Below are 55,939 nucleotides of genomic sequence, written 5' to 3' on the forward strand. Positions count from 1 at the left end.
CCAGCATGGGCTCGTCCTGCAGCCGCGCAGCCGGGATGGAAGACGCGCCCGCCAGCGGGTGCTGCTCCTGCATGCATAGCACCATTTCATCGCTGCCCAGCAGCACCGACTCCCAGTCCGGGTCCACACGCCGTGACTCCAGCAACGCGACGTCGATGTCCCGTGTCGCCAGGCGCTCACTGATGTCATCGGCACTGCCTTCCACTACATGCATGGCGATACCGGGGTAGCGCGCGCGAAATTGCATCAACAGTTCCGGAATATGGCGGATGCCATACATGGGCGGTACGCCGACGCGTATCTCGCCGCTATGCAGTTGGGTCAGGTCTTGCAACTCACGGCGAGCGCCGGCCAAGCCTTGCAGGCAGGCTTCGGCACGTGCCAGGAACAACTGGCCTTCGGCTGTCACGCTGATCTGCCGCGTGGCACGGTTGAACAAGGCGACGCCCAACTCATCCTCCAACCGGCTCACCGCCATGCTCAGCGCCGGTTGTGCCACGTGTAGCGCTTGGGCCGCCTTGGTGAAGCTGCCTTGGCGGGCAATCTCGACGCAGTACTCCAACGCTTTGAGGTTCATAAGGCTCGCATAACAAAGTGTGATGGATGGCTTAACAAATAGATATTTTCTGTGATGAAGGCAAGTCTATAACCTGTCGGCATTCTTCTCCATGCCGAGTGCCAGACAATGCTCAACCTTCGCCCATACTGGCTCCTCACCCTGATTGTCGGCGCGTTGGGCGGCAGCCTCGCCAGTTGGGCGGGGTGGCCGTTGCCCTGGGTGATCGGCTCGCTGGTGGCCGTGATGCTCACGCGCTGCGCCGGCGGCCTGGTGCCGGAAATTCCCCATGGCCGTCAAGCCGGGCAACTCATCGTGGCGGTCGCCATCGGCTGTCATTTCACGTTGCCGGTGATGCAGCAGGTGGTGGCTCATTTGGGGTTGATCGTCACGGCCGTGATGCTGACGCTGGTGCTGGCGTTGTGCTCGGTGTTGATCCTGCATCGCTGGGGCGTGACCTTCGGCACGGCGTTCTTTGCCTTGATGCCCGCCAACTCCAGCGAGATGGTCCACCTAGGGCGCCAACGCCAGGCGGATACCAGCTTTATCGCCGCCGCCCATAGTCTGCGCCTGCTGCTGATCTTGTTGACGGTGCCCGCAGTTGCCACGTTCGGCCTGCCGGCTGTGACCGCGCATGCGCCGATGCCGGTGATCTGGCCGTGGCTGATCTTCATTCTGGCAATGAGCTGGCTGGCGGCCCTCGGTTTCAAGCAGTGCAAGCTGCCCAACCCGTGGACGTTCGGGCCGTTCCTGATCTGCGCGGTGGGGGTGGGCTGCAATCAGTTGTCGATGAGCATGCCGGGGTGGCTCAGTGGTAGCGGGCAGTTGCTGATCGGCTGTGCCTTGGGCGTTGCCTTTGACCGCAGTTTCATGCGCCGCGCACCGGGGTTGCTGGCCAAGGTGATGCTGTTATTGACTGCTTCGGTGGTCACCACCGCGCTGGCTGCCTGGGCACTCGGTACGGGGTTAGGCATGCCATGGCTGTCGCTGGCCCTGGGCATGATGCCCGGCAGTGCGCCGGAAATGAGCCTGACCGCCGAGGCCCTGGGCCTGGCCGTCACCCTGGTGACGGCGATGCAGGTGATCCGCATGCTGCTGATCCAGGCGGCTTGCCTGCCGCTGTTTCGCCTGCTGGATCGGGCCCCGCAGGTGCAAGCACCGGCCAGTGCAAATTCTGCGTAAGCCTGTCCAACTTAGCGGCGACAGCCCTGGCCATACTGGCGCCAGGTAAATGAAGAGGCACAGGCCATGACTGAATACGTATTCACCCCCGCGCCAACCCCATCCCTCGCTGTGCAGGACAGCGCTGCACGCTTCCCGCTGCGCCGTGTGTTCTGCGTGGGCCGTAACTACAGCGAACATGCGCGTGAGATGGGACATGACCCGGACCGTGAACCGCCATTCTTCTTTATGAAGCCCGCGGACGCAGTGGTTCCGGCCGAAGGCGTGATCGCCTATCCACCGTTGACCGCCGACCTGCACCATGAAGTGGAACTGGTGGTGGCCATCGGCAAGGATGGCGTGGATATCCGTCCGGAACAGGCGTTTTCGCACATCTGGGGGTATGGCGTTGGCATCGACCTGACACGCCGCGACCTGCAAGCCCAGGCGAAAAAGCTTTCGCGTCCGTGGGAATGGGCCAAGGCCTTTGATGAATCCGCGCCAAGCACCGCATTGCATCCGGTGAGCGCGGTGGGGCATCCGTCCAGCGGTCGAATCTGGCTCAAGGTCAATGGCGAACAGCGCCAGGTGGGCGACTTGGCCGACCAGATCTGGTCTGTCAGCGAGGTGATCAGCCATGCCTCCCGATCCGTCGCACTGAAGGCCGGCGACCTGATCTTCACCGGCACGCCCGCAGGCGTCGGGGCTCTGCAGCCGGGCGATGTGGTCACTGCCGGTATCGACGGGCTGGGTGAGTTGCGTTTCACCCTCGGCCAGGGTTGAGGCTAAAGTGGTGCCCAGGCCACCCGAGAGACCGTTATGCCAGGCACCCGCGTCACCACCTACGGCATGGAACAGCGCAGCGACCGCCCCGACTTCTACATCCGCGACAAGCGCGGGCGGGCGGCGCTGACCAGCCCGCATCGCCATGAGTATTTCCAGATCCAGATCAACCTTGGCGGCGACACCGTGCAGCATATCGGCGGGGCAGTGCGTCCATTCCCGCACAAGGCCCTGGCGTTCATCCTGCCCCATCGGCTGCACGTGATTCCTCATCCCGAGGGTGGCGAGTTCATGTTGATCAATTTCAGCCAGGCGTTTTTCCTGCCGCAGCTGACCTGCGATCCATTGGACCTCGAAGATGTTCCCATCGGGCAGGCCCCCGAGCTGTCGCCGTTTCGCTTCCAGGAACAGTTGGATTTCATCCTCGACGACGCGGCGTTTGACCAGGTGAAAACCTGGCTCACGCATATGCGCGAGCTGGATGCCCACCGTACCTTCGGCGCCCGTGAACGCCTCAAGGGCTACCTGTTTCAACTGATCGGCCTGGTCTGCGAACAGTACGCCGAGCCCCTGCAAGCCTATGCCGCCAACAATGCCACCCGGCGTGGGCGCAAGGATGCGTTGGCGCGTGTGCAGGGGTACATCCGCGAGCATCTGCACGAGCCGAGCCTCAGCCTTACCGACACGGCGGCCGCCGCGTTCCTTTCACCCAACTACCTTACCCACCTGTTGCGCAAGGAAACCGGCAAACCCTTTTCCCACTTGGTGCTCGACCGTCGCATGCAGCTGGCGCGCACCTTGTTGCTCAACAGTGCGCAGATGGTTGGGGCCATCGCACACCGCTGTGGGTTTACCGATGAGGCGTACTTTTCCCGCTGTTTTCGCAAGGCCCATGGCTTGGCGCCGGGGCAATTTCGTCGCCAGCAGCATGGCGAGGCTGTGTAGGGCGCTTTACAAATCCACGACATTTACAGTGTTTCTATTTGCATACAATTGCGTCCTTCATGAGGGAGGCCAATATGCAAACGCTCATCAGCGCGGCGACGCAGGACGATGTCGATACGCTGTTCAATATCCGCACTCGCGTGGTGCAAAACCACTTGAGTGTCGAGCAGATGGCCCAGCTGGACATCACGCCGCAGGTGCTGGCCGACAGCATCCGCGAAGCGCCCTGTGCATGGGTCGCCGAAGTGGATGGCCAGCCGGTCGCCTTCAGCATGGTCGACCTGGCCACGGGCGAGGTGTTTGCGATGTTTGTGTTACCGACCCACGAGAATCTGGGGCTGGGCCGCCAACTCATGGCGGTGGCCGAAACTGCGCTGTTTGAACGCCATGCCACACTCTTCCTGGTGACGGATGGGCGTGACGAAATCCGTGCCAACGGATTCTACCAACGCCTTGGCTGGACGGTGACGGGGTCGGTCGAGGGCGACGACGTACGTTACGAGAAGAGCAGGGCGCAGTAAGGTCATGCGCCCCTCCGAGCCGTCATCGTCCAACAGTTTGCGCTACTTCGTGCTTGGAGTGCTCTGCGTCGCGGTCGTGCTCGGGGTCTATTTTGTGCGGCTGAACGCTCAGGTGGACCGCGCGCGGGAAGCCGCCAACGAGCGTTTGACGCTGTGCCGACACGTGGAAAGTGTGGCGCGTTCGGTGCAGCCCGATAACCCTGAAACCCGAGATACTTGCGTGCGGTTGAACAGGCGTCTACCGAATAGTGTGACGCCGCCTTAATCCAATAACCCTTTCTTATACGTGGAAATAGGGGCGGTAGTTGCACCAAAAAGTGGCACTTATATACTTCGCTACCTTAAAAAATGTGTGGTTATTTAATGACTTACGACACTTTTAATCCGACGAAAGGATAAAAATAATCTTGTGACAGCTTTTTCCAATCGGTAATATAGCCGGGCGTTCACCTCCCACGGTTTATGCATTTTTAAATCCCAAGTTTCCATCAGCTACTTGGGATTTTTTTTGCCTGTCATTTGACCTTGGCGTCAAACTTCGGCTTCGGTGAACTCCGCACGCATCCGGCCATTGCGTTTGGCCTGGTACAGCAACTTGTCGACGTCTTCGACAAACGCCAGCATCGGGCAATCCTGGGTGACGATCCGGGTGCCGACACCCAGGCTCAGGGTCAGCAGGTTCGATACTGGCGAAAATCCATGCGTGATCTGTTGCTGGCGGATCAAATGCAGGCAGCGTTGTGCCACTTGCCTGGCCGACGCCGCATCGGTTTCCGGTAGCAACCACACGAACTCTTCGCCGCCGATGCGCGCAATGAAATCCCGTGGGCGGTTGGCGGCCTGCGACAAGGTATGCGCGACCTGGCGCAAGCATTCATCGCCCTTGATATGGCCATAGTGGTCGTTGTACTGCTTGAAGAAATCGATATCCAGAATGATCAGCGACAGGGGCAACTGGCTGCGCTGGGCGCTCGCCCATTCGCGTTCGAGCACGGTGTCGAACATGCGCCGGTTGGCGATGCCGGTCAGGCCGTCCTGGTAGGAATACTCCTCGAGTTGCTTTTGCAGGCGCACCAAGTGTTCCTCGGTCTTCTTGCGCTCGCTGATATCGAACATGAAACCGATCAGCGCCTCGACCTCGCCGTCCTTGCGCACCACATGCACCACGTCGCGGATCCACACGTAGTCGCCATCCACGGTCAGCGCCCGGTAGTCGGCCTCGTGATCCACCCCCGCGCGGGACTGCGATACGCAGAAATTCACCACGTATTCGCGATCGTCCGGGTGCATGCGCTCGACCCAATCGTCGACGCTGACCCAGCTTTGCGGGGTCCAGCCGAGCAGCGCTTCGATCTGCGGGCCGATATAGCTGAAGGTCATGGTCTGCCAGTCGATGCGCCATGGGATCGCCTTGGTCGACTCCAGCAAGGTTTTGTACACGTCGCTGTCGGGCTGGCTCGGTGGGTCGATGCTCATGGTGGGTTGCTCAAGATGATGGCCAAATGCCAATAGCGTCTTTTGATCGATGCGCGGAGTCAAGTGCGTACCGCAACAGCAGACGAGAGGTTGTGCGCAGGGTTTTCTGGCGCCAGCGGATCGGCGTTTACGGCGCGAAATGAGGCTTGGCTAACACTTTTTCACGAATGCTCCCATGCCCAGCAAAACCTCATCTACTCTGGTTCCATCTCAACCACCGGGTGGGGCCCAGGGAAGGGGACTGATCATGATTTCAATCGTTGAATTCAATCGCATCATGGCCTCCGGCTTTCTGCCGCTGGCGTGCGATTGCACGCTCAATAGCGATGGCTCGTTGCGCATCAACATTTTCGAGCCGGTCTCCGGTCGGGTCGACCTGCTGCTGACCGGCGTGTCCCCTGAAGGTTTGGACAGCATCCGTTCCATCTCAAACCTGATTGGCGAGTTGCGCACCGAGATCAAGGCCGGGCGCCGTGGGTTTGCAGCGGTGAGCTAGCCGTTGACCGCGTGGGTCGGCGTATCGAGCGCGCCGTAATAGCGCCAGCAGCAATGGCGGTGTTCCGGCAGGATCACGCAGCCGCTGAGGCTGACGATCAGCAGTGCGGCAACCAGCATGTAAAGTCGGCGGTACATGGTGTTTCCTCTTCGGTTGATCAGCGTTAATCCTTCAACGCTGCCACGTGCATAAATCCGTCGCGAAGCTTTCAAACATTTCATCAAGCCTCGCCATCCCTTGGGCAATACTGCCTGCGTTCACTGCCCAGAAATAATTCGCGCTCTCCGCGACGGATTTTGCGCTCCCCAGCGTTCAACCCATCAGCCACCCACACTTTCGCGGATGGCATGAAGGAGTTGCCATGAGACCCCTGGCCAAATTGCGTTTTGCCTTGCTTGCTCCGCTGGCCCTTGCTGCGTTTGCCAGCACCCCGGTGTTTGCCCAGCCCGAAATCATCATCCGCCAGGCGCCACCACCGGAGCGCGTGGAAGTGATCCCCGTTGAGCGTCCGGGCTACGCCTGGGACCGTGGGCACTGGCGCTGGGAAGGGCGCGGCTACGGTTGGGTGCCCGGTCACTGGCAACCGGTGATGCGCAACGCACGCTGGGAGCCCGGCCATTGGGAGGCACACGGCCCCAACTGGTACTGGCGTGAAGGGCATTGGATCCGCTGAACCCTTAGCCGAGAATTGCCCGATTGAAAGACACTGATCCGGACGTTGAACTGCTGGCGCGTATCGGTAACAACGAACCTGCGGCCGTCAACGAAATGGTGACGCGCAAGCTGCCGCGCCTGCTGGCGCTTGCCAGTCGGATCCTGGGGGATGCCGACGAGGCCAGGGACGTGGCCCAGGAAAGCTTCCTGCGTATCTGGCGCCAGGCTGCCAGCTGGCGCAGTGGCGAAGCGCGCTTCGACACCTGGCTGCACCGCGTGGCACTCAACCTGTGCCATGACCGTTTGCGGCGGCGCAAGGAACGTCCGTTGACCGAGGAGGAGGCGCTTGAGCTGGCGGACAGCGCGCCCTCCCCGGATGAGCAGGTGGAAACCGCCGACCGTAGCGCACGCATGGCCGCCGCCCTGGCAGCGCTGCCTGAGCGTCAGCGTGAAGCGATTGTGTTGCAGTACTACCAGGAGCTGTCGAACATCGACGCCGCGGCCCTGATGAATATCAGCGTCGAGGCACTGGAGAGCCTGCTGTCGCGGGCCCGACGCCAGTTGCGCAGCCAACTTGCCGACACACCCGGGCTCGCCCGCCCAGGAAGGGGAAAGTCATGACACCCGAACGATTTGCTTATCTGGCCGAGGCCTATGGCGCCGATGTACAGCGGTGGCCCCCGGCTGAACAAGGCGCGGCCAAGGCGCTGCTGGACAGCGGTAATGCGGTTGCCGGCGAGGCGTTGCAAGCTGCTGCCTGGCTGGATGCACACCTGGACAGCCATCAACCGGTTTTGGCCGACTCGGCATTGGCCAGACAGATCCGTCAGTCTGCACCGCGCCGTGCATCGTTCTGGTCGCGCTACGCCGGTTGGCTTTCACCGGCAGGGCTGGTGGGGGTGGGCATTGCCGGCGTCGTCACCGGTATGCTCGTGGCGTCCATGAGTGTGCCGCTGCCGATGTTGTCGTCCGAGGTGCTGCCCAGCGTCTTCGATCAGGGGGATGCGGAAGTCGTCTTCACCGTCAACGCCGAGGAAACCGAGCAATGACCGCCCAATCCCTGAAACCGTGGTTGCTTGTCTCGGTATTGCTCAATGTGTTTTTGATTGGCGGGGTGGGCGGGGGCCTGTACCACTGGATGGCCAGCGCCCAGCCTGCCGAAACGGTGGTCAACCAGCACGGTTTGCGCCAGGCCATGGTCAAGTTGCCGCCGGCGCGGCGCAGGGAATTGCGTCAACTGTTGCGCCATAACAGCGCTGACAGCCAGCCATTGATCATGGCCGGACGTTCAGCGCGCCTGGGGGTGATCCACCAGTTGGAGGCGCCGACTCTGGATCGAGATGTGCTGGTCGCCGAATTGGCCAAGGCGCGCGAGGCGGATATGGCGCTTCGCGCGTTGGTGGACACCACACTGGCGCAGTTCGCCAGCACCTTGCCTCAGGTCGAGCGGCAGAAACTGGTGGAGGCGTTGTACCTGCGTGGGCAAGGAAAACCTGGCGGAAAACTCAAGGAGCCGGCAGCGGACTCAAGATAACGGGCAAAAAAATCCCGCCGGGGCAGGCGGGATCGGGATTCAGGGTTGCCCGTGAATCAAGCCGGGAACAGTTCGCTCAGCTTCATGGCCAGCATCATGTCGCCTTCGGTGCGCAGCTTGCCGCTCATGAAGGCCTGCATGCCGTCGGTGTCGCCGCTGACGATGCCTTCCATGGTCTCACCGTCGGTCACCAGGGTCACCTGGGCGTCAGGGTTTTCGCCTTCCAGCAGTTCGCAGGTGTTGTTTTTAACCACCAGCGAGAAGTTCTGGGTGTCGTCGATACGGAAACCGAACACCAGGTCCAGGCCGTCAGCGGCGGCTGGGTTGAATTTGGCTTTCATTGCTTCTACAGCTTTGGCTACGTCAGTCATGGTTTCGATCCTTTAAGGTAGAGTCCAGTGACCTTGGGGTCACGGTTGGCCGCAGTTCATCGGAAGGTGATGAGCTGCGGCGCCTTCAACAGTTGCAAGTGGGTATGGCTGTTGAAGGAAGCCAGTGCCACCTCGCGCCCGCGGAATTTCAGCTGGTTGAGCGAGGTGTTAACAATTTGCCAGTTCAGTTCGAAGGCCTGGGCGGCGGGCATTCGGGTAATCAGGTGGAGCAGGGCAGTGATGGTGCCGCCGGAGGTGAACACCGCGATCTTCTGCGTGTTGTCCGCTGCTTCAAGAATACGTTGCAGGCCGCCCTGGACCCGTTCCACGAAGCCCAGCCAGCTTTCCAACCCGGGCGGATCGTAAGTGCCGGCCAGCCAGCGCTCGATGATCAGGGCGAAGATGCGCTGGAATTCACTGCGGTTCTGCGCGGCATTGCGCAGGATTTCCAGGGCTTCGGGTTCAGTCGTGAGCAGGTCGGGGAGCAGGGCGCGGATAATCGCTTCGGCGTCGAATTCGTTGAAGGCGCTGTCGATTTCCACTGCCGGTACCGGCAGGCCGAGGGCACTGTATTGATCGAAGGCGGCGCTGGCGGTGTGCTGCTGGCGGCGCAGGTCGCCGGCCACGCAGCGGTCGAACACCAGGCCCATGTCTGCCAGGTGGCGACCGAGCACTTGCGCCTGCTCCACGCCGACGGGCGACAGGACGTCGTAGTCGTCTGCACCGAAAGAGGCTTGGCCATGTCGAATCAGATAAATGCTGCCCACGTCCGTTTTCCCGGTACGTTGAAAGTCTGGCGAGGTTATGAGGATGCCTTCGAGCTGTCAATGAAAAAACATACGCTTGTTTTAAAAGCTCGTTGGAGCCCGTCGTTGCTGGCCGTTTGATCACTGGCTCGAACGCGATACCGCCGGTATGCTGGGGCAATCCGCGCCTGGCGCACCGCACCTGTAAGGAGAAATATGGATTTTTTGGCCGAATACGCGAGCTTTCTGGCGAAGACCGTCACCCTGGTGGTCGCTATTCTGGTGGTATTGATCAGCTTTGCCGCACTGCGCAGCAAGGGCCGTCGCAAGTCCGCCGGCCAGTTACAGGTCAGCAAACTCAATGATTTCTACAAGGGCCTGCGTGAGCGCCTGGAGTCGAGCCTCCTCGACAAGGACCAGCTCAAGGCCTTGCGCAAGTCCGAAGGCAAGGCCGAAAAGAAGAAGGGCAAGCAGAAGGCCGAGGCCAAGCCACGGGTGTTTGTCCTGGATTTCGACGGCGATATCAAGGCCTCGGCCACCGAGAGCCTGCGTCATGAAATCACTGCAGTGCTGAGCCTGGCCACGCCCAAGGACGAAGTGGTGCTGCGCCTGGAAAGCGGCGGCGGCATGGTTCACAGCTATGGGCTGGCATCATCGCAGCTGGCGCGTATCCGCCAGGCGGGCGTGCCATTGACCGTGTGCATCGACAAGGTTGCGGCCAGCGGCGGCTACATGATGGCGTGCATTGGCGAGAAGATCATCAGCGCCCCGTTTGCCATCCTCGGTTCCATTGGCGTGGTGGCACAGTTGCCCAACGTCAACCGCCTGCTGAAGAAGCACGATATCGACTTCGAAGTGCTGACGGCCGGCGAGTACAAACGCACCCTCACGGTGTTTGGCGAAAACACCGAGAAAGGCCGCGAGAAATTCCAGGAAGACCTGGACATCACTCATCAACTGTTCAAGAACTTCGTGTCGCGCTACCGTCCACAGCTGGCGATTGACGATGTGGCGACCGGAGAAGTGTGGCTGGGTGTTGCAGCCCTCGACAAGCAACTGGTCGATGAGCTGCAAACCAGCGACGAATACCTGGCCACCAAGGCCAAGACTGCCGAGGTGTTCCACTTGCACTATGCCGAGCGCAAGAGCTTGCAGGAGCGCGTAGGCCTGGCGGCCAGCGGCTCGGTAGACCGCGTGCTGCTGACCTGGTGGAGTCGGTTGACCCAGCAACGCTTCTGGTAACCCGACCTCCAGAATGTGGACGGTCCCCTGTGGGGCGGGCGTGCCCGCGAATGCGATGTCTCAGTCAGTGCATCTGTTTCTGACACAGCGCATTCGCGAGCAGGCCCGCTCCCACATTCAGTTCGGTGCCCGCAGGGGGAGTTGTTGCGGGACTGAGGGTATCGGGCTACGCATCAATATCCCCACCACCAACGCCCCCAGCAGCCCCAACAACCCCGCCAACCACAACACACCGCTGAATCCGCCCACAAACGCCTGCCGCGCCAGCGGCTGCACCTGTGCGCGTGCCGCCTCCGGCAATAAACCCATCGCTGCCGGCATATCACCCGCCACCACCCGCGACGCAATGCCTGCCACCTGCGCCTGCCACTGTGTGTCGACACTCGCGCTCAGCAATTGCTCGCTATGGCTGCTCAACAATGCCCCATACACACCAATCGCCAGCATGATCGCGCTGAAACGCATCGTCGTGCTCATGCCCGAGGCCATGCCCGCACGGTCCCGTGGTACGCAGGCCATGATGTTTTTCTGCGTGTCGCCATTGAGCAGGCCGGCCCCCGCACCGGTGACCGCAATCGCCAGGGCAAAGGGCAGGTAGCCGCCGACATTGACCGCCCAGGCGCTCAACAGGTTGCCGCTGCCCACCAAGGTCAAGCCGGTCGTCATCATCGTTGCTGGCGCGAAACGCGCAGCCAACCGTGCGCCGATCCTTGGGCAGATCAACATAGTCAGGGCAAACGGCAACATACCCAGGCCTGAGGCAATCGCGGAGAACCCCAGGCCGTTCTGCAGGTAGAACGGCAACAACGTCATCATCACCTGGGCACAGCCGGCGTAGGCAAACATCCCCAGCAGGGCCCCGATAAAGCGCGGGTGACGGAACAGTTGCAGGTCGACCATGGGCCGCTGTTGCATACGCTCGACGATGGCAAATACGCCGAGTAAAGCCGCGCCGCCGATCAGCCGGGCGTAGGTCAGCGGGTTGTCCCAGCCGATGCGATTGGCCTCGATCAGCCCCCAGATCAGGCACAGCAAGCTGGCGCTGAAGGCCAGGCTGCCCCACGGGTCGAGACGCGCGGACTGGGTATCGCGCGATTCCGGAATCGCGCGCAGCACCAGCGCCATCAGCCCCAGGCCCACCGGCAGGTTGAGATAGAAAATCCAGCGCCAGCCCAGGTACTCGGTGATCAAGCCGCCGAGGGTCGGCGCGGCGGTCATCGCCACGCCCATGCACGCGCCCCAGAAGGCCCACGCTTTTGCGCGTTCGACTTCATCGTGGAAGGTGTGGCCGATGGAGGCGAGCGCCGAGGTCAGTAGCAACGCCGCGCCGACGCCTTTGATGGCGCGCGCGATGTCCAGGAACAGGGCGCTGGGCGCGGCGCCGCAGCCAAGGGATGCGAGGATAAAGATGCCCAGGCCCCAGACCAGGGTCTTCTTGCGTCCGAAACGGTCGGCGATGCTGCCGGCGGGTAATAACAGTGCGGCGAAGGCCAGCATGTAGGCGCTGACGACCCACTCGATATCGGCAAAGTTCGCCCCCAGGTCCCGGGCGATGCTGGGCAATGTCACGGCGACGATGTTGGTGTCGAGCACGATCAGCGAACAAACGCCGGACGCCGTCAACAAGGTATAGCGTGGGCTGACCCGGCTCATCGTTGAATTACCTCACAAGCAATGGTGAAAACACGGTTGACGGACATCGCAAAGGCTCTCTAGTGTTCAAGTACTGTGAGCTTATTCCCGTCCGGCAATGTCTTTGTTAGCCGCCATGAAGTACTTCATTACCTTTGAGCTAATCCTGTCATGGACATCCGCCATTTCCGCTACTTCCTGGCCGTTGCCCGGCAACGCAATTTCACGCGGGCCGCTGAGCAATTGGGCATTGCGCCACCGACCTTGAGCCGCCAGATCCAGGAGATGGAAGCGACGCTGGGCACGCGCCTGTTTGTCCGCCAGCACCGTGAAGTCAGCCTCACCGAAGCCGGTGCCGCCTTGCTGATGGAGGCCGAAGCCACCGTACGCCAGTTCGAGTTCGCCCAGCGCAGTGCCCAGCGCGCCGGGCGCGGCGAGATCGGGCATATCGAGCTGGGCTACGTGGCTTCTGCGGTGTATTCCGGGCTGTTGCAGCGACAAATGCAGGCGTTCAGCCAGGCGTTTCCCGATGTGAGCGTCAATGTGCGCGAATGTGCGATGGCGATGTTGCCTGGCGCGGTGGCGGACGGGCGTGTCGACATCGGCTATATCCGCTCGCCCATGACCCTGCCGGAGGGTGTGGAGGCAGTCCCGCTGGACAGCGAGGGGTTCGTACTGGCGTTGCCCCAGCATTCCTGGCTGCTGGGGCTCAGGGCGATTGGCTGCGAGCACCTGCAGAACGAGACGTTTATCTTGCCGGAACAAATCAGCGGCACCTTGCATGTGGCAGCGCAAGGCGGCTTTGCACCGCGCCTGGGGCCGCAACCGGGTGGGCTGGTGGCGGTGATGGCGTTGGTGTCGCTCGGGCAGGGCGTGGCGGTGGTGCCCGCATCGCTGGTCGGGCACGTGAGTTTACCGGGCGTGGTTTACCGCAGTATCCACGGCAGTGATGCGTCATCGTGGTTGTCGTTGATTCACCGGCGCTTCGAGAAGGCCCCCGTGGTGGCGCGGTACATCCAGCAGGTCAAGGGCTCAGCCGGGGCTGCACGGAATCCGCCAGGCGCGTGAGGATCAGGCGGCACGATACCGTCCCACATGCAGCCCGCAGGGCGCGCTGTACAGGTTTTGTAATAGTTTTGCGTTGTGGGAAGTTTGTGTTTCGGTTGTAGGATTCAAGTCCTTTTGCTGATTCAGGACCTGCATGAACACCCTCTCGGAGCCTCCCAGTCGTCTTTCCCCAAGACAACCGCTGTCGCTGTTCCCACTCAAGCACCCCGTATTCCGATTGCTAACCTTGTCCCGGTCCCTGACCGTGCATTGCCGTGTCCGGTATTCTGAAATCTGTAAAGAGACTCTATAAATGGAATGGTTAGCGGATCCAACGGCCTGGCTCGGCCTGTTGACCTTGATTGTGCTGGAACTGGTGCTTGGCATCGACAACCTGGTGTTTATTGCGATCCTGGCGGACAAACTGCCGCCGGAGCAGCGCGACCGTGCGCGCCTGATCGGTTTGTCTCTGGCATTGCTGATGCGCCTGGGCCTGCTGGCGAGTATTTCCTGGTTGGTGACCCTCACCCAGCCGCTGTTCGAGGTGTTCGACAAGAGCTTCTCGGGCCGTGACCTGATCATGTTGTTCGGTGGTGTGTTCCTGCTGTTCAAGGCCACCATGGAATTGCACGAGCGCCTGGAAGGGCATGTGGCCCAGCGTACGGGCAACGCGGCCTATGCGATGTTCTGGCCGATCGTGGCGCAGATCGTGGTGCTCGACGCGGTGTTCTCCCTCGACGCGGTGATCACCGCCGTGGGCATGGTCGACGAGCTGGCAGTGATGATGATCGCGGTGATCGTGTCCATCGGCCTGATGATCGTGGCGAGCAAGCCGCTGACCCGCTTCGTCAATGCGCACCCGACCGTGATCATGTTGTGCCTGGGTTTCCTGATGATGATCGGTTTTGCCCTGACCGCCGAGGGCCTGGGCTTCCATATTCCGAAGGGCTACCTGTACGCGGCCATTGGTTTCTCGATCCTGATCGAAGTGTTCAACCAGATCGCCCGTTCGCGCCGCAAGAAGTCCGCGCAAGGCGTGTTGCCGGTACGTGAGCGCACCGCCCATGCGGTGATGCGCTTACTGGGTGGCCGCAGCCTGGCGGTGGAAGAGGTGGATGAGGAGGTCGCCGATCTGCTGGGTGAACCGGATGCTGCGCAGGGTCCGCTGTTCGATCGACGTGAGCGCGTGATGATCAGTGGTGTGCTGCAACTGGCCGAGCGGCCGATCCGTACGCTGATGACGCCGCGGGCCAAGGTCGACTACATCGATCTGGCGGACGATCCTGACAGTATTCGCCTCAAACTGATGCATTCGTCCTACTCGCGGCTGCCGTTGATCCGCAACGGTGCTATCGATGAGCCATTGGGCTTTGTGCACAAGAAGGAATTGCTCAAGGAATACCTGGCCGGCAACGTGCCTAACCTGGAGCACCTGGCGCGCCGGGCGATCAATTTGCTGGAGAGCTTTTCGATTCTCAATGCCCTGGAGCAGATGCGCCAGGAGTCGACCCATATCGCGTTCGTGATCAACGAGTTCGGTGATTTCATGGGGGTGTTGAGCATGACCGATATCCTTGAGTCCATCGCGGGTGAGTTGCCGGATGCCAGCGAAATCGAGGGCCCGGATATCGTCGAGGAGGGCGATGGCTTCCGCGCCAATGGCGCCTTGAACCTTAACCTGGTTCGCCAGCGCACCGGCTTCAAGGCGACTGCGACCGAGGACTACCAGACGCTGGCGGGCCTGGTCATGAGCCTGCTCGACCGCCTTCCGGTAGTGGGCGATAGCCTGGAGCATGAGGGCTGGCGCCTGACGGTGGCGGCGGTGGAGGAGCGGCGGGTGACGCAGGTTTGCCTGGCGCCTTTACCCCAGGCGTAACCGCGGCTCGTCCGGCGTACTGCTCGAAGGCGCGTACCAGCGCTTGCTCGCCAAGGCCGGGAAGGGCTTCGAGCAACGCCTGGTGGTGGTAGATCAGCAGCATCGGGATACGGTCGACACGGGGATGCCGTGGCGTGTCGACGCAATCAAGGATCAGGATTTTGACGTGGTCCTTGTAGCCTTGGCTGATTCGCATGAATCGCGGCATCCCATCACTGCATGCGGTGCAGTCATGTGACATGAACACCACAAAGACGGGCTGTACCGTATCCAGTTCGTGCTCAAAAGCGGCTTTGTCAGCAATCACGGCATTGACATAGTTCATCGACATTTCCCTCCAGGACCCTGGCTTACGCTAGGGCGGGAAATCGTCCCGGTCTACTGTCAATCTTCACAGGTCGCCGTCACGCTCCACACGCTCGCGCGCCTTGCGTGCCTGGCTCGCGCATTTCTTGTATTCCAGATTGTCCCTGGAGGCTTTCGCCTGGCGGTAGCCATGATGATTCTGGCTGGTGTAGTTGGTGCTCAAGGCTTCATTGAGCTTGCGCAATTCTTCCTTGCATTCACGGCGATCATTACTGGCCGAGGCATTGCCGGCCACGAGAAGGGAGAGCACTAACAGGGTAACGCCGAATTTCATCAAAGCAGGTTCCTCATCGAATAGTCCTACAGGTGCCACGTAAAAGTTAGATTGAGGCTAGCCCAGCATCCTGATTTTTCCACGGTGCTCTCGCACTGCAACAGTGCGCAGTAACACCCTTGCAGGGCATGCGATTGGGCCTGTCACCGCGGTGTGGGGCCTTGGGTAGCAAAGCGATTGCAGGTAATGGCGCAACGCCTTAAGCCACGTCCACATTTATCCAGCTGATTTCTAAAGACTTTATTCCCATCATATTTTTCTGTTACTGCGTGTGGCACACTTTCTGCTGTCTATTCCGTTGTTACATACTAAGTTCCGGTATAGCGGAATACACAACCCCTGGAGTGCTTGTCATGCATCACCGACCTTCCGTGTTCAAAGCGTGTGTTTTTCTCTTCGCCGCATCGGCTTCCCTCGCCAGCATCGTGCAGGCGGCGGACAGCAAGCTCGATAATGTGCTCAAGCGTGGGCACCTGATCGTGGGTACAGGCAGTACCAATGCGCCGTGGCACTTCCAGGGAGCGGATGGCAAGTTGCAAGGTTTTGATATCGACATCGGCCGCATTGTGGCCAAGGGGTTGTTCAACGACCCAAGCAAGGTCGAGTTCGTGGTGCAGTCGTCCGACGCACGCATTCCCAACCTGTTGACCGACAAGGTCGACATGAGTTGCCAGTTCATCACCGTCACCGCCAGCCGTGCACAACAAGTGGCCTTCACCCTGCCGTACTACCGCGAAGGCGTGGGCCTGCTGTTGCCGAACAACAGCAAGTACAAAGAGATCGAAGACCTGCAGGCTGCCGGCGACGGCGTCACCGTGGCCGTGCTGCAAAACGTCTACGCCGAAGAGTTGGTGCACCAGGCATTGCCCAAGGCCAAGGTCGACCAGTACGACAGCGTGGACCTGATGTACCAGGCGGTGAACTCCGGTCGCGCCGATGCTGCCGCCACCGACCAGTCCTCGGTCAAGTACCTGATGGTGCAGAACCCAGGTCGCTACCGCAGCCCGGCTTACGCCTGGAGCCCGCAAACCTACGCGTGCGCCGTCAAGCGTGGCGACCAGGACTGGCTGAACTTCGTCAATACCGCGCTGCATGAAGCCATGACCGGCGTCGAGTTCCCCACCTACAAAGCCTCGTTCAAGCAATGGTTCGGTGTGGACCTGCCAGAACCCGCGATCGGCTTCCCGGTTGAGTTCAAGTAAATCGAAAACCTGGGGCGTCGCTGATGGCGCCCCAATCAGGTACTGCCGACCATGAACTATCAGTTGAACTTTGCCGCCGTGTGGCGCGACTTCCCCAGCTTGCTGGCGGGGCTCGGCCTGGGCCTTGAGCTGGCGCTGCTGTCGATCGCGATTGGCTGCGTGATCGGCCTGATGATGGCATTTGCCATGCTGTCGAAACACAGGGCATTGCGCGTGCTGGCTTCGGTGTATGTAACGGTGATCCGCAATACACCGATCCTCGTGTTGATCCTGTTGATCTACTTCGCCTTGCCCAGCCTGGGTATTCGCCTGGACAAGATCCCGTCGTTCATCATCACCTTGTCGTTGTACGCCGGTGCCTACCTGACCGAAGTGTTCCGCGCCGGGCTGCTGAATATTCCCAAGGGCTTGCGTGAGGCCGGGTTGGCGATCGGTTTGGGTGAGTGGCGGATCCGGGCCTATATCACGGTGCCAGTGATGCTGCGCAACGTGCTGCCCGCGCTGTCGAACAACTTCATTTCGCTGTTCAAGGACACTTCGCTCGCCGCCGCCATCGCGGTGCCGGAGCTGACTTATTACGCCCGCAAGATCAACGTCGAAAGCTACCGGGTGATTGAAACCTGGCTGGTCACGACGGTGCTCTACGTGGCTGCCTGTTACCTCATTGCCATGCTGCTCCGTTACCTGGAACAGCGTCTGGCGATCCGTCGTTAAGGAAGGTTTCCATGTACGAATCCCCCAGCTGGTTGCATGAGTTGTGGATCGCCCGGGATACCCTCTGGGCGGGCTTCCAGGCCAGTGTGTATGTGTCGGCGCTGGCCATTATCTTTGGCACCTTGATCGGTATCGTGGCGGGGTTGATCCTCACCTACGGCAAGTTCTGGATGCGTGCGCCGTTTCGCCTGTACGTCGACCTGATCCGTGGTACGCCGGTGTTTGTGCTGGTCTTGGCGTGTTTCTACATGCTGCCGGCACTCGGTTGGCAGATCACCGCGTTCCAGGCTGGTGCGGTGGGGTTGACCCTGTTCTGCGGCTCCCACGTCTCGGAGATCGTGCGCGGTGCGTTGCAAGCCATTCCCCGTGGGCAACTGGAAGCGGGCAAGGCGATCGGCCTGACGTTCTATCAGTCCCTGGGCTATGTGCTGTTGCCTCAGGCGCTGCGCCAGATCCTGCCGACCTGGGTCAATTCCTCCACGGAAATCGTCAAGGCCTCGACCTTGCTGTCGGTGATCGGCGTGGCCGAGTTGCTGCTAAGCACCCAGCAAGTGATCGCGCGTACCTTCATGACCCTGGAGTTCTACCTGTTCGCCGGGTTTCTGTTCTTTGTCATCAACTACGCCATCGAGTTATTCGGACGCTACATTGAAAAGCGGGTGGCCTTGCCATGAACCAACCTCAAACCAACCAACCGCTGCTGAACATCCGTGGCCTGCGCAAGCAATACGGCCAGGTGGAAGTGCTCAAGGGCGTCGACTTGTCCATGCAGCGTGGCAACGTGGTGACCCTGATCGGCTCCAGCGGCTCGGGCAAGACCACGCTGTTGCGCTGCGTCAACCTGCTGGAAGAATTCCAGGGGGGGCAGATCACCCTGGATGGCGAGTCCATCGGCTACAGCGAAATCGCCGGCAAGCGCGTGCGTCATCCCGAACGTGTGATTGCCCAGCATCGGGCGATGACTGGCATGGCGTTCCAGCAGTTCAACCTGTTCCCGCATTTGACCGCGTTGCAGAACGTCACCCTCGGCCTGCTCAAGGTCAAGAAGATGGGCAAGGACGAAGCTGTCGCGCTGGCCGAGAAATGGCTGGACCGCGTGGGCCTGCTGGAAAGGCGCAATCATTTTCCCGGCCAGCTTTCCGGCGGCCAGCAGCAACGCGTGGCGATCGCCCGCGCGATTGCCATGAACCCCAGCCTGATGCTGTTCGACGAAGTCACCTCGGCCCTCGACCCGGAGCTGGTGGGCGAAGTACTCAGCGTGATCAAGGGCCTGGCGGAGGAGGGCATGACCATGCTGCTGGTCACCCACGAAATGCGCTTTGCCTATGAAGTCTCGGACAAGATCGTTTTCATGAACCAGGGCCGCATCGAAGAGCAGGGTTCGTCGAAGGACATTTTCGAACGCCCGCAATCGCCGCGCCTGGCGGAATTTCTCAAGAACATTCGTTTTTAATCAGGAGCATCTTTTTATGAGCATCACTCGTTACGGTGCCGGCAGTACTGCTGGCGGTGGCCAGCCTCGTCCTTTCGCCCGCGCCGTGGAAGCGGACGGTTGGTTGTACGTCTCCGGCCAAGTGCCTGCGGTGGACGGCGAAATCATCACCGGTGGGATCATCGAGCAGACCCGCCAGACCATGCGCAATGTGGTGGCGATCCTCGAAGAAGCCGGCTATGAGCTCAAGGATGTGGTGCGTGTCGGCGTATGGCTGGAAGACCCGCGTGACTTCTGGAGTTTCAACAAGGTCTTCGGCGAATACTTCACCCCGGAACACGCCCCGGCACGCGCCTGTGTACAGGCCAACATGATGGTGGACTGCAAGGTCGAGATTGATTGCGTGGCCTACAAGAAAAAGGGCTAAATTGCCCCACTCTTAAGCCCACCAGAGATCAAATGTGGGAGGGGGCCTGCCCCCTCCCGCAGTGGACCTGCGCCAGCCCTACCATTTCGACCGGACCGAAATTGCCATGACCGAAGACACCATCAAACGCCGCGCCAAAGGCCTGGACCGTGCATTCGATATCCTCGACTTCCTCAAGGAAATTGGCCAGCCCCTGCGCCCGAATGATATCGCCAGCGGCATCGGCAGCCCCAAATCCACCGTGTACGAACTGGTTGCGTCCCTGCTTGAGCGGCGCATCCTGGAGACGGTGGGCAAGGACGGTCACGTCTACCTCGGCCGGCAGTTGTATTTTCTGGGCCAGGCACACTTGCGCCATTTCGACCTGACCCGCGAGGCCGACCATGCCTTGCAGGAGATTGTCAGCCAGACCCACGAAACCGCGCAGATGTGCCTGCTCAACGGGCGCAAATACACCGTGGCGTTGATGCGCGAGGGCGAACGGCATTTCCGTATTTCCTCGGACATCGGTGAGAACGCGCCAATCCCGTGGACGGCCTCCGGGCGCCTTCTGCTGGGACACTTGAGTGACCAGCAGATCGTCGACCTGATCGACCACGATGACTTCATCCTGCCGGACGGCCAGCGCTTGCCCCTGGAGACCTTCCTGGCACAGATCCGCCAGGCCACCCTCGACGGTTTCTTCTCCTTCGACAGTGTGGCCGACACCTTTACCCATTGCTTTGCCGCCCCGGTGCGTGACGCCCAAGGTATCAGCATTGCGACCCTGTGCATCGTGGCGCCACGCGCCGATGCCAGCAAGAACTACAACGACTATCGCCGGGTGTTGATCGACAGCGCCAACAACCTGGCCCGGCGCATCAACGAATAGGAGTTTTCCATGTCTGCCATCAACGCCGTTGAAAAAGGCGCCGCCGCCGTCGGTGCCCACCTGGTCCGTGACGTCAGCCTGCCCGCCCTGGTGCTGCACCGCGACGCCTTGGAACACAACATCCGCTGGATGCAGGACTTTGTGAACAAGAGTGGGGCGCAACTGGCGCCCCACGGCAAGACCAGCATGATGCCGGCGCTGTTCCAGCGTCAGGTCGCCGAAGGCGCCTGGGGCATTACCCTGGCCAACGCCGTGCAGACCCGCGCCGCCTACGCCGGTGGCGTACGCCGTGTGTTGATGGCCAATCAGCTGGTGGGCGCGCCGAACATGGCGCTGATCGCCGACCTGTTGGCCGACAAGGAATTCGAGTTCCACTGCATGGTGGATCATCCCGACAACGTCGCCGACCTGGGCCTGTTCTTCGCCGCCCGTGGCCTGCGTCTGAACGTGATGATCGAATACGGCGTGGTCGGCGGCCGTTGCGGTTGCCGCAGCGAGCAGGAAGTGCGCGACCTGGCCAAGGCGATCAAGGCTCAGCCCGCCCTGGCCCTCACCGGTATCGAAGGCTATGAAGGCGTGATCCACGGCGAGCACGCCATCAGCGGCATCCGCGATTTTGCCGCCAGCCTGGTGCGCCTGGCGGTGGACCTGCAGAACAACGGCTCTTTCGACTTGCCCAAGCCTATCGTCACGGCCTCGGGGTCGGCCTGGTATGACCTGATTGCCGAGTCGTTCGAAGAGCAAAATGCCGCCGGCCGTTTCCTGAGTGTGCTGCGCCCGGGCAGCTACGTGGCCCATGATCACGGTATCTACAAAGACGCGCAATGCTGCGTGCTCGACCGCCGCAGCGACCTCAGCGAAGGCCTGCGCCCGGCCCTGGAAGTCTGGGCCCACGTGCAATCGTTGCCGGAGCCGGGTTTTGCCGTGATCGCCCTGGGCAAGCGCGACGTGGCCTACGACGCCGGCCTGCCGGTGCCGCTCAAGCGCTACAAGGCCGGTATATTGCCGGCCGAAGGTGATGACGTGGGCGCGTGCAAGGTCACGGCGGTGATGGACCAGCATGCGTTCATGACCGTGGCGCCGGGGGTGGAATTGCGTATCGGCGACATCATTTCGTTCGGCACTTCGCACCCGTGCCTCACCTTTGACAAGTGGCAGGTCGGATGCCTGGTGGATGAGCAGTTGCAGGTGATCGAGTCCCTGCATACCTGCTTCTGAATCGCGTCGCGTCCATTGCAGGCACGTCCGCTCCCGCCTTTGGAAGGCATTCCAGAGGTGGGAGCGGGCTTGCCCGCGAAGGGGCCATCAGCCACACCAGAGATTAAACGGCATGAACACATCCCCCCGCATCGCCCTGATCGGCGAATGCATGATCGAACTGCAACACCGCGCCGACGGCAGCCTGCACCAGAGCTTCGGCGGTGACACCTTGAACGCGGCGGTCTACTTGCGCCGCGAACTGGGTGGCACCGGCAGCGTCGACTACGTCACCGCCCTGGGCGACGACAGTTTCAGCGATGCCATGTGCCAGCAGTGGACGGATGAAGGCCTGGGCCTGGGCATGGTCCAGCGCCTGGCTGGACGTTTGCCGGGGTTGTACTGCATTCAGACCGACGCCAGCGGCGAGCGCAAATTCCTCTACTGGCGTAACGAAGCCGCCGTACGCGACTGCTTCACCACGCCCGCCGCCGAGCCGATCCTGGCTGCATTGCCGGACTATGACGTGGTGTATTTCAGCGGCATTACGCTGGCGGTGCTGGGTGAGGTCGGCCGCGGTCGGTTGCTGCAAGCCCTGATCGAAACCCGTCGTCGCGGGGGTAAGGTGGTGTTCGACAACAATTACCGGCCGCGTTTGTGGGCGAGTATCGAGGCGGCCCGCGCTGCGTATCACACGGTGTTGGCAGCCGTGGACATTGCCTTGCTGACCGAGGATGACGAGCGCGCATTGTTTGGGTATGCCGACAGTGAGCAGGTGTTTGCGGCGTACCCGAGCATTGAAGAGGTCGTGCTCAAGCGTGGCGCCGATGAATGCTTGATCCGCTGCAATGGCGAGCGCTTTGCCGTGCCGGCGCTGAAGGTGGAAAAGGTGGTGGATACGACAGCGGCGGGGGATTCGTTCAGTGCGGCGTATCTGGCCGCTCGGCTCAAAGGCGGCTCTCCAGAGGACGCCGCTGTGGCCGGGCATTGGCTGGCCAGTCGCGTGATCCAACTGCCGGGGGCGCTGATTCCCAGGGGGTGAATGGCTGCCTGCGGCGGTTTGCGGGCAAGCCCGCTCCCACAGTGGGTTGCATGCTTTGGGTCAAAATGCAGTCAGTTGTGGGTGTCAGGCAACCGCTCAGTCGCGGTAAAACACCTGCACCAAGTGGTACCCAAACTTGCTTTTGATCGGCCCGTGAACCACTTTCACCGGCTTCTTGAAGATCACCGCATCAATCGCCCCCACCATCTGCCCGGGCCGCACTTCACCCAGGTCACCCCCGCGCTTGCCGGACGGGCAGGTGGAGTACTTCTTGGCCAGCACATCAAAGGCTTCGCCCTTGGCAATACGCTGCTTGAGCTGTTCGGCTTCTTCGCTGGTTTTCACCAGGATATGACGGGCTTGGGCTTTCATTGATCTCTACCAGGTGTGCGACGGCGCGCGATTATGCCTGAACTCATGGGTCAACGCTGATCATGCTGCGGATTTTGGTCGCCAGCACGTCGATGGAAAACGGCTTGGCCACCATGTCCATGCCGTCCTCCAGGAAGCCCTGGCGCTCGGCAGCTTTCTCGGCGTAACCGGTCATGAACAATACGCGCAGGCCTGGACGATGCTGGCGGGCGATCTCTGCCAACTGCCGGCCGTTCATGCCCGGCAGGCCGACATCGGTCACCAGCAAGTCGACGCGCAAATCCGATTCCAGCAGCGGCAGTGCGGTGCGCGCGTCCGCCGCCTGGTGCGCGGTGTAGCCCAGTTCGTCGAGTACATTGACCACCAGCATGCGCACCGCCGGGTCGTCCTCGACCACCACCACCGCTTCACCGGCCATGGCCACCGGCGCTTCGCTCAAGTGCGGCGGCAGGCTGCTCTCCAGCGCGGTGCCGTGCAGGCGCGGCAGGTACAGTCGCACACAGGTGCCCTGGCCCGGTTCGCTCTGGATGGTGACATGGCCGCCGGACTGCTGGGCAAAGCCGTAGATCATCGACAGGCCCAGGCCAGTGCCCTGGCCGATGGGCTTGGTGGTGAAGAAGGGGTCGAACGCCTTGGCGAGGATTTTCGGCGCCATGCCGGTGCCGTTGTCGCACACGCCGAGCATCACGTAGTCGCCGGCCTTGACCGGTTCCAGGGTGGTGATATCGGTGCCGTCCAGGTAGCTGTTGGCGGTTTCGATGAGTATCTCGCCGCCATCGGGCATCGCGTCACGGGCGTTGATCACCAGGTTGAGCAGGGCATTTTCGAGCTGGCTGGCGTCGGTGTTGACCGGCCAGATGTCGTTGCCCAGTTGCACCTTGAGTGCGATATGCGCGCCCTTGGTCCGTCGGAACAGGTCTTCCAGCGACGCCACCAATTGGTTGGGGTCGAGCGGGCGCCGATCCAGCGACTGGCGTCGCGAGAAGGCCAGCAGCCGGTGGGTAAGGGCGGCGGCGCGGTGGGCGGAGGACACGGCGGCGTCGGCAAAACGGCCGATATCATCGCTGCGCCCGGCGGCGATATAGCGCTGCATCAGGTCCAGGCTGCCGATGATGCCGGTGAGCATATTGTTGAAGTCGTGGGCGATACCGCCGGTGAGCTGACCCACCGCTTCCATCTTCTGCGCATGGCGCAGCGCGTCTTCGGCGCGTTCGCGTTCGAACATTTCGTTTTGCAGGCGCTGGTTGGCCTCTGCCAGTGCCTGGGTGCGCTGGGTCACGCGTTCCTCAAGGTTTTCGTTGAGGTGGCGCAGCGCTTCTTCGGTGAGTTTGCGTTCGGTCTCATCGATCACAAAGATGTAGAAACCATTCACCGAGCCATCATTGCTGAAACGCGGCAGGTACTTCATCAACGCATGCCGTGGCCGGCCGTCACGGTGCGGTGTCACGGTCATGAAGCTGCAAGCCTTGCCCTTGAGCGCGGCCGCGATCTTGTCCGCCCGCCCGGCATACACTTCGTCGCCGAGCACGTCGCGGATGGTCTTGCCGTACAGCTCCTGAGGCGTCATGCCGTACCACTCCAGGTACGCACTGTTGTTCAAGCGGAACCGCTCCTCATGGTCGACATAGCCAATCAGCACTGGCATGGCGTTGATGATCAGTTGCAGTTCGGTCTGGCTTTGGCGCAAGGCCTGCTCGGTGTGTTTGCGCTCGGTAAGGTCCAGCGCCGCGCCGAGGAACCGCGCCGGGCGACCCTGGTGGTCCTTGTAGCAACGGCCTCGGGCAAACACCCAGCGCACCTGGCCGTCGGCTTGCAGCAGACGGTATTCCTCGGCGTATTCCGTGCCGAAGGTGATGCAGTGCTTGATGCTGCGGGCCACCATGCTGCGGTCTTCGGGGTGTACGCCTTGCAGGTAGTCACTGATGGGCAGCCGGCCGGCCTCGCTCGGGTCGACACCGTGCAGGTAGGCGAAGTGCGCGTCGGCGATAAAGAGGTCTTCGCCGATATCCCAATCCCAGGTTCCTACGGCGTCGGTGGCGGCCAGCGCCAGTTGCAGGCGTTGCTCGGTGTTCTGCCGGGCCCTGCGCCGCTCGTTGGTTTCGATGGCGGTGACCAGGATCCCGGCCACACTGCCGCTCTCATCGCGGATCGGGCTGTAGGTCAGGTCCAGCCAGATTTCAGTGTCGCGATTATGCCGCTGCAGCACGAAGCGCTGCTCGCTGAAGGTGCGCACCTGGCCGCTGAGCACGGCGTCGTAGACCGGCGCGGTAAAGCTTTCGAGCTCCGGCCAGGTCTGGTGCGCAGGCTGCCCCATGGCCTCGGGGTGTTTGTTGCCCGCGAGCAAGGCGAAACCGTCGTTGTAGAGCTGCGTGAGCTGGCTGCCCCACAACAGGAGCATTGGCATTGGCGAATGGACGACGATATCCACGGCGGTGCGCAGGCTTTGTGGCCAATCATTGGCCTCACCGAGAGGGCTTTGTGCCCAGTCCAGCCGCGCGATCAATGCGGCGGCTTCGCTGCCGGTGGATGGTCCATTCATGAAAAAAACCCTGAGCGTAACGCTTTGAACGATGACAACACCCATTATCACGCGAGTCGGGAATGGGTGACCAGCCCCGAAAAATAGCATGCATTGTGAGTTTGTCTTCAAATGAGTCCGTCAGGGCTGAAACCTTTCATCCTTCCGCCAGCTCAGGGCGGTCGCGAAATTGGTCCAGGGCCTGTGGGTTGGCCAGGGCGTCCGTATTCTTCACGGGCTCGCCGTGCACCACGTTGCGCACCGCCAATTCAACGATCTTGCCGCTGATGGTGCGGGGGATATCGGTGACCGCGAGTATCTTCGCCGGGACGTGCCGCGGTGTGGTGTTGGCGCGGATCACCTGGCGGATCCGTTGCTCCAGCGGTTCATCCAGGTCAACCCCGTCATCGAGGCGCACGAACAACACCACGCGCACATCGTCTTGCCAGCGTTGGCCGATGGCCAGGCTTTCCAGCACCTGCGGGACCTTTTCCACCTGGCGATAGATTTCGGCCGTGCCGATGCGCACGCCGCCCGGGTTGAGCACGGCGTCGGAGCGCCCGTGAATCAGCAGGCTGCCATTGGGGCGTTGTTCGGCGTAGTCACCTTGAGCCCAGATGCCAGGGAATTGACTGAAGTAGGAGGCGCGAAGTTTCTGGCGGTCCGGGTCGTTCCACAGGCCGATGGGCATGGCCGGGAAGTGCCGGGTGCACACCAGCTCGCCTTTTTCACCAACCAGGGGGCGGCCCTGGTCGTCCCACACCTCGATGGCCATCGCCAGGCTCTTGCACTGCATTTCGCCGCGCCGCACGGGCAACACCGGGTTGCCGATCACAAAGCAGGAGACGATATCAGTGCCACCGGACATGGACGACAGGCACAGTTCGCCCTTGATCTCGCGGTACACGTAGTCGTAGCTCTGCGGCGACAGCGGCGAGCCGGTCGAAATCAGCCCCTTGAGGCTGCGCAGGTCGTGGCTCAGGCGCGGCCGCAGCCCGGCCTTTTCCAGCGTGGCGAGAAACTTGGGGCTGGTACCGAACACGCTGATTTTTTCCGCGTCGATCAGGTCGATCAGGCGCTCGGGGCCTGGATGAAACGGCGAACCGTCATACAGCACCGCCGTGGCGCCGATGGCCAGTACCGACACCAGCCAGTTCCACATCATCCAACCGCAGGTGGTGTAGTAGAACAGGCAGTCCTCGCGTGACAGGTCGGCATGCAGGCCGTGTTCCTTGAGGTGGGTGAGCAACACGCCGCCGGTGCCGTGGATGATGCACTTGGGCACACCCGTGGTGCCGCTGGAATAGAGGATGTACAGCGGATGATCGAACGGCACCGCGACGAATTCAGGCTCGCCGCCCGGCTGGTAGAAGTCCTGCCACAGCGCGGCGCCGGCTGGGGTTTGATAATCCTGCACCCGCGCCTGTGGCCTGGCGTACGGCACGATGATCAATTGCTCCAGGGACGGCAGGCGCGCGAGGATCTCATTGAGCTTGGCGGTCTGGTCGATGTCCTTGCCGGCATAGCGGTAACCGGCGCAGGTGATCAGCACCTTGGGTTCGATCTGGCCGAAACGGTCGATCACGCCCTGGGTGCCGAAGTCCGGGGATGAACACGACCAGATCGCGCCGAGGCTGGTGGTGGCCAGCATGCCCACCAGGGTCTGCCAAGTGTTGGGCATGCACGCCGCGACGCGGTCACCCACGCCGACGCCCGCGGCCCGCAGGCTTTGCTGCAGGCCGGCGACATGGGCGGCCAGCTCGGCGTAGGTCAATGCTTCGCGCTGGCCGTCTTCGCTGATGGCGATCACCGCAGGGTGATCATCGCGGCGGCGCAACAAGTGCTCGGCAAAGTTCAGGGTCGCGCCGGGAAACCACTGGGCGCTAGGCATTTCAGCGTCTTCGATCAGCACCGCCGTAGGTGGGCTGCGAAACTGCACGCCGAAGAACGCCACGATGGCCCGCCAGAAGTCCGGGCGCTGGTCGATGCTCCACTGGTGCAGGGCCGGGTAATCGTCGAGCTGCAGGCCGTAGCGCGCGTTGATGTAGCGTCGGAACTGGTCCATCCGCGTGTTGGCGATGCGTTCCGGGGAAGGTTGCCAGAGGATGTCGGACATACGCGAGTCTCTTGTTCTTATACAAATCGACCGGGTGTGGGAGCGGCGGTGCCTGCGCGACTGGGGTTTACTGCGCCAACCAGCCGCCGTCGATATTCCACGCCGCGCCGCGCACCTGGCTGCCGGCTTCGCTGCACAGGAACAACACCAGTTCGCCCAATTGTGGTGGCGTCACAAATGCCAGGGACGGCTGTTTCTCCGCCAGCAAATCATGTTGCGCCTGCTGCGGGTCCACGCCGCTGGCGGCGCGATCATCAATCTGTTTCTGCACCAGCGGCGTCAGCACCCAGCCGGGACAGATGGCGTTGCAGGTGACGTTGCTGGTGGCGGTCTCCAGGCCGACCACTTTGGTCAGGCCGATCACCCCGTGCTTGGCCGCCACATACGCCGCCTTGCCCACCGAACCGACCTGGCCGTGCACCGAGGCAATATTGACGATACGCCCCCAGCCCTTGGCCTTCATCCCCGGCAAGCTCAAGCGCGTGCTGTGGAACACCGACGACAGGTTGATCGCGATGATCGAGTCCCAGCGCTCGGCGGGGAAGTCTTCCACGGCCGCCACGTGCTGGATGCCGGCGTTGTTGACGAGGATGTCGACGCCGCCGAATTCACGCTCGGCATAGGCGAACATGTCGGCGATCTGCGCCGGGTCGCTGACGTCGGCCGGATGGTGGCCGACCTTGCCGCCCAAGGCCTGCACCTGGGCAACCACTGCGCTGGCGTCGCCGAAGCCGTTGAGGATCAGGTTGGCACCGGCCTTGGCCAGGCTCAAGGCGATGCCCAGGCCAATGCCGCTGGTGGAGCCAGTGACCAGGGCGGTCTTGCCGTTCAATGTCGTCATGAAAACCTCACACAATGCCAGTGGCGTAGAAAGTACCGATCACCACGAACACCGCGAGGGTCTTGATGATCGTGATACCGAAGATGTCCTTGTAGGCTTCGCGGTGGGTCAGCCCGGTCACCGCCAGCAGCGTGATCACCGCGCCGTTGTGGGGCAGGGTGTCCATGCCGCCGCTGGCCATGGCCGCGACGCGGTGCAGCACTTCAAGCGGGATATTGGCCGCATGGGCCGCCGAAATAAAGCTTTCGGACATGGCCGCCAAGGCAATGCTCATGCCGCCCGACGCGGAGCCGGTGATACCGGCCAGCAGGGTCACGGTGATCGCTTCGTTGACCAGCGGGTTGGGAATGCCCTTGAGCCAGTCGGCCAGCACCAGGAAGCCCGGCAGCGAGGCGATCACCGCACCAAAGCCGTATTCCGACGCGGTGTTCATCGCGGCGAGCAATGCACCGCTGACCGCGCTTTTGCTGCCTTCGGCGAGCTTGCTCTTGATCGCCGAGAAACCGAACACCAGCACCACGATAATCCCCACCAGCAAGGCCGCCTGCACCGCCCAGATCGCGGTGAGCTTGGCGATCTCGGTGGTGACCGGGGTACTCATGCCCGGCAGGCTGAGGCTGTGGGTCTTGCCGTACCACTGCGGGATCCAGTGGGTGAACAGCAGGTTCATCACGCCCACCAGGATCAGCGGCGACAGCGCGATCCATGGGTTGGGCAGGGTGAGGTTCTCGGCAGTCTCCGGCTCGTTACGCAGCTCGGTGCCGTACCCTTCACCCGCACGCTGGGCCTTGTTGCGCTGGCGGGCCAGGTACAGCATGCCGGTGCAGAACACGAAGATCGTACCAATCAGGCCCAGCCATGGCGCGGCCCAGGCCGTGGTGTTGAAGAACGTGCTGGGGATGATGTTCTGGATCTGCGGCGTGCCGGGCAGGGCGTCCATGGTGAACGAGAACGCGCCAAGGGCAATGGTCGCCGGGATCAGGCGCTTGGGGATATTGCTCTGGCGGAACATCTCCGCCGCGAACGGGTACACCGCGAACACCACCACGAACAGCGACACGCCGCCATAGGTGAGCAGGGCGCAGACCAGCACGATCACCAGCATGGCCTGGCGCGTGCCGAGCAAGCGAATGGCCGCCGCCACGATCGAGCGTGAAAAGCCCGACAGCTCGATCAGCTTGCCGAACACCGCACCCAGCAGGAACACCGGGAAATACAGTTTGATGAAGCCGACCATTTTTTCCATGAACACCCCGGTAAAGGCAGGCGCGACGGCAGAAGGGTCGGTAAGCAGGACAGCGCCGAGGGCGGCGATGGGGGCAAACAGGATAACGCTATAGCCACGGTAGGCAGCCAGCATCAGCAGCGCGAGGGCTGCCAGGGCAATGATCACACTCATGGTGTGTCTCCATCGGATTGTTATTTTTGTGGGGTGACGCGGTGGGAAGGGCTATAGCGAGATGTGTGCCAACAACCCAAGTGTTTGAAATATAAGGGTTAATTATAGATTTTGGATGACAGTCATCAATTTAGTCTCTTATTTGAGACAAATGCAGATCAAATGTGGGAGCGGGCTTGCCCGCGAAGGGGGGGAGCCAGAAAGAAACGCTTTGCTGATACACCGAATTCGCGGGCAAGCCCGCTCCCACATTGGAATGTCTTTGTATGTGGAATAGTGTCTCTTTATCGAGATTACGTAAGGTCCAACGCCACCATCTTCTTGTAGAGCGTCGAGCGGCCAAGCCCCAACCGCTTGGCCGCCTCTACGACATTCCCGTCACAGGCCCTCAAGGCCGCGCTGATCACCTGCCGATCAAACCGCTCCCGCGCCGCACTGAAACTCTCCCCCTCCACTGGCGCCATCGCGCTGCCGCGTTGCACCGGGGTGAAGGTACCTATTGCCGCCCGAATCTCGGCGGCATTCAACACCAGGTCATCACTCAGCAACGCGGCCCGTTCCAGTACGTTGCGCAACTCGCGGATATTCCCCGGCCACGCATGCTGTGCCAGCAGTGCCAACGCCTCACGGTCCAGTTCATGCTGGCTGCGCAGCTCCTCCAGGATTGCCTCGCTCAACGCCGGAATGTCTTCCAGTCGCTCACGCAACGGCGGCACCTGGATCGGCAGCACATTCAGGCGGTAATACAGGTCGGCACGGAACTCGCCGCGCTTGATCGCCGCTTCCAGGTCCAGGGAGGTGGCTGCAATTACCCGTACATCGCTGTGCAGCATCTCGTTGGAGCCGACCGGCTCGAATTCCTTTTCCTGCAACACCCGCAGGAGTTTGCTTTGCAGCGGCAGGGGCATGTCGCCGATTTCATCGAGGAACAAGGTGCCGCCCTGGGCAATCTGGAATTTGCCCGGACGGCCCTTGCGGTCGGCGCCGGTAAAGGCGCCTGGTGCGGTGCCGAAAAACTCGGCTTCCAGCAGGTCGGCAGGAATGGCGGCGCTGTTGATACTCACAAAGGCCTTGTGTGCACGGCTGGAGGCGCCGTGAATCGCCTGGGCCAGCAACTCCTTGCCGGTACCGGTCTCGCCCAGCAGCAGTACCGGCGATTCAGCGCTCGCACTGCGTCGCGCCCGGCGTTTCACTTCGAGGCTGGCCGCGCTGGTGCCAATGAAATGCGCGAAGTTGTACTTGCTCTGGCGTGAGCGCAGCAACGAGCGCGTCGAAGCCAACTCTTGCTGCATGCTCAGGTAGCGTTCGATCAGTGGCGAGAGGTTGCGCAGCTCATCGAACAACGCAAACCCGATCGCCCCGATCACCGCGCCGGCCTCGTTGTGGATCGGCAAGCGCATCACCACCAACGGACCTTTGGGCGTGTCCTGGATATCCAGCAGGATCGGCTGATCATTGCGCACCACCTGGCGCAACAGGCTGTTGGAAATCACGTGTTCGCAGGGTTGGCCAATGGCTTCGTCGGCGCTCTTGAGCCCGAAGCGCTTGGCGTAGCGCTCGTTCATCCACACGATATTGGCGTCGCGATCGACAATCACCGTGCCTTCGCTGGACTGCTCGATGATCTCGAACAGCGACTGGATGGCCAGGCCGCGCACCTGTTGGTAGTCCTTGAGGTTATCGGTGATGTTCATGTTCAGGCTACCAACACAAATTGGACATGGATTCGCGACCCTGGTGGGAGCGGGCGTGTTTACAAGGGGATGTGCGCCGCTGCCAGCAGCTCTTTGGTGTACGGATGTTGCGGTGCATCGAACACCTCATGGCTCGCGCCGCGCTCCACCACCTTGCCGTCCTTGATCACGATCATGTCATGGGCCATGGCGCGTACCACGGCCAGGTCATGGCTGATAAACAAGTAGGTCAGGCCGTATTTGTCTTGCAGTTCACGCAGCAACGCCACCACTTGTTTCTGCACGGTGCGGTCGAGGGCCGAGGTGGGTTCGTCGAGCAGCATCAGTGCCGGCTTGAGCACCAGGGCGCGGGCGATGGCGATGCGCTGGCGCTGCCCACCGGAAAACTCGTGGGGGTAGCGGTGGCGACTGGCGGGGTCGAGGCCTACGTCCTTGAGCACCTGGATCACTTGCGCATCGCGGTCGGCCAGGCTGCACGGTGCGTGCACCTCCAGGCCTTCGCTGATGATCTGCTCTACGGTCATGCGCGGGCTGAGGCTGCCGTAAGGGTCCTGGAACACCACCTGCATCTGCTTGCGCCACGGGCGCATTTGCTGAGGGTTCAGCGGGTCGAGGGCTTCCCCCTGGAAGCGGATACTGCCGGTGGAATCCAGCAGCCGCAGGATCGCCTGGCCCAATGTGGACTTGCCGGAACCGGACTCGCCAACAATTCCCAGGGTCTTGCCGCGTTGCACGCTGAGGCTGATGCCATCTACCGCCCGCAGGTAGGTCTTGCGTCGAAACAGCCCGCCGCTGAGGGGGAATTGCACGGTGAGGTCGTCCACCTGCAGTACCGTTTCGCGCACATCGCTGCACAGCGCCTCAGCGTCCGGCTCCGCATCCAGCAGCAGGCGGCTGTACGGGTGCTGCGGCGCATTGAACAGGGTCTGGCAGTCGGCCTGCTCGACAATCTCGCCGGCCCGCATCACGCACACGCGCTGGGCAATGCTGCGCACCAGGTTAAGGTCGTGGCTGATCAGCAGCAACGACATGCCCAGGCGTTCCTGCAGGGACTTGAGCAGCAGCAGGATCTTGCGCTGCACCGTCACGTCCAGCGCGGTAGTGGGTTCGTCAGCGATCAGCAGTTCCGGCTCGCACGCCAGGGCCATGGCGATCATCACGCGTTGGCGCTGGCCACCGGACAGCTGATGGGGATAGGCCTTGAGTCGCTCCTGGGGTTTCTGGATGCCCACCAGCTCGAGCAATTCGAGGATGCGCGCCTGCGCCGCCTTGCCGCCCATGCCCTTGTGCAGCAGCAGGGTTTCACCGATCTGCTTTTCGATGCTGTGCAACGGGTTGAGGGAGGTCATCGGCTCCTGGAAGATCATTGCAATGCGGTTGCCGCGCAGCTTTTGCAAGGTGGCGGCCGAAGCCCCCACCAATTCCTGGCCGCGGTACGTGATGGAACCGGTGGTTTCGGTACCGGCCTGCGGGAGCAATTGCAGGATCGAATGGGCCGTCACCGACTTGCCCGAGCCTGACTCGCCTACCAGCGCCAGGCATTCGCCGGCGCGCACGTCCAGGCACAGGTTGCGCACCACCGTCTGGCTGCTGAAGGCGACACTGAGGTCGCGGATTTCGATCAGGTTCATATGCGGTCACTCATGAGCGTGGGTCGAAGGCATCACGTAATGCCTCGCCGATAAAGACCAGCAGCGACAGGATCAGCGCCAGTGTGAAGAACGCCGTCAGGCCCAGCCATGGCGCTTGCAGGTTCTGCTTGCCCTGGGCGATCAGTTCACCCAGCGAGGCGCTGCCTGCGGGCATGCCAAAGCCGAGGAAATCCAGGGCGCTTAGCGTAGAAATCGCCCCGGTCAGGATAAACGGCAGGTAGCTCAAGGTGGCGGTCATGGCGTTGGGCAGGATATGCCGGCGAATGATCTTGCCGTCGCCCAGGCCCAATGCCCGTGCGGCCTTGACGTATTCCAGGTTGCGCCCGCGCAGGAACTCGGCGCGCACCACGTCCACCAGGGCCAGCCAGGAAAACAGCGCCATGATCCCCAGCAACCACCAGAAATTCGGCTCCACGAAGCCCGACAGGATGATCAGCAGGTACAGCACCGGCAGACCGGACCACACTTCAAGCACGCGCTGGCCAATCAAGTCCACCCAGCCACCGTAATAGCCCTGCAACGCACCCGCGGCAATGCCGATGGCGGCGCTGATTGCCGTCAGTGCCAGGGCAAACAGGATCGACACCCGTGCGCCAAAGATCACCCGCGCCAGCACATCGCGCGATTGGTCATCGGTGCCCAGCCAGTTGACCGCCGAGGGCGGGCTGGGGGCAGGGCGGGTCAGTTCGTAGTTGGGCGTGTCGTCGCTGAACGGGATCGGCGGGAACAGCATCCAGCCGCCGTCCTGCTTGATCAGCTTTTGCACGTAGTCACTGCGGTAGTCGGCCTGGAACGGCAACTGGCCGCCGAACTGTTGCTCGGTGTAACGCTTGAACACCGGGAAATACAGTTCGTTCTTGAAGCTCAGCACCAAGGGCTTGTCATTGGCGATCAACTCGCCGCCGAGGGTCAGGATAAACAGGCCGATAAACAGCCACAGCGACCACCAGCCACGACGATTCTTCTTGAACCGCTCAAAACGCCGACGCGCCACGGGAGACAGGTTAAGCATCAGGCGTTCCTCGCGGCAAAGTCGATACGCGGGTCCACCAGGGTGTAGCAGAGGTCACCGATGAGTTTTATCAGGAGGCCGAACAGCGTGAAGATAAACAGCGAGCCGAACACCACCGGATAATCGCGGGACACCGCTGCTTCGTAGCTCATGCGGCCCAGGCCATCGAGGGAGAAGATCACCTCGATCAGCAGGGAGCCGGCAAAGAATACGGCGATGAACGCCTGGGGAATGCCCGAGATCACCAGCAACATGGCATTGCGGAACACATGCCCGTACAGCACGCGTCGTTCGCTCAAACCCTTGGCGCGCGCGGTCACCACGTACTGGCGCGTGATTTCATTGAGGAACGAGTTCTTGGTCAGGATGGTCAGCGTGGCAAAGCCGCCGATGACCAGCGAGGTGACCGGCAGTACCAAGTGCCAGAAATAGTCGGCGATCTTGCCCACGGTGCTCAACTCGTCGAAGTTCTCCGACACCAGCCCGCGTACCGGGAACCAGTTCAGTGACGTGCCGCCGGCAAAGACCACGATCAGGAACATCGCGAACAGGAACGCCGGCATGGCATAGCCGATGACGATCGCGGTGCTGCTCCATACGTCGAAGCTGCTGCCATGGCGCACCGCCTTGCGAATCCCCAAGGGGATCGACACCAGGTAGGTGATCAGCGTGGCCCACAGGCCGAGGGAAATGGTCACCGGCATTTTTTCGAGGATCAGGTCGATCACCGTCTTGCCACGAAAGAAGCTGTTGCCGAAGTCCAGCTGGGCGTAACTCTTGAGCATCAGCCACAGGCGTTCCGGCGCGGGCTTGTCGAAGCCGTACTGCTTTTCGATGTCGGCAATCAGCTTCGGGTCCAGGCCACGGCTGGCGCGGGAACCGCCGCTGATGCCCTCGCCGGATGAGCCGCCAACGCCACCGCCGCCAATCCCTTGCAGGTGGGCGATGGCTTGTTCCACCGGGCCGCCGGGGGCGGCCTGCACGATCACGAAATTCACCAGCAAGATGATCACCAGCGTCGGGATGATCAGCAGCAGGCGCCGCACGATATAGGCAAACATCAGCGCGCACCTCCGCGTTTTTTCAGCTCAGCGTTCATTTGCTCGTTCGTCAGGGGCGTGGGGCTGATTTCCCACCAGGTTTCCAGGGCTTCGTCGTTTTTGGCCTCGATGGCCGGGCGGCCGAAGCGGTTCCACCACGCGGCCGAGGTGCCGGGCGGGTAGTAATTGGGGATCCAGAGGTAATTCCATTGCAGCACCCGGTCCAGCGCGTGGGCGTAGGTGAGCATCTGCGCCTGGGTGTCGGCCTTGACCAGCCCCTTGATCAGGCTGTCGACGGCCGGGTCCTTGAGCACCATGTAGTTGTTGGCGCCGGGATCAAAGGCAGCGGCTGAGCCGAAGTAGTTGTACAGCTCCATGCCGGGTGACGTGGTGACCGGGAAGCCGGTGACGATCATGTCGTAGTCGCGCGCCATCACGCGGTTCACATACTGCGAGGAGTCGATACGGCGAATATTCAGGGTGATGCCTATCTGCGCCAGGTTGCGCTTGTAAGGCAGCAACAGGCGCTCCATGCCGCTCTGGGCATTGAGGAACGTAAATTCCAGCGGCTCGCCTTCGGCATTCACCAGCTTGTCACCCTCGGGTTTCCAGCCGGCTTCCTCCAGCAATGCCAGGGCTTGCAACTGCTTGTCGCGGATCATGCCGCTGCCGTCGGTGACCGGCGCCTTGAACACCTGGGTGAATACCTCGTCCGGCACTTGGCCGCGCAACGGTTCAAGAATCGCGAGTTCCTCCTGGGTCGGCGGCTGGCTGGCGGCCAGCGGGCTGTTGGAGAAGAAGCTCTGCTGACGGATGTACATGTTTCGCATCATCTGCCGGTTGGCCCATTCGAAGTCCCACAGCATCGCCAGGGCCTGACGCACGCGGCGATCCTTGAACATCGGTTTTTGCACGTTGAATACATAGCCTTGTGCCGGTTGCGGCATCTCCTTGGCCAAGTGTGCGCGTTGCAAGCGACCGTCATCCAGGGCGGGGCCGTTGTAGCCGATGGAATACCCAGTGGCGGAAAATTCGCGGTTGAAATCGTAGGCGCCGCCGCGCAATACCTGGCGGGCCACTTCGGTGTCGCCGAAGTATTCCAGGCTCAGGTGATCGAAGTTGTACAGGCCACGGCTGACCGGCAAGTCCTTGCCCCACCAGTTCGGGTCGCGGGTAAAGGTGATGGTGCTGCCGGAGTCGATCTTACTGACCTTGTACGGGCCGCTGCCCAGTGGCGCTTCATACCCGCCGCCGTTGGCGAAGTCGCGGGTTTTCCACCAATGCTCGGGGAACACCGGCAGGGTGGCAATATCCAGGGGCAGCGTGCGGTTTTCATTGCTGGAGAAGTCGAAGCGCACCTGGCGCTCGCTTTCGACTTCGACGTGCTTGACGTCGGCGAACAGGGTGCGAAAGCGCAGGCTGCCTTGGGTCATCAACAGGTCGAAGCTATAGCGCACGTCTTCGGCGGTGATCGGCTTGCCATCGGCGAAGCGTGCCTTGGGGTTGAGGAAGAACCGCAACGACAGGCCATCGTCGGCGCGTTCCATCTTCTCGGCGACCAGGCCGTAGACCGTGTAGGGCTCGTCCAGGGAACGCTGGGCCAGGGGCGCATAGAGCCAGCCGTCGACCTGGGAAACGCCGATGCCTTTGTCGATATAGGGCAACACATGGTCAAAGCGCCCGATCTCGATGGCCGAGCGGCGCAGGCTGCCGCCCTTTGGGGCATTGGGGTTGGCGTAGTCGAAATGGGTAAAGCCGGCGGGGTACTTGGCCGGTTCGCCGTACACCGTCAGGTACGGTTGGGGCGCCGCGATCACGGCGGAGCTGGCCAGCAGTAGGGCCAGGGTCGAGCTCAGCATGTAGGAAAAAGCCAATCGCATTGTCAGCCTTGAACGCCGTATGGAGAAGAAAAGGGATTTGTACGCTAACGGCATCAGCGTCGCCAGTCATCGCATGCACAACGGCCCACCAAAAGGCGGGCCGTTGTTTATAGCATCAGCACAGACTGGATCAGTCTTGGCGGCTGGTGACTTCCAGCAGGTGGTAGCCGAACTGGGTTTTTACCGGGCCTTGCACGGTGTTGACCGGGGCGCTGAATACGACGGTGTCGAATTCCTTGACCATCTGGCCTGGACCGAACGAACCCAGGTCACCACCTTGGCGGCTGGATGGGCAGCTGGAGTTGGCTTTGGCGACTTCTGCGAAATCAGCGCCGCCTTCGATTTGGGCTTTGAGTTCGTTGCACTTGTCTTCGGTGGACACGAGGATATGACGGGCGGTGGCTTTGGCCATGGTATGTAACTCCTTGAGTAAAAAGGGTGAGCGTACCGGATTCAGGCGGTTATTTCCTGGCAAAGTTCCGTGGGCGGGATGGCTGGTAGGTTGATTGGGGGCATATCCGTTTCTGCGGTAACGGCGGGTCACTTTGGAAAAAGCCGGAATGCCGGCCCAGCCAAAAGTCACCAAGAGGGTTCTTGCCCCAAACCCCTGTCGAATTCCAGCCAGCGTGTTTAACAGGGCGCCTAAGATCAAGATCACAAGCGCGGCGGCCTTAGAACCGACCGGTGACTCAGCGTCGACCTCGGTCAAAGGTGGGAGCTGGCTTGCCTGCGATGGCATCCACCGGGTGTGCCTGATGTACCGCGGTGTTTGCATCGCAGGCAAGCCAGCTCCCACAGAAAAGCAATCTGCGGCCCACGGATTCAAGCCTGCGTTCAGGCACATCGAGCCTAAGCGAGGTGCCGAGTGTTGGGGCAAGAGCCCTTGGGTTATTTTGGACTGAGCCGGCATTCCGGCTTTTTCCAAAGTGACCCGCCGTTACCGCAGAAACGAATAGGTGCCCAGTCAACCGCCAACAACAGGCACCAAAAACGCCGCTTCCAGCAACTGTCGCGTATACCCATGCTGTGGCGCAGCAAATATCCCCGCCGCATCCCCCTGTTCCACCACCTGTCCATGCTTCACCACCATCAACTGATGGCTCAACGCCTTGACCACCGCCAAGTCATGGCTGATAAACAGATAGGTCAAGTTGTACTTGGCCTGCAAACTGCGCAACAACTCCACCACCTGCCGCTGCACCGTGCGATCCAGCGCGGACGTCGGCTCATCCAGCAAAATCAGGCGCGGTTTAAGCACCAGCGCCCGGGCAATGGCAATGCGCTGGCGCTGGCCACCCGAAAACTCATGCGGGTAGCGGTGCCGCGATTCCGGATCCAACCCCACTTCCTTGAGCGCCGCAATAATCGCCGCTTCTTGCTCGGCCGGCGTGCCCATCTTGTGGATACGCAACCCTTCACCGACGATCTCGCTGACACACATCCGCGGGCTCAAGCTGCCGAACGGATCCTGGAACACCACCTGCATTTCCCGACGCAACGGGCGTACCTGCTGCTGGGTGAGACGATCCAGTTGCTGGCCTTCAAACCGAATCCCGCCCTTGCTGGCGATCAGTCGCAAAATCGCCAGGCCCAAGGTGGATTTGCCCGAGCCACTTTCGCCGACGATGCCCAGGGTTTGTCCCTGGGGCAGGCTGAAGTTGATGCCGTCCACTGCCTTGACGTAATCGACAGTGTTGCGCAAAAAGCCCTTCTTGATCGGGAACCACACTTTCAGGTCATCGACTTCCAGCAACGGCGGGCCGATCACGTTGGTTGCCGGGCCGCCGCTGGGCTCCGCCGCCAACAGTTCCTGGGTGTACGGATGCTGGGGCGACTGGAACAGCGTCTCGCAATCGGCTTGCTCGACAATGCAACCCTTTTGCATCACACACACGCGGTGGGCGATGCGTCGCACCAGGTTCAAGTCGTGGCTGATCAGCAGCAGTGCCATGCCCAGGCGCGCCTGCAGTTCCTTGAGCAATTCCAGGATCTTCAACTGCACCGTCACATCGAGCGCCGTGGTGGGCTCATCGGCGATCAGCAATTCCGGCTCATTGGCCAATGCCATGGCAATCATCACTCGCTGGCGCTGGCCGCCGGACAGTTCATGGGGCAAGGCCTTGAGGCGCTTGTGCGGCTCGGGAATGCCCACCAGTTCGAGCAACTCCAGGGTGCGCTGGGTGGCCACCTTGCCGGTGAGCCCCTTGTGCAGGCCCAGCACTTCGTTGATCTGCTTCTCGATGTTGTGCAGCGGGTTGAGCGAGGTCATCGGCTCCTGGAAGATCATCGCAATGCGGTTGCCGCGAATGTGGCGCAGGGTTTTTTCTTTCAGCGTCAGCAGGTCCTGCCCGGCATAGTTGATGGTGCCGGAGGGGTGTCGCGCCAGGGGGTAGGGCAGCAGGCGCAGGATCGAGTGGGCGGTCACCGATTTGCCGGAGCCGCTTTCACCGACCAGGGCCAGGGTTTCGCCGCGCTTGATATCGAAGCTGACGTTGTTCACCACGCGATGGTGATGGTCGCCCGTGACGAACTCGACGGAGAGGTCGCGGACTTCGATCAGATTGTCCTGATTCATCTCATTTCCTCGGGTCGAAGGCATCGCGAGCGGACTCGCCGATAAACACCAGTAAACTCAACATGATCGCCAGCACGGCAAAGGCACTCATGCCCAGCCACGGGGCTTGCAGGTTGGATTTGCCTTGGGCCACCAATTCCCCCAGCGACGGCGAACCGGCCGGCAGGCCAAAGCCGAGGAAGTCCAGGGCGGTGAGCGTGCCGATGGCGCCGGTGAGAATGAACGGCATGAAGGTCATGGTCGAGACCATCGCATTGGGCAGGATATGCCGGAACATGATCGCGCCGTTCTGCATGCCCAATGCCCGGGCGGCGCGTACGTATTCCAGGTTGCGCCCGCGCAGGAACTCGGCACGCACCACGTCCACCAGGCTCATCCAGGAAAACAGCAGCATGATCCCCAGCAACCACCAGAAGTTGGGCTGCACGAAGCTGGCGAGGATGATCAACAGGTACAACACCGGCAAGCCGGACCAGATCTCCAGGAAGCGCTGCCCGGCCAGGTCGACCCAGCCGCCGTAGAACCCCTGCAAGGCCCCGGCGATCACGCCGATGATCGAGCTGAGCACGGTAAGGGTGAGGGCAAACAGCACCGACACGCGAAACCCGTAGATCACCCGCGCCAGCACATCGCGGCCCTGGTCATCGGTACCCAGCAAATTAATTGAAGAGGGCGGCGCGGGGGCGGGCACCTTGAGGTCATAGTTGATGCTTTGGTAGCTGAACGGGATCGGCGCCCACAAGGTCCAGGCATCCTTGGCCTTGAGCAGTTCCTGGATATACGGGCTCTTGTAGTTGGCCTCCAGCGGGAATTCACCGCCAAAGGTGGTCTCCGGGTAGCGCTTGAGCGCCGGGAAGTACCAGCCACCGTCGTAGTGCACGGCCAGTGGCTTGTCGTTGGCGATCAGCTCGGCGCCCAGGCTCAGCACGAACAGGATCAGGAACAGCCACAGCGACCACCAGCCGCGCTTGTTGGCCTTGAACCGCTCGAACCGGCGGCGATTGAGGGGGGACAGGTTCATCTCAATGCTCCCGGCTGGCAAAGTCGATACGCGGATCGACCAGGGTGTAGGTGAGGTCGCCGATCAGTTTCACGATCAGCCCCAGCAGGGTGAAGATAAACAGCGTGCCGAACACCACCGGGTAGTCCCGGTTGATCGCCGCTTCAAAGCTCATCAGCCCCAGGCCGTCGAGGGAGAAGATCACCTCCACCAGCAACGAGCCGGTGAAGAAGATGCCGATGAACGCCGAGGGGAAACCGGCGATTACCAACAGCATCGCGTTGCGGAACACATGGCCGTACAGCACGCGGTGGTTGGTCAGGCCCTTGGCTTTGGCCGTGATCACGTATTGCTTGTTGATCTCGTCGAGAAAGCTGTTTTTGGTCAGCAGGGTCATGGTCGCGAAGTTGCCGATCACCAGCGCGGTGATTGGCAGCGCCAGGTGCCAGAAGTAATCGAGGATCTTGCCGCCCCAGCTCAGCTCGTCGAAGTTGTTCGACGTGAGCCCACGCAAAGGGAACCAGTCGAAATAACTGCCCCCGGCAAACACCACGATCAGCAGGATCGCAAACAGGAACGCCGGGATCGCGTAGCCGACGATGATTGCCGAACTGGTCCACACGTCGAAATGGCTGCCGTGGCGCGTGGCCTTGGCGATCCCCAGGGGGATCGACACCAGGTACATGATCAGCGTGCTCCATAACCCGAGGGAGATGGACACCGGCATCTTTTCCTTGATCAGGTCGATGACTTTGGCATCACGGAAGAAGCTGTCGCCAAAATCCAGTTGGGCGTAGTTCTTGACCATGATCCACAAACGTTCCGGCGCCGATTTGTCGAAGCCGTACATCTTCTCGATTTCCTTGATCAGCGCCGGGTCCAGGCCCTGGGCGCCGCGGTAGCTGCTGGAACCGGCGACCGAGACTTCGGCACCACCGCCGGCAATGCGGCTGGTGGCCCCTTCAAAGCCTTCGAGCTTGGCGATCATCTGTTCCACCGGGCCACCGGGGGCGGCCTGGATGATGACGAAGTTGATCAGCAGGATCCCGAACAGCGTGGGAATGATCAGCAGCAGGCGGCGAAAGATATAGGCCAGCATTTAATCGCCTCCGCTCGCCGGGTCGGCGGTCTGGGTGGTGTCGAGTGAGACTGCCGGTTTGGCGTCGGGTTTGGCCCACCAGGTGGCGGTGCCGACATCGTAGCGCGGCGGGACTTTGGGGTGGCCCAGGTGGTCCCAGTACGCCACGCGGAAGGTCTTGATGTGCCAGTTCGGGATCACGTAGTAGCCGAACTGCAATACGCGGTCCAAGGCCTTGGCATGCGCTACCAGGCTTTTGCGCGAATCGGCGTCGATCAGCTCTTCCACCAGTTGGTCGATGGCCGGGTCCTTGAGGCCCATGTAATTGCGGCTGCCTGGTTTGTCGGCGCTGGAGGACTTCCAGAATTCCCGTTGTTCGTTACCCGGTGAGGTCGACTGCGGAAAGCTGCCCACCAGCATGTCGAAGTCCCGCGAGCGAATGCGGTTGACGAATTGCGAGACGTCAACCCGGCGGATCACCAAGTCAATGCCCAGGTCGGCCAGGTTGCGCTTGAACGGCAGCAGGATGCGTTCGAACTCGGTCTGTGCCAGCAGGAACTCGATTTTCACCGGTTTGCCGGTGGTATCGACCATCTTGTCATCGACGATGCGCCAGCCGGCTTCCTGCAGCAGTTGATAGGCTTCGCGTTGCTGGGTGCGGATCATGCCGCTGCCGTCGGTCTTGGCCGGTTCGAAGGCCTGGGTGAAGACTTCGGGCGGGATCTTGTCGCGCAGCGGCTCGAGGATCTTCAGCTCGTCCGGGCCGGGCAGGCCGGTGGCGGCCATCTCCGAGTTTTCGAAGTAGCTGCGGGTGCGGGTATAGGCGCCGTTGAACAGTTGCTTGTTGCTCCACTCGAAATCCAGCAACAGGCTGATGGCCTTGCGCACGCGCACGTCCTGGAACATCGGTTTGCGCATGTTGAACACGAAGCCCTGCATCCCGGTCGGGTTGCCGTTGGGGATTTCTTCCTTGATCAGGCGGCCTTCGGTCACGGCGGGAATGTTGTAGGCATTGGCCCAGTTCTTCGCGCTGAATTCCAGCCAGTAGTCGAACTGCCCGGCCTTCAAGGCTTCCAGTGACACGGTGCTGTCGCGGTAATAGTCGGTAATGCGGTTGTCGAAGTTGTAGAAGCCCTTGGCGACCGGCAGGTCCTTGGCCCAATAATCCTTGACCCGCTCGTAGCGGATCATGCGCCCGGCCTTCACCTCGGCGACCTTGTACGGCCCGCTGCCCAGCGGTACTTCGAGGTTGCCCTTGGCGAAGTCGCGGGTGGCCCACCAATGCTTGGGCAATACCGGCAGTTGCCCAAGGATCAGCGGCAGTTCGCGGTTATTGGTGCGCTTGAACTTGAACAGCACCTTCAGCGGGTCTTCGGCTACCACTTCGTCGACGTCGGCGTAATAGGTGCGGTAGATCGGCGAGCCTTCCTTGATCAGTTCCTGAAAGGTAAACACCACGTCTTCGGCGCGGATCGGGTGACCATCATGGAAGCGCGCTTCGGGGCGCAGGTAGAAGCGCACCCAGCTGTTGTCCGGGGCTTTTTCGATCTTGCCGGCGACCAGGCCGTATTCGGTGATGGGTTCATCCAGGCTTTGCATGGCCAGGGTGTCGTAGATCAGGCCGAGGTTGTCGGCCGGTACGCCCTTGCTGATGTAGGGGTTGAGGCTGTCGAACCCGCCCATGGCCGACTCGCGGAATGTGCCGCCCTTGGGCGCATCCGGGTTGACGTAGTCGAAGTGCTTGAAGTCGGCGGGGTATTTCGGCGGTTCGTTGTACAGCGTCAGCGCATGTTGCGGGGCGGCTTGGGCCACGGTGCACAGCAGAAGGCTGCCGAGCAGGGCAGTACGCAAATACATCATTGGGCTTTCTCCGAAGCTTTCAGCCACCATGCACTCAGGCCCAGGCTGTAGGGCGGCGTGGTGACAAAGGCGAACCGGTTGCGGTACGCCAGGCGATGATAGTTGAGGTACCAATTGGGAATGCTGTAGTGCTGCCACAGCAGCACCCGGTCCAGGGCACGGCCGGCCGCCAGTTGCTCCTCGCGGGTCTTGGCTGCCAGCAGTTGTTCGAGCAGGTGGTCGACAATCGGGTTGGCGATGCCTGCGTAGTTCTTGCTGCCTTTGATCGCGGCCTGGCTGGAGTGGAAGTACTGCCACTGCTCAAGGCCCGGGCTCAAGGTCTGGTTGAGGGTGATCAGGATCATGTCGAAGTCGAACTGATCCAGGCGCTGCTTGTACTGGGCGCGGTCGACGGTACGCAGGCGCGCGTCGATGCCAATGCTGATCAGGTTTTCGACGTAGGGCTGCAGGATGCGCTCTAGGTTCGGGTTGACCAGCAGGATCTCGAAGCGCAGCGGTTGGCCGTCCTTGTTGAGCAGCCGTTGGCCCGACAGTTTCCAGCCCGCTTCGCCGAGCAAGGCCAGGGCATTGCGCATGGTCTCGCGGGGAATGCCACGCCCGTCGGTCTGGGGCAGGCTGAAAGGTTGGGTAAACAGGTTGGCCGGCAATTGCTCGCGAAAGGGCGAGAGCATCAGCCATTCATGGCCGGTTGGAACGCCGGTCGCGGAGAATTCGCTGTTGGGGTAATAGCTCAAGGTGCGTTTGTAGGCGCTGCTGAACAGCGTGCGGTTGGTCCATTCGAAGTCGAACATCAGCCCCAGGGCTTCGCGTACCTTGGTCTGGCTGAAGGTCGGCCGCCGCGTGTTCATGAACAGGCCCTGGCTCTGGGTAGGAATCTGGTGGGCGATCTGCGCCTTGATCACCTCACCCCGGTTCACCGCCGGGAAGGTGTAGCCATTCGCCCAGTTCTTGGCCTGGTGTTCGATATAGATATCAAATTCACCGGCCTTGAAGGCTTCGAAGGCCACATCGCTGTCGCGGTAGAACTCCACCTCGACCTTGTCGTAGTTGTAGAAACCCTGGTTGACCGGCAGGTCCTTGCCCCAGTAGTCCTTGACGCGTTCGAACACCAGTTGCCGACCAGGACTGACCTTGGTGATGCGGTATGGCCCGCTGCCCAAGGGCGGTTCGAAGGTAGTGGCCTTGAAGTCGCGGTTTTTCCAATAGTGCTGGGGCAACACCGGCAGCTCGCCCAGGCGCAGGATCAGCAACGGGTTGCCGGCACGCTTGAACACGAAGCGAATGCGGTGACGGTTGAGGATATCCACGCGCGCCACTTCCTGCAGGTTGGTGCGGTATTGCGGATGGCCTTCGGTCAGCAGGGTGCGATAGGAAAATGCCACGTCATAGGCGGTGATCGGCTTGCCATCGTGGAAACGGGCTTCCGGGCGCAGGTTGAATACCACCCAACTGCGGTCTTCGCTGTATTCCACCGATTGGGCGATCAGCCCATAACTGGAGGTAGGCTCATCGCCAGAGGGCGCGTAGAGCCCCGTGCCGACCATCAACGGCTCATTCAGCTCATTGACGCCGTATTGCAGGAAGTTGGGGGTGGAGACCGGGCTGGAGCCCTTGAACGTGTAGGGGTTGAGGGTATCGAAGGTGCCAAAGGCCATGACCCGCAAGGTCCCGCCTTTCGGCGCTGCAGGGTTTACCCAATCGAAGTGGGTGAATTTGGCCGGGTACTTGAGCCTGCCGAACTGCGTATAACCGTGGCTCTCGGTAATCGTCGCGTTCGCCGCAAAGCTCAAGGCCAGACTTATTAGTAGAAGGAGGGGATGCTTCAAGTCAGGGATCCGATCCAGGCAGCTTGGGCTTTATGATCGGTACAGTAACAGCTTGTTCCGGTTGGAAAAAGGCCGTTGGGAAGGCCCTGCCGAGGGCTGGTGCGGTATTGGAGGGGGTGGCGATCAAATGGGGGCGCTGGCTTGCCTGCAATAGCATCGGCTCGGTATCACTGATACACCGAGGCGTTTGCATCGCAGGCAAGCCAGCTGCCACGCAGGCTCGCGTTTACCCGGCTTATCGTGGCCCGGAAACCACCAGCATCTGCCCAGGCTTGAGCGCCTGGCCAGTACGGGGGTTCCAGCGCTTGAGATGTTGCATCTCGACATTGAAGCGCTTGGCGACGATGTACAGCGAGTCGCCTTTCTTGACCTTGTATTGCACCGGCTTCTTGCTGTCAGCCTTGGCCACGAGCTTGCGCGTGTCCTGCATCACCAGGGTCTGGCCGACCTTGAGGGCCTGGCCGTTGAGCTTGTTCCAGCGCTGCAGGTCATGCACGTCGACCTTGTTGGCCTTGGCGATCAGCGTCAGGTTGTCGCCACTGCGCACTTTATAACTGCGGGTACGCCCGGCAACGCGCGCGGTCTCGACTTCGTCGAACACCTGCTTTTTGGGGCGCATCGCCAGTAACTCTTCCGGCTTCATCGTCGAAAGGGTGCTGGTGAGCAGCTGCGCCTTGGAACTTGGCACCAGCAAATGCTGGGGACCGTCCAGGGTGGTGCGTTGTTTCAGCGCCGGGTTGAGCTGGAACAGCTCGTCTTCGTCGATCTCGGCCAGCGCGGCGACCCGCGACAGGTCCATGCTTTGCTTGACTTCAACCACTTCGAAGTACGGCGTGTTGGCAATCGGGTTCAGGTTGACGCCATAGGCCTCGGGCGCCAGCACCACCTGGGACAGCGCCAGGAACTTGGGCACGTAGTCCTTGGTTTCCTGGGGCAGGGGCAGGTTCCAGTAGTCGGTCGGCAGGCCAAGCTTCTCGTTGCGCTCGATCGCCCGGCTCACCGTGCCTTCGCCGGCGTTATAGGCGGCGAGGGCCAGCAGCCAGTCACCGTTGAACATGTCGTGCAGGCGGGTCAGGTAGTCGAGGGCAGCGGTGGTGGAGGCGGTGATGTCGCGTCGGCCGTCGTAGGCGCGGGTCTGGCGCAGGTTGAAGTAGCGCCCGGTGGAGGGGATGAACTGCCACAAACCGACCGCATCGCTGCGCGAATAGGCCATCGGGTTGTAGGCACTTTCTATCACTGGCAGCAGCGCCAGCTCCAGGGGCATGTTGCGTTCTTCAAGGCGTTCGACGATGTAGTGTATGTAGAGGCTGCCGCGTTCTCCGGCGTTCTCCAGGAAGGAAGGGTTGCTGGCGAACCACAATCGCTGTTGCTCGATTCGCGGGTTGACGCCTACGCCTTCCTGTAATTGAAAGCCCCGTCGCATGCGTTCCCAGACATCCTGGGGCGCTTCGGGAGTGGGCTTCTCTGAAAGCCAGATGACCGGCTTCTGCTTGATCTTGGCGTTAAGGTTAGGCTTGGGTTGCACGGTGGATTGTGCGGTGAAATTGGTTGATTGGCAGCCCGCCAGCGTGGCGGACACAGCCACCGCCACAGCTTGAGCCAGGCGGGTCAATGCGTCTGAATGGTTGGATTTACGAATAGATGACGACATTGGCTGGAAGTAAGTTCCGGGCAAAAATGTCGGGCGATTCTAGAAACCCGTTTGGTTCCGGTCAACCATTCAGAAAATACGTATCAGATCGCTTCCGCTTAGAACTTATCTTTCCAAGCCCTCAGGCTAGCAAACACCTCGGCCCCAGAGCGGTTGTCGCGGCCATTCCGTTCGTCCGCTTTTTGTTTAACGGATGTTTCAGAGGTGCGCAGAAAAGGGTTGGTCAGCCGTTCCAAGGCCAGGTTGGAAGGCAGCGTGATCTCGCCACGGGCCCGGAGTTGGCGGACGCTTTCCATCCGTTCGGCGATATCGGCGTTGTCCGGTTCCACCGCCTGGGCGAACGCGAGGTTACTTTGGGTGTACTCGTGGGTGCAGTACACCAGGGTGTCGGCGGGCAGGGCGGCCAACCGTTCGAGGGAGGCGTACATCTGTTCCGGCGTGCCTTCGAACAGGCGACCGCAACCGGCGGCGAACAGGGTGTCGCCGCAAAACAGCACGCCCTGGTGATAAAAGGCAATATGGCCCAGGGTGTGGCCGGGCACCGTATAAATGTCGAAGTCCCAGCCGAGCACCGTGATGCGGTCGTTGTCGTTCAACGCCACGTCGCGTGCCGGGATCTTCTCGCCGGCCGGGCCGTAGACCTTGGCGTCGGTCACGCCTTTGAGCTGTTCGACACCGCCGACGTGATCATGGTGGTGGTGGGTGATGAGGATATCGCTGAGGCGCCAGCCAGGGTTCTGCTTGAGCCAGGCCAGCACAGGTGCCGCGTCGCCGGGGTCGACCACGGCGCAGCGTTGGGTGCTTGGGTCCTGTAACAACCAGATGTAGTTATCGGTGAAGGCGGGCAGGGCACTGATCTGTATCATTCTTCGATTCGCCAAGCTGAACACATTGGTGCATCTTAGAACGTCTAGGCGAGTTGGAGAATGCAATGACTGATAAAGCGTTCGCCCAGGCTGATCCTGAGTGGCTGGCCCTGATCAGCGCAGCCCGTGAATGGCTGTCCGGTCCCATCGGGCAATTTCTGCTGGACGAAGAGCGGCGCATGCTCGAGGACGAGCTGGGCCGGTTCTTTGGTGGCTACCTGGTGCATTACGGCCCTTCGGCCGAAACGCCGCCCTCTGCGCCCCAGGTGCAGCGCAATGTGCGCTTGGGGGCACCGTTGCCGGGGGTGGAGATTGTCTGCGAAGAACAGGCCTGGCCGTTGAGCGAGCACGCTGCTGACGTGGTGGTGTTGCAGCATGGCCTGGATTTCTGCCTGTCGCCCCATGGCTTGCTGCGCGAAGCGGCGAGCAGCGTACGACCCGGTGGCCATTTGTTGATTGTGGGGATCAACCCCTGGAGCAGTTGGGGCTTGCGCCATGCGTTCGCCCACGACGGCCTGCGCCAGGCGCGCTGTATCTCGCCGCAACGGGTGGGCGACTGGCTGAACCTGTTGGGCTTCGCGCTGGAGAAACGCCGCTTCGGGTGCTATCGTCCGCCGCTTGCGTCGACCAAGTGGCAAGGCCGCCTGGCCGGTTGGGAGCGCCGCGCAGGTGCCTGGCAGTTGTCGGGTGGCGGCTTCTATCTGCTGGTGGCGCGCAAGATCGTGGTTGGGCTGCGGCCGGTGCAGCAGGTGCGTCGCGAGCCGATGGGCAAGCTGGTGCCGATCCCGATGGCCAAGGTCAACCGCAAGCAAAGCGATGCGTAACCCTTTTCTAGCATGAATACCGAGTAACCGATGACCGATAGCGTAGAACTCTTCACCGATGGCGCCTGCAAGGGCAACCCGGGCCCTGGCGGCTGGGGCGCGTTGCTGGTGTGCAAGGGCGTGGAGAAAGAGTTGTGGGGCGGTGAAGCCAACACCACTAACAACCGCATGGAGCTGATGGGCGCCATTCGCGGCCTGGAAGAACTCAAGCGCCGTTGCAACGTGCTGCTGGTGACCGATTCGCAATACGTGATGAAAGGCATCAACGAGTGGATGGTCAACTGGAAGAAGCGCGGTTGGAAGACGGCGGCCAAGGAACCGGTGAAAAATGCCGACCTGTGGCAACTGCTCGATGAGCAATGCAACCGCCACGACATTACCTGGAAATGGGTGCGCGGGCACATCGGCCACCCCGGCAACGAGCGCGCCGATCAGCTGGCCAACCGAGGCGTAGACGAAGTGCGTGGCTACAAGCAGAGCTGATCGCGACTCACGTGTTAACATCGCGCGCCTTGATTCACACCACACTGCATACCACACCGTTGAGAGCTGAACCCTGATGGCCATCCGATCTGTTGTACTCGATACCGAAACCACCGGCATGCCGGTGACCGACGGCCACCGGATCATTGAAATCGGCTGTGTCGAATTGATGGGTCGTCGCCTCACTGGTCGCCACTTCCACGTCTACCTGCAACCGGACCGCGACAGTGATGAAGGCGCGATCGGCGTCCACGGTATCACTGACGAATTCCTCAAGGGCAAGCCGCGTTTTGCCGAAGTGGCCGATGAGTTCTTCGAGTTCATCAATGGCGCGCAGCTGATCATCCATAACGCGGCGTTCGACGTCGGCTTCATCAATAACGAATTCGCCCTGATGGGGCAGACTGATCGCGCAGACATTTCGCAGCACTGCACCATCCTCGATACCTTGATGATGGCCCGTGAGCGTCACCCGGGCCAGCGCAACAGCCTCGATGCCTTGTGCAAGCGCTATGGCGTCGACAACTCCGGCCGTGAACTCCACGGCGCCTTGCTCGACTCCGAGATTCTCGCCGACGTCTACCTGACCATGACCGGCGGGCAGACCAGCCTGTCCCTGGCCGGTAATGCCTCCGATGGCAGTGGCTCGGCGGAAGGCTCGGGTAACCGTCCTTCGGAAATCCGCCGCCTGCCGGTTGATCGCAAGCCCACGACCATCATTCGCGCCAGTGAGCAGGACCTGGCCGAGCATGTGGCGCGGCTGGAGGCGATTGCCAAGTCGGCGGGTGCGCCAGCGTTGTGGACCCAACTGACCCAACAATAACCCTGGTTGCACATCCTCCACCTGTGGGAGCCGCTATCGCGCGCAAGCCAGCTCCCACAGTCGATCTTAAGTGCCTTTGAAATCTTCATTCGCCACATCCACTCCCAGCTTCTACCCTTGAGTGCATAGCCCTCAGGACTACAAGCACTCATGTATAAAGACCTGAAGTTCCCCGTCCTTATCGTGCACCGCGACATCAAGGCCGACACCGTTGCCGGTGACCGGGTCCGAGGCATCGCCCGAGAGCTGGAACAAGAGGGCTTCAGTATCATCGAGGCAGTGGACTACGCCGAAGGCCGACTGGTGGCTTCCACCCATCATGGCCTGGCCTGCATGCTGATCGCCGCCGAAGGGGCTGGCGAGAATACCCATCTGTTGCAAAACATGGTCGAGCTGATCCGGCTCGCGCGCCTGCGGGCGCCCAACTTGCCGATCTTTGCCCTGGGCGAGCAAGTCACCCTGGAGAATGCGCCGGCCGATGCCATGAGCGAACTCAACCAACTGCGTGGCATTCTCTACCTGTTCGAAGACACCGTGCCGTTTCTCGCCCGTCAAGTCGCCCGCGCGGCCCGCACTTACCTGGATGGCCTGTTGCCGCCGTTCTTCAAAGCGCTGGTGCAGCACACCGCTGACTCCAACTATTCCTGGCACACCCCTGGCCACGGCGGCGGCGTGGCCTATCGCAAGAGCCCGGTGGGGCAGGCGTTCCATCAGTTCTTCGGGGAGAACACCCTGCGTTCGGATTTGTCGGTGTCGGTGCCCGAGCTGGGATCGCTGCTGGACCACACTGGGCCCCTGGCTGAAGCCGAAGCCCGCGCCGCGCGTAACTTTGGCGCCGACCACACCTTCTTCGTGATCAACGGCACGTCCACCGCCAACAAGATCGTCTGGCATTCCATGGTCGGGCGCGATGACCTGGTGCTGGTGGACCGCAACTGCCACAAGTCGGTGCTGCATTCGATCATCATGACCGGCGCCATCCCGCTTTACCTGTGCCCGGAGCGTAACGAGCTGGGGATCATCGGCCCGATTCCCCTGAGTGAGTTCAGCCCCGAATCGATCCGCGCCAAGATCGACGCCAGCCCGTTGACCCGTGGGCGTGCGCCGAAGGTGAAGATGGCGGTGGTCACCAACTCCACCTATGACGGCCTGTGCTACAACGCCGAATTGATCAAGCAACAATTGGGCAACAGCGTGGAGGTGCTGCATTTTGACGAAGCCTGGTACGCCTACGCGGCGTTTCATGAGTTCTTCGCCGGCCGCTATGGCATGGGCACTTCGCGTACGCCGGACAGCCCGCTGGTGTTCACTACCCACTCCACCCACAAGCTGCTGGCGGCATTCAGCCAGGCTTCGATGATCCATGTGCAGGACGGCGGCGCGCGCCAGTTGGACCGTGACCGTTTCAATGAAGCGTTCATGATGCATATCTCCACCTCGCCTCAATACAGCATCATTGCCTCGCTGGATGTGGCCTCGGCGATGATGGAGGGCCCGGCCGGGCGATCGCTGCTGCAGGAAATGTTCGACGAGGCGCTGAGCTTCCGCCGGGCACTGGCCAACCTGCGCCAGCACATTGCTGCCGAGGATTGGTGGTTTTCCATTTGGCAGCCGCCGTCTGTGGCGGGTATCGACCGGGTCGTCACCGCAGATTGGCTGCTGCATCCCCAGGATGACTGGCATGGCTTTGGTGATGTCGCCGAGGACTACGTGCTGCTGGACCCGATCAAAGTGACGCTGGTGATGCCCGGCCTCAACGCTGGCGGCGCTCTGAGCGATTGCGGGATTCCGGCGGCCGTGGTCAGCAAGTTCCTCTGGGAGCGTGGCCTGGTGGTCGAAAAGACCGGGCTGTATTCCTTCCTGGTGCTGTTTTCTATGGGCATTACCAAAGGTAAATGGAGTACCTTGCTCACCGAGTTGCTGGAGTTCAAGCGCAGCTATGACGCCAACATCAGCCTGGCCAGTTGCCTGCCATCCGTGTTTGCCCAAGGCCCTACACGCTATCAGGGCCTGGGCCTGCGCGACCTGTGCGACCAACTGCATAGCTGTTACCGTAGCAACGCCACCGCGAAACACCTCAAACGAATGTATACGGTGCTACCGGAAATCGGCATGAAACCCGCCGACGCCTACGACCAACTGGTCAAGGGGGAAGTGGAGGCGGTTTCCATCGATGCCTTGCCAGGGCGCATCGCAGCCGTGATGCTGGTGCCTTACCCGCCCGGTATTCCGTTGATCATGCCGGGCGAGCGCTTTACCGAGTCAACGCGCTCGATCATTGACTACCTGGCCTTCGCCCGGACGTTCGATAGCAGTTTTCCCGGTTTTGTCGCCGATGTTCATGGGTTGCAACACGAAGATGACGGCAGAGGTCGTTGTTACACCGTCGATTGCATCAAGGGTTAGGGATGTTTATGCAAGCTGTAATGAACCCGAAGTATCCGGGGCTCAGTGTTCGGGTCGCCGACGAAGGCTTTGATGCCTACGTGTGGGGCAATGACTTCAGCTTCGAGGTCAGTGGCTATGGTGAGCCGCAGATGGGCAAGCGTGTCGATCAATGGCCCGTGGAGCGCATCCTGCCGTACCGCAAGTGCTATGGCATTGACCCGGAGGAATTCGCCAGTTTTCGCGATGCCCCCGACAGCGCCATCTTCATGGCTTACCTTGACGATCGACCGGTTGGGCACATCGTGGTCAGCACCAATTGGAACGGCTTTGCCCATGTCGACGAATTGGCCGTGGTCTTGCCTGCACGGCGCCATGGGGTGGCCAAGGCGCTGTTGGATGTGGCGCAGTTCTGGAGCCGCAAGAAAAACCTGCCCGGCATGATGCTCGAAACCCAGAACAACAACCTCGGGGCCTGTCGGTTGTACGAGCGTTGTGGCTACGTGATGGGCGGCATCGACCACCTGCGCTATCGCGGTATCGACCCGCAAACCCGTGAAGTGGCGATTTTCTGGTATCGGTTGTTCAAGAGCGAAGTCGACAAGGCTTAACCCAGCAACAAGCCTTCAGCCTTCTGTGTGACAATCTCCAGCAGCGCATTCAGCGCCGGGGAGGTCACGCCATCCTTGAGGGTCAGCGCATACAGGCTGACCATGATCGGCGGCGACACCGGGCAGGCATCCAGCCCAGCTTCGCGTGCGCCGAACGCGGTAAACGGGTCGACAATCGCCAGGCCTTCGCCTGCTTCGACCATGCTGCGCATCATCTGGTAGGTTTGAACACGGGTCTGCACCACAGGAAGCGGGCGCAACGCTTGCAGCTTGGCGTCCAGCAGGCGGCTGAGCGGGTCCTGGCCTTCGAGGCCGATCATCGATTGCCCCGCCAGGTCCTGTAAGGCGATGTACTTCTGCTTGGGCTTGAGCCAGCCATGGGGGGCGAGCAACTGCAGTTTGCCCTGGGCCAGCACGGTGCTTTGGATCTGTGGGTGTTCCGGGTCATGCAGGCTCAAGCCTACCTCGGCTTCGTGCAGCAGCAGGCTCCTGACGATCTCGCGGGTCGGCTGGCTCGACAGGTTGCACGGAGTGTCCTGGAAGCGCCGGCGCAGCACCGCAATGCTTTGCGGCAGCAGTTGATTGGCCAGGGGGGGCGTGCAGAGGGCGCGCAGGGTTGGCGCTTGATGGTGTTTCAAGCGGCCGGCCAGGCGTTGAACCGGTTCCAGCGCCTCATACACATGGGCGATTCCTGCCTGCAGCTCCAGGGTTTCCCGGGTGGCTTGCAAGCGTCCGCGCACGCTGGCGAACAACATGAAGCCCAATTGCGCCTCGGCTTCCTTGAGCGCCGCGTCCACATCGCCCACGGGGAGTTGCAACCACTCGGCGGCCAGGCCAGGGTGTCCGGTCTGCAAGATGGCCTGAATCACTTCGATATGACGTAAACGCATCGCCGGAGTCTATGTGCAGCGGGCCGGGGATTCAATAGAATGGCTGCGCTGATCATCAACGACCAAAAGCCGGCTACCGGCGTTAACAACAAAAACAGGTCTGGTCTCAAATGCCTCTACCCTCGATTCTCGGGGTAACGGCCAAGCAACTGCTGGTCTTGGTGACCGTGGGGTGCGTGGCTGCTTATCTCTTCAACACTCAAAACGAAACCCTGCCGGAAAACCTGGCACTTGAAGCCTTTATCCGGTCCCAGGAACAGGTCGTCGATCAGGTGGGCGCGGTGCTGGGCATTGAACTGGTCAGGCAAGTGGTTGCGCATCCCGGTTACAACACGGCGGGCTATCAGCGTTCTATGTTCGCGGTGGAGGGCGAGCGCGGGCGGTTGGTGGTGACGTTGAAGAAGGTCGAGGGGGAGCAGGGCATCGAGGTCACGGAGATCCGTCGTCCGTGATCACCCCAGCCCAGTCAATGCCGTCAATGGCCAGGACTGAGCAGGTGGATAGGGCGGGATCTTATGACGCGAGGGTGTTTTGCGACTCGCGCACGAGAATGGTGCCCGATTGAATCAACTTGAATTCGTCGCCTTCCAGCTTTTCTACACGGTCGCCAATGGCCAGCTTGTAGGTGGTGGTAGGTGCCGAGCCAGCCAGGTCGCCTTGCGCCGGGTTGGATTCCTGGAACTCATGCACCGAATACACGCGTCCTTCTGCGTCTCTGGCATGAAACTGTCCGACTAGTACTGCTGCCATCTGTTTAGAACCTCTGGAGATAAACACTCTATTTGCGGTTCTGTAGACCGTCATGGAGCGGGGTAGTTTACTTACGGAATAAAAATACTATTCGCTGATCTTTTCAGGCTATTCCTACGCATCACGCTGCGAAGCAAGCGGCCTCGGGATTATCAAAACCCTCTGGTGAACACGTCGCGAAGACTCTATAACTACAAGCTCCTTTAGTCAGACGTCGGGAAACCCCAATGAGCAAGGTCTACACCGTAGCCGTCCTGGTTGGCAGCTTGAGAAAAGACTCGATCAACCGCAAGGTCGCCCTGGCATTGGCCGAACTGGCCCCTGCCAACCTGAAGTTGAACATTGTGGAAATTGGCGATTTGCCGCTCTACAACGAAGACATTGACGCCGCGACTCCGCCGGCAGCCTACAGTACTTTCCGCAAGCACGTGAGCTCATCCGACGCGGTGTTGTTCGTGACGCCGGAATACAACCGCTCCGTCCCCGCTCCGCTGAAGAATGCCATCGACGTCGGATCCCGTCCCTATGGGCAAAGCGCCTGGAGTGGCAAACCGGGTGCGATCATCAGCGTATCGCCGGGTGCCATCGGTGGTTTTGGGGCCAACCATCACCTGCGCCAGTCGCTGGTCTTCCTCGATGTGCCGTGCATGCAGCAGCCGGAAGCTTATCTGGGCGGCGCGGGCAGCGTGTTCGATGACGCTGGGCAGGTGTCTGAAAAGACCAAGCCGTTCCTGCAGGCGTTCATTGATGCATACGGTCAGTGGGTGGAGAAACAGAAGGGCTGATGCAAACTTGCCTGTAGGGGCCGGCAAGCCGGCACCTACAGGAGAGGGGGTTAGCGCAGCCAGTTGGTGCGTGCCAGTTCGATCACTTCATCGCCACGTCCGCTCATGACCGCCTTGAGCATGTACAGGCTGAAACCCTTGGCCTGTTCCAGCTTGATGGTCGGCGGCATGACCAATTCCTGGGTCGCAGTGACCACGTCCACCAGCACCGGCCCGTCATGGGCCAGGGCGCGGCGCAGGGCGGGTTCCAGGTCCTCTGACTGCTCCACGCGAATACCCAGGATGCCCATGGCGTTGGACATGGCCGCGAAGTCCGGGTTTTTCAGCTCGGTGCCCGCGTCCAGGTAGCCTGCCGCTTTCATTTCCATGGCGACAAACCCCAGTGACGAGTTATCGAACACGATGACTTTCACCGGCAGTTTCAGCTGTGCCAGCGAGATAAA

General features: G+C 61.4%; 55 protein-coding genes and 1 pseudogene (2 of these 56 only partly in view). 27 read left to right on the plus strand and 29 right to left on the minus strand.

Features of this window, described 5'->3' with window-relative positions; genetic code table 11:
* Positions 1-577 carry the 5' portion of a LysR family transcriptional regulator gene (locus tag ATH90_RS11815; protein ID WP_069023488.1) on the minus strand. The gene continues 323 nt to the left of window position 1, outside the view, so only the first 577 of its 900 coding nucleotides appear in the window; its start codon is at positions 575-577; its stop codon lies beyond the left edge, outside the window.
* A 108-nt stretch (positions 578-685) separates the two neighbouring features.
* Between ATH90_RS11815 and ATH90_RS11820 the strand changes: the two genes are divergently transcribed.
* The 4 genes from ATH90_RS11820 to ATH90_RS11835 all read left to right on the plus strand — a co-directional run bounded on the left by ATH90_RS11820 (position 686) and on the right by ATH90_RS11835 (position 3,966).
* Positions 686-1,738: an AbrB family transcriptional regulator gene (locus ATH90_RS11820; RefSeq protein WP_098466337.1), complete on the plus strand. Its 1,053-nt coding sequence runs from the start codon at positions 686-688 to the stop codon at positions 1,736-1,738.
* 66 nt (positions 1,739-1,804) lie between these two features.
* The gene (locus ATH90_RS11825) at positions 1,805-2,500 is read left to right on the plus strand and encodes a fumarylacetoacetate hydrolase family protein (RefSeq protein WP_034104458.1); all 696 of its coding nucleotides are present in this window, start codon (positions 1,805-1,807) and stop codon (positions 2,498-2,500) included.
* A 36-nt stretch (positions 2,501-2,536) separates the two neighbouring features.
* Complete coding sequence (locus ATH90_RS11830) at positions 2,537-3,445, plus strand: helix-turn-helix transcriptional regulator (RefSeq protein WP_098466338.1); 909 nt, start codon at positions 2,537-2,539, stop codon at positions 3,443-3,445.
* A gap of 74 nt (positions 3,446-3,519) precedes the next feature.
* The gene (locus ATH90_RS11835) at positions 3,520-3,966 is read left to right on the plus strand and encodes a GNAT family N-acetyltransferase (RefSeq protein WP_098466339.1); all 447 of its coding nucleotides are present in this window, start codon (positions 3,520-3,522) and stop codon (positions 3,964-3,966) included.
* A gap of 531 nt (positions 3,967-4,497) precedes the next feature.
* Here the strand turns inward: ATH90_RS11835 and ATH90_RS11845 are convergent.
* Positions 4,498-5,442, minus strand: coding sequence for a GGDEF domain-containing protein (locus ATH90_RS11845; RefSeq protein WP_098466340.1), 945 nt, complete (start codon positions 5,440-5,442; stop codon positions 4,498-4,500).
* A 247-nt stretch (positions 5,443-5,689) separates the two neighbouring features.
* On the opposite strand from ATH90_RS11845, the gene ATH90_RS11850 reads away from it, so the two are divergent.
* Complete coding sequence (locus tag ATH90_RS11850; RefSeq protein ID WP_034104467.1) at positions 5,690-5,938, plus strand: DUF1652 domain-containing protein; 249 nt, start codon at positions 5,690-5,692, stop codon at positions 5,936-5,938.
* On the opposite strand, the gene ATH90_RS29360 is transcribed toward ATH90_RS11850, so the two are convergent.
* Complete coding sequence (locus ATH90_RS29360) at positions 5,935-6,075, minus strand: hypothetical protein (RefSeq protein ID WP_170041114.1); 141 nt, start codon at positions 6,073-6,075, stop codon at positions 5,935-5,937. The two genes, ATH90_RS11850 and ATH90_RS29360, sit on opposite strands and share 4 nt — an antisense overlap.
* Positions 6,076-6,299: 224 nt before the next feature.
* Here ATH90_RS29360 and ATH90_RS11855 point away from each other — a divergent pair, with 224 nt between their 5' ends.
* From ATH90_RS11855 to ATH90_RS11870, 4 genes are read left to right on the plus strand one after another with little or no spacing between them, the layout of a single operon-like run.
* On the plus strand, positions 6,300-6,611 hold the full coding sequence (locus tag ATH90_RS11855; RefSeq protein ID WP_034104469.1) for a YXWGXW repeat-containing protein: 312 nt from the start codon (positions 6,300-6,302) through the stop codon (positions 6,609-6,611).
* A 23-nt stretch (positions 6,612-6,634) separates the two neighbouring features.
* A complete protein-coding gene (locus ATH90_RS11860) occupies positions 6,635-7,213 on the plus strand; it encodes an RNA polymerase sigma factor (RefSeq protein WP_098466341.1) in 579 nt (192 codons plus the stop codon).
* Positions 7,210-7,641, plus strand: a complete 432-nt coding sequence (locus ATH90_RS11865; protein WP_098466342.1) for a hypothetical protein — start codon at positions 7,210-7,212, stop codon at positions 7,639-7,641. Before ATH90_RS11860 ends, ATH90_RS11865 begins: the two co-directional genes overlap by 4 nt.
* Positions 7,638-8,126, plus strand: a complete 489-nt coding sequence (locus tag ATH90_RS11870) for a periplasmic heavy metal sensor (protein WP_098466343.1) — start codon at positions 7,638-7,640, stop codon at positions 8,124-8,126. The genes ATH90_RS11865 and ATH90_RS11870 overlap by 4 nt, the downstream gene beginning before the upstream one ends.
* Before the next feature lie 56 nt (positions 8,127-8,182).
* On the opposite strand, the gene ATH90_RS11875 is transcribed toward ATH90_RS11870, so the two are convergent.
* Both ATH90_RS11875 and ATH90_RS11880 read right to left on the minus strand, forming a co-directional pair.
* Positions 8,183-8,497: an SCP2 sterol-binding domain-containing protein gene (locus ATH90_RS11875; protein WP_016969749.1), complete on the minus strand. Its 315-nt coding sequence runs from the start codon at positions 8,495-8,497 to the stop codon at positions 8,183-8,185.
* A 56-nt stretch (positions 8,498-8,553) separates the two neighbouring features.
* Positions 8,554-9,264, minus strand: a complete 711-nt coding sequence (locus tag ATH90_RS11880) for a histidine phosphatase family protein (protein ID WP_034104480.1) — start codon at positions 9,262-9,264, stop codon at positions 8,554-8,556.
* A gap of 195 nt (positions 9,265-9,459) precedes the next feature.
* Here ATH90_RS11880 and sohB point away from each other — a divergent pair, with 195 nt between their 5' ends.
* Positions 9,460-10,485 carry a protease SohB gene (gene sohB, locus ATH90_RS11885; RefSeq protein ID WP_034104482.1) on the plus strand — a complete coding sequence of 342 codons (1,026 nt, stop codon included), beginning with the start codon at positions 9,460-9,462 and terminating at the stop codon, positions 10,483-10,485.
* A 117-nt stretch (positions 10,486-10,602) separates the two neighbouring features.
* Here sohB and ATH90_RS11890 read toward each other — a convergent pair whose 3' ends face one another.
* On the minus strand, positions 10,603-12,138 hold the full coding sequence (locus ATH90_RS11890) for an MFS transporter (protein WP_098466344.1): 1,536 nt from the start codon (positions 12,136-12,138) through the stop codon (positions 10,603-10,605).
* Positions 12,139-12,288: 150 nt separating this feature from the next.
* On the opposite strand from ATH90_RS11890, the gene ATH90_RS11895 reads away from it, so the two are divergent.
* Entirely contained in the window at positions 12,289-13,185 is an 897-nt protein-coding gene (locus tag ATH90_RS11895; protein WP_098466345.1) for a LysR family transcriptional regulator, read from the plus strand.
* Between the two features lie 292 nt (positions 13,186-13,477).
* Complete coding sequence (locus ATH90_RS11900; protein WP_034104489.1) at positions 13,478-15,040, plus strand: TerC family protein; 1,563 nt, start codon at positions 13,478-13,480, stop codon at positions 15,038-15,040.
* 106 nt (positions 15,041-15,146) lie between these two features.
* Here the strand turns inward: ATH90_RS11900 and ATH90_RS11905 are convergent.
* Positions 15,147-15,371: pseudogene (locus ATH90_RS11905) on the minus strand (thioredoxin domain-containing protein); the annotation flags it as partial.
* 60 nt (positions 15,372-15,431) lie between these two features.
* Positions 15,432-15,680, minus strand: a complete 249-nt coding sequence (locus tag ATH90_RS11910; protein ID WP_069023461.1) for a hypothetical protein — start codon at positions 15,678-15,680, stop codon at positions 15,432-15,434.
* Between the two features lie 353 nt (positions 15,681-16,033).
* On the opposite strand from ATH90_RS11910, the gene ATH90_RS11915 reads away from it, so the two are divergent.
* The 8 genes from ATH90_RS11915 to ATH90_RS11950 all read left to right on the plus strand — a co-directional run bounded on the left by ATH90_RS11915 (position 16,034) and on the right by ATH90_RS11950 (position 22,565).
* Positions 16,034-16,882 carry a transporter substrate-binding domain-containing protein gene (locus tag ATH90_RS11915; RefSeq protein WP_034104495.1) on the plus strand — a complete coding sequence of 283 codons (849 nt, stop codon included), beginning with the start codon at positions 16,034-16,036 and terminating at the stop codon, positions 16,880-16,882.
* A 51-nt stretch (positions 16,883-16,933) separates the two neighbouring features.
* On the plus strand, positions 16,934-17,596 hold the full coding sequence (locus ATH90_RS11920) for an amino acid ABC transporter permease (protein WP_034104497.1): 663 nt from the start codon (positions 16,934-16,936) through the stop codon (positions 17,594-17,596).
* Positions 17,597-17,607: 11 nt separating this feature from the next.
* Positions 17,608-18,270, plus strand: coding sequence for an amino acid ABC transporter permease (locus tag ATH90_RS11925; RefSeq protein WP_025857548.1), 663 nt, complete (start codon positions 17,608-17,610; stop codon positions 18,268-18,270).
* Positions 18,267-19,049, plus strand: coding sequence for an amino acid ABC transporter ATP-binding protein (locus ATH90_RS11930; protein WP_034104500.1), 783 nt, complete (start codon positions 18,267-18,269; stop codon positions 19,047-19,049). The genes ATH90_RS11925 and ATH90_RS11930 overlap by 4 nt, the downstream gene beginning before the upstream one ends.
* Before the next feature lie 16 nt (positions 19,050-19,065).
* Positions 19,066-19,455, plus strand: coding sequence for a RidA family protein (locus ATH90_RS11935; protein ID WP_010210958.1), 390 nt, complete (start codon positions 19,066-19,068; stop codon positions 19,453-19,455).
* A gap of 106 nt (positions 19,456-19,561) precedes the next feature.
* Positions 19,562-20,326 carry an IclR family transcriptional regulator gene (locus ATH90_RS11940; protein ID WP_034104792.1) on the plus strand — a complete coding sequence of 255 codons (765 nt, stop codon included), beginning with the start codon at positions 19,562-19,564 and terminating at the stop codon, positions 20,324-20,326.
* A gap of 9 nt (positions 20,327-20,335) precedes the next feature.
* Positions 20,336-21,544 (plus strand): amino acid deaminase, encoded by a 1,209-nt coding sequence (locus ATH90_RS11945; protein WP_098466346.1) that lies wholly within the window; start codon positions 20,336-20,338, stop codon positions 21,542-21,544.
* A gap of 112 nt (positions 21,545-21,656) precedes the next feature.
* Positions 21,657-22,565 carry a sugar kinase gene (locus ATH90_RS11950; RefSeq protein ID WP_034104504.1) on the plus strand — a complete coding sequence of 303 codons (909 nt, stop codon included), beginning with the start codon at positions 21,657-21,659 and terminating at the stop codon, positions 22,563-22,565.
* Between the two features lie 96 nt (positions 22,566-22,661).
* On the opposite strand, the gene ATH90_RS11955 is transcribed toward ATH90_RS11950, so the two are convergent.
* The 18 genes from ATH90_RS11955 to gloB form a co-directional block, all read right to left on the minus strand.
* Positions 22,662-22,937 (minus strand): peptidylprolyl isomerase, encoded by a 276-nt coding sequence (locus ATH90_RS11955; protein WP_003174397.1) that lies wholly within the window; start codon positions 22,935-22,937, stop codon positions 22,662-22,664.
* 43 nt (positions 22,938-22,980) lie between these two features.
* Positions 22,981-25,476 (minus strand): PAS domain-containing sensor histidine kinase, encoded by a 2,496-nt coding sequence (locus ATH90_RS11960; protein ID WP_098466347.1) that lies wholly within the window; start codon positions 25,474-25,476, stop codon positions 22,981-22,983.
* 136 nt (positions 25,477-25,612) lie between these two features.
* On the minus strand, positions 25,613-27,571 hold the full coding sequence (locus ATH90_RS11965; protein ID WP_098466348.1) for an acetoacetate--CoA ligase: 1,959 nt from the start codon (positions 27,569-27,571) through the stop codon (positions 25,613-25,615).
* 67 nt (positions 27,572-27,638) lie between these two features.
* Positions 27,639-28,412 (minus strand): 3-hydroxybutyrate dehydrogenase, encoded by a 774-nt coding sequence (hbdH, locus tag ATH90_RS11970; protein ID WP_034104510.1) that lies wholly within the window; start codon positions 28,410-28,412, stop codon positions 27,639-27,641.
* 7 nt (positions 28,413-28,419) lie between these two features.
* Positions 28,420-29,811: a GntP family permease gene (locus ATH90_RS11975; protein ID WP_034104512.1), complete on the minus strand. Its 1,392-nt coding sequence runs from the start codon at positions 29,809-29,811 to the stop codon at positions 28,420-28,422.
* A gap of 293 nt (positions 29,812-30,104) precedes the next feature.
* Positions 30,105-31,505 (minus strand): sigma-54 interaction domain-containing protein, encoded by a 1,401-nt coding sequence (locus tag ATH90_RS11980; protein WP_098466349.1) that lies wholly within the window; start codon positions 31,503-31,505, stop codon positions 30,105-30,107.
* 59 nt (positions 31,506-31,564) lie between these two features.
* Positions 31,565-33,136 carry an ABC transporter ATP-binding protein gene (locus tag ATH90_RS11985; RefSeq protein WP_098466350.1) on the minus strand — a complete coding sequence of 524 codons (1,572 nt, stop codon included), beginning with the start codon at positions 33,134-33,136 and terminating at the stop codon, positions 31,565-31,567.
* A gap of 10 nt (positions 33,137-33,146) precedes the next feature.
* Positions 33,147-34,169 (minus strand): ABC transporter permease, encoded by a 1,023-nt coding sequence (locus ATH90_RS11990; protein WP_034104518.1) that lies wholly within the window; start codon positions 34,167-34,169, stop codon positions 33,147-33,149.
* Complete coding sequence (locus tag ATH90_RS11995; protein WP_034104519.1) at positions 34,169-35,230, minus strand: microcin C ABC transporter permease YejB; 1,062 nt, start codon at positions 35,228-35,230, stop codon at positions 34,169-34,171. The genes ATH90_RS11990 and ATH90_RS11995 overlap by 1 nt, the downstream gene beginning before the upstream one ends.
* The gene (locus ATH90_RS12000) at positions 35,230-37,089 is read right to left on the minus strand and encodes an extracellular solute-binding protein (protein ID WP_034104520.1); all 1,860 of its coding nucleotides are present in this window, start codon (positions 37,087-37,089) and stop codon (positions 35,230-35,232) included. The genes ATH90_RS11995 and ATH90_RS12000 overlap by 1 nt, the downstream gene beginning before the upstream one ends.
* Positions 37,090-37,219: 130 nt before the next feature.
* Positions 37,220-37,501 carry a peptidylprolyl isomerase gene (locus ATH90_RS12005; protein WP_003174386.1) on the minus strand — a complete coding sequence of 94 codons (282 nt, stop codon included), beginning with the start codon at positions 37,499-37,501 and terminating at the stop codon, positions 37,220-37,222.
* A 552-nt stretch (positions 37,502-38,053) separates the two neighbouring features.
* Positions 38,054-39,664, minus strand: coding sequence for an ABC transporter ATP-binding protein (locus tag ATH90_RS12010; RefSeq protein WP_034104521.1), 1,611 nt, complete (start codon positions 39,662-39,664; stop codon positions 38,054-38,056).
* Between the two features lies 1 nt (position 39,665).
* Positions 39,666-40,685, minus strand: coding sequence for an ABC transporter permease (locus tag ATH90_RS12015; protein ID WP_098466352.1), 1,020 nt, complete (start codon positions 40,683-40,685; stop codon positions 39,666-39,668).
* A 1-nt stretch (position 40,686) separates the two neighbouring features.
* On the minus strand, positions 40,687-41,763 hold the full coding sequence (locus ATH90_RS12020) for a microcin C ABC transporter permease YejB (RefSeq protein WP_034104524.1): 1,077 nt from the start codon (positions 41,761-41,763) through the stop codon (positions 40,687-40,689).
* Positions 41,764-43,602, minus strand: a complete 1,839-nt coding sequence (locus ATH90_RS12025) for an extracellular solute-binding protein (RefSeq protein ID WP_034104526.1) — start codon at positions 43,600-43,602, stop codon at positions 41,764-41,766.
* Positions 43,599-45,428 carry an extracellular solute-binding protein gene (locus tag ATH90_RS12030; protein WP_034104528.1) on the minus strand — a complete coding sequence of 610 codons (1,830 nt, stop codon included), beginning with the start codon at positions 45,426-45,428 and terminating at the stop codon, positions 43,599-43,601. Before ATH90_RS12030 ends, ATH90_RS12025 begins: the two co-directional genes overlap by 4 nt.
* Before the next feature lie 235 nt (positions 45,429-45,663).
* Positions 45,664-47,079 (minus strand): lytic transglycosylase domain-containing protein, encoded by a 1,416-nt coding sequence (locus tag ATH90_RS12040; RefSeq protein ID WP_034104530.1) that lies wholly within the window; start codon positions 47,077-47,079, stop codon positions 45,664-45,666.
* A gap of 98 nt (positions 47,080-47,177) precedes the next feature.
* Positions 47,178-47,945, minus strand: coding sequence for a hydroxyacylglutathione hydrolase (gloB, locus tag ATH90_RS12045; protein ID WP_098466353.1), 768 nt, complete (start codon positions 47,943-47,945; stop codon positions 47,178-47,180).
* A 65-nt stretch (positions 47,946-48,010) separates the two neighbouring features.
* Between gloB and ATH90_RS12050 the strand changes: the two genes are divergently transcribed.
* From ATH90_RS12050 to ATH90_RS12070, 5 genes are all read left to right on the plus strand, one after another.
* The gene (locus ATH90_RS12050) at positions 48,011-48,769 is read left to right on the plus strand and encodes a class I SAM-dependent methyltransferase (protein WP_034104534.1); all 759 of its coding nucleotides are present in this window, start codon (positions 48,011-48,013) and stop codon (positions 48,767-48,769) included.
* 30 nt (positions 48,770-48,799) lie between these two features.
* Positions 48,800-49,252: a ribonuclease HI gene (gene rnhA / locus ATH90_RS12055; RefSeq protein WP_003173571.1), complete on the plus strand. Its 453-nt coding sequence runs from the start codon at positions 48,800-48,802 to the stop codon at positions 49,250-49,252.
* 82 nt (positions 49,253-49,334) lie between these two features.
* Positions 49,335-50,075, plus strand: a complete 741-nt coding sequence (gene dnaQ, locus ATH90_RS12060; protein WP_170041156.1) for a DNA polymerase III subunit epsilon — start codon at positions 49,335-49,337, stop codon at positions 50,073-50,075.
* Between the two features lie 150 nt (positions 50,076-50,225).
* Positions 50,226-52,481, plus strand: coding sequence for an Orn/Lys/Arg family decarboxylase (locus ATH90_RS12065; protein ID WP_034104538.1), 2,256 nt, complete (start codon positions 50,226-50,228; stop codon positions 52,479-52,481).
* A 20-nt stretch (positions 52,482-52,501) separates the two neighbouring features.
* Entirely contained in the window at positions 52,502-53,071 is a 570-nt protein-coding gene (locus ATH90_RS12070) for a GNAT family N-acetyltransferase (protein ID WP_186573874.1), read from the plus strand.
* On the opposite strand, the gene ATH90_RS12075 is transcribed toward ATH90_RS12070, so the two are convergent.
* Positions 53,068-53,961 carry a LysR substrate-binding domain-containing protein gene (locus ATH90_RS12075; protein ID WP_098466355.1) on the minus strand — a complete coding sequence of 298 codons (894 nt, stop codon included), beginning with the start codon at positions 53,959-53,961 and terminating at the stop codon, positions 53,068-53,070. The two genes, ATH90_RS12070 and ATH90_RS12075, sit on opposite strands and share 4 nt — an antisense overlap.
* A 110-nt stretch (positions 53,962-54,071) precedes the next feature.
* Here ATH90_RS12075 and ATH90_RS12080 point away from each other — a divergent pair, with 110 nt between their 5' ends.
* Positions 54,072-54,413 (plus strand): hypothetical protein, encoded by a 342-nt coding sequence (locus ATH90_RS12080; protein WP_098466356.1) that lies wholly within the window; start codon positions 54,072-54,074, stop codon positions 54,411-54,413.
* Positions 54,414-54,474: 61 nt separating this feature from the next.
* On the opposite strand, the gene ATH90_RS12085 is transcribed toward ATH90_RS12080, so the two are convergent.
* Complete coding sequence (locus tag ATH90_RS12085; protein ID WP_034104547.1) at positions 54,475-54,711, minus strand: hypothetical protein; 237 nt, start codon at positions 54,709-54,711, stop codon at positions 54,475-54,477.
* 227 nt (positions 54,712-54,938) lie between these two features.
* On the opposite strand from ATH90_RS12085, the gene ATH90_RS12090 reads away from it, so the two are divergent.
* Positions 54,939-55,496: an NADPH-dependent FMN reductase gene (locus ATH90_RS12090; protein WP_069023423.1), complete on the plus strand. Its 558-nt coding sequence runs from the start codon at positions 54,939-54,941 to the stop codon at positions 55,494-55,496.
* A 50-nt stretch (positions 55,497-55,546) separates the two neighbouring features.
* Here ATH90_RS12090 and poxB read toward each other — a convergent pair whose 3' ends face one another.
* On the minus strand, positions 55,547-55,939 hold the 3' end of the coding sequence (gene poxB, locus ATH90_RS12095; RefSeq protein ID WP_034104550.1) for a ubiquinone-dependent pyruvate dehydrogenase. Its footprint extends 1,332 nt past the window's final position; 393 of the gene's 1,725 nt are visible here — the last part of the coding sequence; its start codon lies off the right edge, out of view; its stop codon occupies positions 55,547-55,549.

The sequence above is a fragment of the Pseudomonas lurida genome (assembly GCF_002563895.1).
Classification (GTDB): domain Bacteria; phylum Pseudomonadota; class Gammaproteobacteria; order Pseudomonadales; family Pseudomonadaceae; genus Aquipseudomonas; species Aquipseudomonas lurida.

What these genes read in the sequence shown, in the direction of transcription:
- ATH90_RS11820 (WP_098466337.1), top strand. Translation starts at nt 686, where the DNA reads ATGCTCAACCTTCGCCCATACTGGCTCCTCACCCTGATTGTCGGCGCG.
- ATH90_RS11825 (WP_034104458.1), top strand. Translation starts at nt 1,805, where the DNA reads ATGACTGAATACGTATTCACCCCCGCGCCAACCCCATCCCTCGCTGTG.
- ATH90_RS11830 (WP_098466338.1), top strand. Translation starts at nt 2,537, where the DNA reads ATGCCAGGCACCCGCGTCACCACCTACGGCATGGAACAGCGCAGCGAC.
- ATH90_RS11835 (WP_098466339.1), top strand. Translation starts at nt 3,520, where the DNA reads ATGCAAACGCTCATCAGCGCGGCGACGCAGGACGATGTCGATACGCTG.
- ATH90_RS11845 (WP_098466340.1), bottom strand. Translation starts at nt 5,442, where the DNA reads ATGAGCATCGACCCACCGAGCCAGCCCGACAGCGACGTGTACAAAACC.
- ATH90_RS11850 (WP_034104467.1), top strand. Translation starts at nt 5,690, where the DNA reads ATGATTTCAATCGTTGAATTCAATCGCATCATGGCCTCCGGCTTTCTG.
- ATH90_RS29360 (WP_170041114.1), bottom strand. Translation starts at nt 6,075, where the DNA reads ATGTACCGCCGACTTTACATGCTGGTTGCCGCACTGCTGATCGTCAGC.
- ATH90_RS11855 (WP_034104469.1), top strand. Translation starts at nt 6,300, where the DNA reads ATGAGACCCCTGGCCAAATTGCGTTTTGCCTTGCTTGCTCCGCTGGCC.
- ATH90_RS11865 (WP_098466342.1), top strand. Translation starts at nt 7,210, where the DNA reads ATGACACCCGAACGATTTGCTTATCTGGCCGAGGCCTATGGCGCCGAT.
- ATH90_RS11870 (WP_098466343.1), top strand. Translation starts at nt 7,638, where the DNA reads ATGACCGCCCAATCCCTGAAACCGTGGTTGCTTGTCTCGGTATTGCTC.
- ATH90_RS11875 (WP_016969749.1), bottom strand. Translation starts at nt 8,497, where the DNA reads ATGACTGACGTAGCCAAAGCTGTAGAAGCAATGAAAGCCAAATTCAAC.
- sohB (WP_034104482.1), top strand. Translation starts at nt 9,460, where the DNA reads ATGGATTTTTTGGCCGAATACGCGAGCTTTCTGGCGAAGACCGTCACC.
- ATH90_RS11890 (WP_098466344.1), bottom strand. Translation starts at nt 12,138, where the DNA reads ATGAGCCGGGTCAGCCCACGCTATACCTTGTTGACGGCGTCCGGCGTT.
- ATH90_RS11895 (WP_098466345.1), top strand. Translation starts at nt 12,289, where the DNA reads ATGGACATCCGCCATTTCCGCTACTTCCTGGCCGTTGCCCGGCAACGC.
- ATH90_RS11900 (WP_034104489.1), top strand. Translation starts at nt 13,478, where the DNA reads ATGGAATGGTTAGCGGATCCAACGGCCTGGCTCGGCCTGTTGACCTTG.
- ATH90_RS11910 (WP_069023461.1), bottom strand. Translation starts at nt 15,680, where the DNA reads ATGAAATTCGGCGTTACCCTGTTAGTGCTCTCCCTTCTCGTGGCCGGC.
- ATH90_RS11915 (WP_034104495.1), top strand. Translation starts at nt 16,034, where the DNA reads ATGCATCACCGACCTTCCGTGTTCAAAGCGTGTGTTTTTCTCTTCGCC.
- ATH90_RS11920 (WP_034104497.1), top strand. Translation starts at nt 16,934, where the DNA reads ATGAACTATCAGTTGAACTTTGCCGCCGTGTGGCGCGACTTCCCCAGC.
- ATH90_RS11925 (WP_025857548.1), top strand. Translation starts at nt 17,608, where the DNA reads ATGTACGAATCCCCCAGCTGGTTGCATGAGTTGTGGATCGCCCGGGAT.
- ATH90_RS11930 (WP_034104500.1), top strand. Translation starts at nt 18,267, where the DNA reads ATGAACCAACCTCAAACCAACCAACCGCTGCTGAACATCCGTGGCCTG.
- ATH90_RS11935 (WP_010210958.1), top strand. Translation starts at nt 19,066, where the DNA reads ATGAGCATCACTCGTTACGGTGCCGGCAGTACTGCTGGCGGTGGCCAG.
- ATH90_RS11940 (WP_034104792.1), top strand. Translation starts at nt 19,562, where the DNA reads ATGACCGAAGACACCATCAAACGCCGCGCCAAAGGCCTGGACCGTGCA.
- ATH90_RS11945 (WP_098466346.1), top strand. Translation starts at nt 20,336, where the DNA reads ATGTCTGCCATCAACGCCGTTGAAAAAGGCGCCGCCGCCGTCGGTGCC.
- ATH90_RS11950 (WP_034104504.1), top strand. Translation starts at nt 21,657, where the DNA reads ATGAACACATCCCCCCGCATCGCCCTGATCGGCGAATGCATGATCGAA.
- ATH90_RS11955 (WP_003174397.1), bottom strand. Translation starts at nt 22,937, where the DNA reads ATGAAAGCCCAAGCCCGTCATATCCTGGTGAAAACCAGCGAAGAAGCC.
- ATH90_RS11960 (WP_098466347.1), bottom strand. Translation starts at nt 25,476, where the DNA reads ATGAATGGACCATCCACCGGCAGCGAAGCCGCCGCATTGATCGCGCGG.
- ATH90_RS11965 (WP_098466348.1), bottom strand. Translation starts at nt 27,571, where the DNA reads ATGTCCGACATCCTCTGGCAACCTTCCCCGGAACGCATCGCCAACACG.
- hbdH (WP_034104510.1), bottom strand. Translation starts at nt 28,412, where the DNA reads ATGACGACATTGAACGGCAAGACCGCCCTGGTCACTGGCTCCACCAGC.
- ATH90_RS11975 (WP_034104512.1), bottom strand. Translation starts at nt 29,811, where the DNA reads ATGAGTGTGATCATTGCCCTGGCAGCCCTCGCGCTGCTGATGCTGGCT.
- ATH90_RS11980 (WP_098466349.1), bottom strand. Translation starts at nt 31,505, where the DNA reads ATGAACATCACCGATAACCTCAAGGACTACCAACAGGTGCGCGGCCTG.
- ATH90_RS11985 (WP_098466350.1), bottom strand. Translation starts at nt 33,136, where the DNA reads ATGAACCTGATCGAAATCCGCGACCTCAGTGTCGCCTTCAGCAGCCAG.
- ATH90_RS11990 (WP_034104518.1), bottom strand. Translation starts at nt 34,169, where the DNA reads ATGCTTAACCTGTCTCCCGTGGCGCGTCGGCGTTTTGAGCGGTTCAAG.
- ATH90_RS11995 (WP_034104519.1), bottom strand. Translation starts at nt 35,230, where the DNA reads ATGTTTGCCTATATCGTGCGGCGCCTGCTGCTGATCATCCCGACGCTG.
- ATH90_RS12000 (WP_034104520.1), bottom strand. Translation starts at nt 37,089, where the DNA reads ATGCGATTGGCTTTTTCCTACATGCTGAGCTCGACCCTGGCCCTACTG.
- ATH90_RS12005 (WP_003174386.1), bottom strand. Translation starts at nt 37,501, where the DNA reads ATGGCCAAAGCCACCGCCCGTCATATCCTCGTGTCCACCGAAGACAAG.
- ATH90_RS12010 (WP_034104521.1), bottom strand. Translation starts at nt 39,664, where the DNA reads ATGAATCAGGACAATCTGATCGAAGTCCGCGACCTCTCCGTCGAGTTC.
- ATH90_RS12015 (WP_098466352.1), bottom strand. Translation starts at nt 40,685, where the DNA reads ATGAACCTGTCCCCCCTCAATCGCCGCCGGTTCGAGCGGTTCAAGGCC.
- ATH90_RS12020 (WP_034104524.1), bottom strand. Translation starts at nt 41,763, where the DNA reads ATGCTGGCCTATATCTTTCGCCGCCTGCTGCTGATCATTCCCACGCTG.
- ATH90_RS12025 (WP_034104526.1), bottom strand. Translation starts at nt 43,602, where the DNA reads ATGATGTATTTGCGTACTGCCCTGCTCGGCAGCCTTCTGCTGTGCACC.
- ATH90_RS12040 (WP_034104530.1), bottom strand. Translation starts at nt 47,079, where the DNA reads ATGTCGTCATCTATTCGTAAATCCAACCATTCAGACGCATTGACCCGC.
- gloB (WP_098466353.1), bottom strand. Translation starts at nt 47,945, where the DNA reads ATGATACAGATCAGTGCCCTGCCCGCCTTCACCGATAACTACATCTGG.
- ATH90_RS12050 (WP_034104534.1), top strand. Translation starts at nt 48,011, where the DNA reads ATGACTGATAAAGCGTTCGCCCAGGCTGATCCTGAGTGGCTGGCCCTG.
- rnhA (WP_003173571.1), top strand. Translation starts at nt 48,800, where the DNA reads ATGACCGATAGCGTAGAACTCTTCACCGATGGCGCCTGCAAGGGCAAC.
- ATH90_RS12065 (WP_034104538.1), top strand. Translation starts at nt 50,226, where the DNA reads ATGTATAAAGACCTGAAGTTCCCCGTCCTTATCGTGCACCGCGACATC.
- ATH90_RS12070 (WP_186573874.1), top strand. Translation starts at nt 52,502, where the DNA reads ATGAACCCGAAGTATCCGGGGCTCAGTGTTCGGGTCGCCGACGAAGGC.
- ATH90_RS12075 (WP_098466355.1), bottom strand. Translation starts at nt 53,961, where the DNA reads ATGCGTTTACGTCATATCGAAGTGATTCAGGCCATCTTGCAGACCGGA.
- ATH90_RS12080 (WP_098466356.1), top strand. Translation starts at nt 54,072, where the DNA reads ATGCCTCTACCCTCGATTCTCGGGGTAACGGCCAAGCAACTGCTGGTC.
- ATH90_RS12085 (WP_034104547.1), bottom strand. Translation starts at nt 54,711, where the DNA reads ATGGCAGCAGTACTAGTCGGACAGTTTCATGCCAGAGACGCAGAAGGA.
- ATH90_RS12090 (WP_069023423.1), top strand. Translation starts at nt 54,939, where the DNA reads ATGAGCAAGGTCTACACCGTAGCCGTCCTGGTTGGCAGCTTGAGAAAA.